We start from the raw sequence: 57,308 nt of genomic DNA on the forward strand, positions 1-57,308 counted from the left end.
GACCGATGGCGAGTTCGTCTATGACGACGTCGCCGGCACGGTGACGATCAAGACCGACAAGAAGATCCACGCCCCCTATGTCGAGACCATCGAGGTCGCGCCCGAGGACCGCAAATATCTCGGCATGATCCCGGCCGGCAAGGCGGCGGAATATATCGAGAAGCGCGTCGAGATCCTCTCGCGTCTGCCGCAGCCCGGCGCCTACGACCTGTGCGAAACCACCGTGGCGGCGAACTATACCGGCCTCGCCCCGGCGGTGGACACGCTGGTGCACGCACCGCTGCGCATCACGGAGATCCCGGTCGCCTATTGCGAGCGCGAGAATGGCGGCATCTTCGAGGGCGCCGGCGTCATCGACCTAGCCACCTGCCTGCGCGATCCCGTCGAATCCGGCCTCGGCGGCGGCGTGTTCCTGGTCGTGCGCTGCGACAACGCCTATTCCAACCACGTGCTGACCACCAAGGGGCAGATCGCCAACGCCGACAACAGCGCGGCGGTGATCTACCGGCCCTACCATCTGTGCGGCGTCGAGACCTCCAGCACCATCCTGGTCGCCGGCCTGCTCGGCCTCGACACCGGATCGGACGATTACCGGCCGCGCTTCGACCTGATCAAGGTCGCCAATCGCGACATCAAGGCCGGCGAGGTGTTCGGCAACGACCACAGCCCGCAGCTCTCCGCCCGCATCGTGCCCGCTCTGCCGGTCGCGCCCGGCAACGCCGCCGCCGCGCATCTGATCACCGGCAACCGCGCCAGCGTCGACATCGCCAAGGGCACCACCATCACCTACGACATGGTCGAGGAGCCCGCCGGCTCGCTATTGTGGCAGACCCGCCGGCAGCAGGACGCCACCTTCCTCGGCTGACACGCGACCACCTCGTCACTCACTCCACCCGAACAAGAAAAGACTGGGAGGAAAGCATGCTGCTGACCCTGCTTGCCTGGGGAACGGTCATCGTCTTCATGACGCTGATCCTCACCAAGAAGATGCATCCCTTCACCGCCATCGTGCTGATTCCGGTGCTGTTCGCCCTCGTCGGCGCGGTGCTCGGCCTCTACGAGGCGCCCACCGCCAAGACGCTGAAGATCCCGCTCGAAAGCGTCACCATGTGGGACCAGATCTCGGTCCTCGGCGACTGGGTCAAGCAGGGGCTGACCAAGACCTCCGGAACGGCATTCATGCTGTTCTTCGCCATCTTCTTCTTCTCGCTGATGCTCAATGTCGGCCTGTTCGACCCTCTCACCAAGAAGGTCGTGCAGCTCGCCAAGGGCGATCCCTTGAAGGTGCTGGTGGCGACCAGCGTGCTCGCCACCGTGGTCTCGATGAGCGGCGACGGCACCACCACGACGCTGATCTGCTGCACGGCGCTGATCCCGGTCTACCAGAAGCTCAACATCAAGATGATGCATCTGGGCGTGCTGCTGATCCTGCAGAACACCATCCTCAACCTGCTGCCGTGGAGCGGCCCGACCGCCCGCGTCATCGCGGTGATCGAAGGGCTCGACGTGCAGGCGCTGATGCTCGCTCTGCTGCCGGGCATGGTGCTGGGCAGCCTGTTCGTCACCGCCGGCGCCTATTGGCTCGGCCTGAAGGAGCGGCGCCGCCTCGGCGTGCAGCATCTCAGCGACGCCGACATCGAGGCGATCTTCGCCCAGCACACCAGCGACGAGGATGCGCTGAAGCGCCCGCAATTCGCGCTGATCAACGGCATCCTGACCGTCGCGGTGCTGGCCTCGCTGATCTCCGGCGTGTTCGACCCGGTCTTCACCTTCCTCGTCGGCACCGTGGTGGCGCTCGTCATCAACTACGAGACGCTGGCGCAGCAGAAGGACCGCATCTACGCCAATTCCGGCGAGGTGCTGCAGACGGTGATCATGGTGATCGGCGCCGGCGTGTTCATGGGCCTGTTCACCAATTCGGGCATGTCCGACTCGCTGGCCAAGAGCCTGGTGACCATCGTGCCGCCGGCGCTGGGCGATTTCTGGGGCCTGATCGTGGTGCTGATCTCGGCGCCGGGCGGCTTCTTCCTGTCCAATGACGCCTTCTTCTACGGCGTGCTGCCGCCGCTGGTGGAAGCCGGCAAGGTCTACGGCTTCACGCCGTTCCAGATCGGCTTCGCCTCGCTGCTCGGCCAGGCCTTCCACATGCTGAGCCCGCTGACCGCCTTCATCTACCTGCTGCTCAGCATGACCGGCCTCGACATGGGCGAATGGCAGAAGGCCTGCTTCCCCTGGTGTCTGGCGCTGTTCGGCATCTTCATCGCCTGCGCCGTGCTGCTGGGTGTGGTGCCGCTCTATCGATGAGCCCGCGCCACCCCACCTGACCAACGATGCCGGCGGCAGGTTCCGCCGGCATCGCCTTCTCCGGACCACCGCCCGCCTTCCGCAAACCGGTGAGATTCTCATGACGGCACGCCCCCGCATCGTCCTCCTCCATGCCACCCCGGTGGCGATGGAACCCGTGCAGCAGGCCTTCGCCACCGGCTGGCCGGAGGCGGAGACGGTGAACCTGCTCGACGATTCGCTCTCCATCGACCGCGCCGCGACGCCCGATCTTCCCGAGGAGATGACGCAGCGCTTCCTCGCCCTCGGCCGCTACGCCGCCCGCATCGGCGCCGACGGCGTGCTCGTCACCTGCTCGGCCTTCGGCCCGGCCATCGATCGGCTGGCGGCGGAGATGCACGTGCCGGTGCTGAAGCCGAACGAGGCGATGTTCCGCGCCGCCATCGCCAGCGGCCGGCGGATCGGCATGCTCGCCACCTTCGCCCCGGCGGTGCCCACCATGGCCGAGGAATTCACCGACTTCGCGGCCCAGGCCGGCACCGAGGCAGATCTCGACACCCTCGTCGTCGCCGACGCCATCGACCGGCTGCGCGCCGGCGACGCCGCCACCCATAACGCGCTGGTCGCCGCGCGCGCCCCCGACCTCGCCGGCTGCGACGCGATCATGCTGGCGCAATTCTCCACCGCCCGCGCCGCCGAGGCGGTACGTGCCGCAGTCGACGTGCCGGTGTTCACCGCCCCCGAGGCGGCGGTGGCGCGCCTGCGCCAGCTGATCGAGAATGCAGGGAGCTGAACCATGCTGCTCGGAGTGATCGCCGACGATTTCACCGGCGCCGGCGACATCGCCAACACCCTCGCCAAGGGACTTCCCGGCAAGGATACGCCCAACGCTGGCGGCCTAGCGGTGACGCAATATCTCGGCGTGCCCGCGCATCCGGCGGCGCCGGAGGTGGAAGCCGGCGTCATCTCGCTGAAGACCCGTTCCATTCCCGCCGCCGAGGCGGTGGCGCAGTCGCTGGCGGCACTCGACTGGCTGAAGGCGCAGGGCTGCACCCAGATCGTCTTCAAATATTGCTCGACCTTCGATTCGACGCCGGAGGGTAATATCGGCCCGGTCGGCGAGGCGCTGGCCGAGGCGCTGGGCGCCAGGGGTGTCATCGCCTGCCCCGCCTTCCCGACCGTCGGGCGCAGCGTGCATCAGGGGCATCTGTTCGTGCATGACCGGCTGCTCAGCGAGAGCGGCATGCAGAACCATCCGCTCACCCCGATGACCGATCCCGACATTCGCCGCTGGCTGCGTCGTCAGACCCGCGACGCCGTCGGCCTCGTCGCCGCGCCGACGGTGCGCGCCGGCTCTGCCGCCGTGCGGCAGGCGCTGGCGGCCTGCGCCGCGCGCGGCGAGACGCTGGTGATCTGCGACGCCGCCACCGACGCCGATCTCGCCGCGCTCGGCGCCGCCGCCGCCGACGCGCCGCTTGTCACCGGCGGGTCAGGTATCGCCATCGGCCTGCCGGCCAATTTCATCGCCCGCGGGCAGGCCAAGGGCGTGGCCACCGCCTTCGCCGGGGTGGACGGTCCGGAAGCCATCCTCGCCGGCAGTTGCTCGGGCGCCACCCGCGGACAGATCGCCGTGCATGCCGAGGCGCACCCGGTACTGGCCCTCGACGTCGACGCGGTGATGGCCGGTAAGATCGGCGTCGACGATCTCACCGATTTCATCGCCGCGCATCCCGGACAGGCGCCGCTGATCTACTCTTCCGACGATCCGGCGGAAGTGGCGGCGTTGCAGCAGCGCTATGGCCGCGAGAAGCTCTCCGGCGTGCTGGAGGGGCTGTTCGCCGACACCGCCCGCGCGCTGGTGTCCGGCGGCCTTCGCCGCCTCGTCGTCGCCGGCGGCGAGACCTCCGGCGCGGTGGCGCAGGCGCTGGGGCTGGAAGCGCTGGAGATCGGGCCGGAGATCGACCCCGGCGTGCCGATCCTCGCCGCGCCCGACGGCCGGGTCGCGCTGGCGCTCAAATCCGGTAATTTCGGCGCGCCGGACTTCTTCGCCAAGGCGCTGGCGGCGCTCGCCGGCAAATGAACCGCACGCGCAGGGGACACGCATGAGCAGGACAGGCGACGTGAACGAGGACGCCCTGCGCGACGAGATCGTGCGCTTCGGCGCCCTGCTCTATGCGCGCGGCCTCGCCCATGGCGGCGCGGGCAACCTGTCGGTGCGGCTCGGCGACGGCAGCATACTGGTGACGCCGACCAATTCGTCGCTGGGCTTCCTCACGCCGGAGCGTATCTCCAAGGTCGATGCCGGCGGCCGGCATCTCGCCGGCGATCCGCCCTCCAAGGAGGCGTTCTTCCATCTCGCCGTCTATGAGGAGCGGCCGAGCGCGGGAGCCATCGTGCACCTGCATTCCACCAACGCCGTCGCGGTGTCCTGCCTCTGCCACGCCGACACCTCGAACGTGCTGCCGCCGCTGACCGCCTATCACGTCATGCGGGTCGGCAAGCTGCCGCTGGTGCCGTATTTCCGGCCCGGCGACCGCCAGCTCGCCGAGGCGGTGCGCGGCTTTGCCCGCAGCCACAAGGCGATGCTGCTCGCCAATCACGGCCCCATCGTCGCCGGCAAGACACTGGCGGAGGCCGTGCATGCCTATGAGGAGCTGGAGGAGACCGCCAAGCTGTTCTTCCTCATCGGCGAGCGCCGCGCCGCGCCGCTGACCTGCGAGGCGGTCGAGGATCTGGAGCGGCACTTCCCCAGCTGAGGCGCCGCCCAGCCGAGGCGCCCTCCCCGGCGCGGCGGCGTCCGCCTCAGCGAGTGCCGCGCACGATCTCCGGCAGCACCTCGCGGGCACCGATGACGAAGATCCGCACCGCGTCCGAGATGATCTCGTCGAGATCGCGCGGCGCCGGCGCCTGGTACACATAGCGCCGGATCGCGATGTAGAAGATGCGGCCGTGCAGGCCCCAGAACATCTCGGTCTCGCGCTCGCTGAGCGGCGCCTCGCTCACCTCGGGCAGGCCGAACTCGGCGCGCAGTTCGGCGCAGGCGGGCTCGATGACCTCGCGCCGGACCATGTCGAGATAGCGGCTGGTGATGTCGACCGAGCGCAGGCCGGAGAAGACGAAGATCCGTACCCAGTCATGGTCGAACACCTGCTCGACATATTCGCGGTAGAACTGCTCGAGCCGCTGGCCGACGGGCCGTGACCGGTCGGCGATCAGCGGCCCCCAGGACGATTTCCAGCGGCTGAGATAGACGTGCTCGTAGACACGCTCGATCAGCGCCTCCTTGCTGGGAAAATGCCGGTAGATCGCCGAATGGGTGATGCCCATGCGCTTGGCGAGCTCGCGGGTCTGCCCCTCGAATCCCTGTTCGGCGAAGAAGCGGATCGCCTCGTCCAGAATGGCCTGCTCACGCTCCGGCGCCCGCATGTTGCGCCGGCGGGGACGGGTCTCGATCAGGCTGTCTTCGGTGATCGTCATCCATGTTCTCGTTATGCACAACTGAATATAACGTCTTGATTTGCTTCCGCAAACTTGTGACCACCTGGTCATTTTAGCTTGACGCCTTCCGGCTGTCGTGCGTTCATTTTGAGACCAGATGGTTACAAATCTGGACAGGAAACGCAGCCAGAGGAGTTCGGTGCCGTGAAAGCCCGGGCCTTCGACTATGCACGCCCCGCCAGCATCGCGAAGGCGCTGGCCGCCTTCGCCGAGGCGGACGGCGACGCCAGCTACATTGCCGGCGGGCAAAGCCTGGTGCCGGCGCTAGCGCTGCGCCTGCAGGCACCGGCACGGCTGGTCGACATCGGCCATATCGCCGAATTGCGCGGCATTGCGGTCGAGGCGGGCTGGCTGCGGCTCGGCGCGCTGACCCGCCATGTCGACGCCCACGACCATCCGCTGATCGCCGCGCATGCCCCGCTGCTGGCGCTGGCCGCGCCTCATGTCGCGCATCCGGCGATCCGTAACCGCGGCACGCTGGGCGGCAGCGTCGCCCTCGCCGATCCCGCCTCCGAATTCCCGGCGATGATGCTGGCCATGGGCGCGGAAATGGAGATCGCCGGGCCGGATGGCACCCGGCGCGTGCCGGCCGACGCGTTCTTCGTCGACCTCTACCAGACGGCGCTCGAACCCGGCGAACTGCTCGTCGCCCTGCACATCCCCGTCGCGCGGCCGGAGCACCGTTGCGCCTTCGACGAGATCGCCCGCCGGCGCGGCGACTACGCGCTGGTCGGCTGCGGCATCAGGCTCGCCATGTCCGGCGACGTGGTGGAGGAAGCGCGCATCGCCCTCCTGTCGGTCGGCCCGACGCCGGTGCGGGCGCACGCCGCCGAGGCGACGCTGACCGGCGCGACGCTCGACCCCGACGCGATACGCCACGCCCAGGCGGCACTGATGGACGACCTCGACCCGGTCGACACCCCCGAGGTGCCGGCGGCGATGCGGCGCCACCTCGCCCGCGTACTGCTCGGCCGCCTGCTCGCCCAGATCGCGGAGGCCGCATGAGCGCGACGCTGCCCGTTACCCTCACCGTCAATGGCGAGACGCTGACCCGCCTCGTCGAGCCGCGCGAGACGCTGGCGGATTTCCTGCGCCGCGACCTCGGCCTCACCGGCACCCATGCCGGCTGCGAGATGGGGGTCTGTGGCGCCTGCCTCGTCATGCTCGACGGACTGCCGGTGCATGCCTGCCTCACCTTCGCCGTGCAGGCGGCAGGCACTGAGATCGCCACCGTCGAGGGGCTGACGGAAAGCACTGTCATCGCCGACCTCCAGCGCGCCTTCCACGAGCGCAACGCCCTGCAATGCGGCTTCTGCACGCCGGGCATGCTCATCGCCGCGCAGGGGCTGCTCGCCCGCCTCCCCCTGCCGAGCCGAGCGGAGATCCGCGACGCGCTGTCCGGCAATTACTGCCGCTGCACCGGCTATGAGGCGATCGTCGACGCCATCGAGACCGTCGCCAGACGGCGGGCGGCGGGCGAGACGGCGCCGCGCTTCGCGGAGGAGCCGGCATGAACGCCCCGCTCGGCAGCCTCGACCGCCCGAATTCCTATATCGGCCGTGCGGTGACGCGCCCCAACGCCAAGCGCCTTCTGGCCGGGCGCGGGCGCTACGTTACCGATCTCGTGCTGCCGCGCATGCTGCACGCTGCCTTCCTGCGCAGCCCCTACGCCCATGCCCGCATCGTCTCCATCGATGCGGAGGCGGCGCGTGCCATGCCGGGCGTGCGCCTCGTCGCCACTGGTGCCGACCTCGCGCGGCTCTGCACGCCCTGGGTCGGTACGCTCGACCATTTCAAGGGCATGAAGTCGGCGCCGCAGCTGCCGCTGCCGGTCGAGGAAGTGCTGTGGTCCGGGCAGGCGGTGGTCGCGGTGGTCGCCGACAGCCGCGCCCAGGCGGAGGATGCCGCCGAGGCGGTCCTCGTCGAGTTCGAGGAACTGCCGGTGGTCGCCGACATCGACACCGCCCGCGAGCCCGATGCCGACCGTGCGGCGGCGGGGATCGAGGACAATCTGTGCTTCCGCAGCCGCCTCGACACCGGCGGCATCGACGCGCTGTTCGCCGGCGCCGCCCATGTGGTGGAGGAAGAGTTCCACTTCGGCCGCCACACGGCGGTGACGCTGGAGCCGCGCGCCATCCTCGCCGATTGGGACGCCAGCGAGGGCAAGCTCACCGTCCACCACGCCACCCAGACGCCCTACCAGTTCCAGGACCTGTATTCGCGCCATTACGGCATCCCGGAAGCCAGCGTGCGGGTGATCGCGCCCGATATCGGCGGCTCGTTCGGCATGAAGCTGCATGTCTATCACGAGGACATGGCGGTGGTCGGTCTTTCCATGCTGTGCCGCCGGCCGGTGAAATATGTCGCCGATCGCATGGAATCCTTCGTCTCCGACATCCATGCCCGCGATCACCGGGTGCGCGCCCGCATGGCGGTGGATGCCGAGGGCACCATCCTCGCCATGGATGTCGACGACGTCACCGCCATCGGCGCCTTCTCGACCTATCCGCGCACCAGCGCGGTGGAAGGCAATCAGGTGATCCGGCTGATGGGCGCGCCGTACCGCTTCCGCAACTACCGGGCGGAACTGGCGGTGGTGTTCCAGAACAAGGTGCAGACCAGCCAGTACCGCGCCGTCGGCCATCCCGTCGCCTGCGCCGTCACCGAGCGGCTGGTCGATCTGGCCGCCGCCCGCGCCGGGCTCGATCCGGCGACGATGCGCGAGAAGAACCTGATCCCCGACGATGCCTACCCTTGCGAGTCCCCCACCGGCTACAAGTTCGAGGCGCTGTCGCACCAAGCCAGCCTCATCCGGCTCAAGGCGCTGATGGACTATGACGCCCTGCGCGCCGAGCAGGCGGCGCTGCGGACGCGTGGCATCCATCGCGGCATCGGCATCGCCAGCTTCGTCGAGATCTCCAATCCCAGCCCGGCCTTCTACGGCATAGGTGGCGCCCGCATCTCGGCGCAGGACGGCGCGACGCTGAGCGTCACCCCCTCGGGCGAGGTGCGCTGCCTGATCTCGGTGACCGAGCAGGGCCAGGGCACCGAGACCATCATCGGCCAGATCGTCGCCGACCAGTTCGGCGTGGCGCGCGAGAAGGTGCGCGTCATCACCGGCGATACCGAGATCACCCCGCATGGCGGGGCGACATGGGCCTGCCGGGGCGCCGGCATAGGCGGCGAGACGGCGCTGCAGGCGGCGCGCCGGCTGCGCGACAATGTGCTGGCGCTGGCCGCCACCATCCTGCAGGCGCGGCCCGGCGATCTCGACCTGCGCGACGGCCTCGTCGTCGACGCGCTCTCCGGCGCCGAGCGGGTCAGCCTCGCCGAGGTCGCCCGCATCGCCTATTTCCGCTCCGATACCCTGCCGCCGGACGCGCGGGCGCAATTGTCGATCACCCATCACTACGCGCCGCAGGGCTACCCCTTCGCCTTCACCAACGGCATCCAGGGCTGCCATGTCGAACTCGACGTCGACACCGGGCTGGTGAAGGTCCTGAAGCATTGGGTGGTGGAGGATTGCGGCCGCATCATCAACCCGCTGCTGGTCGACGAGCAGGTGCGCGGCGGCGTGGTGCAGGGTCTCGGCGCCGCCTTCTTCGAGGAGTGCCGCTACGACGACAACGGCCAGCTCACCAACGGCTCGCTCGCCGATTACCTCGTGCCGATGGCCTGCGAGATGCCCGACATCGTCGTCGGCCATATCGAGACCCCGACCGCCGATACCGCGCTCGGCGCCAAGGGCTGCGGCGAGGCCGGCACCGCCGCCGCCTCGGCCGCAGCGCTCAATGCCGTCAACGACGCGATGGCGCCCCTCGGGGCGAGCATCGCCCAGATACCGATGACACCGGAGCGGCTCTTGAAGTCACTCGGCAAGATCTGACGCCAAACCACTGATTAAAAACACGCTGATCAAAAACATACTGCCGCCAAACACAACGACAAGAACGAAATTCCTCGGAGGAAACCATGACCAGCAACGGCCCGACATCCGGCCTGCCTGCGCTTCGCATAACCCGCCGCCACGCGCTGGCCGGCCTCGCCGCCGGCACCGCCACGCTCGCCATGCCCGGGCTGCTGCGGGCGCAGGCTGACACCATCCGCATCGGCTTTCCCACCCCGCTGACCGGCCCCTATGCCGCCGAGGCGAAGGACCAGGTGCGCAGCGCCGAGCTGGCGGTGAAGCTCGTCAACGACAAGGGCGGCATCGGCGGACGCAAGGTCGAGCTGCTGGTACGCGACGACAAGATGAACGCCGGCGAGGCCGCCACCCGCACGCTGGAGCTGATCGAGAAGGAAAAGGTCCACGCCGTGGTCGGCTCGCTGTCGAGCGCGGTGCAGCTGGCGATCAACGAGGTGACCCGCGCCCGCGGCGTCATCTTCGTCTCGATCAGCCAGTCCGACACCATCAACGAGGTCAAGGATTTCAGCCGCGTCACCTTCCACGAGGCGCTGAACCCGCACATGACGACGGCCGCCGTCGCCAAGCACAGCTTCAAGCCCGGCATGAAGATCGCCTATCTCGTCGCCGACTACGCCTTCGGCCACGAGATCCTGCGCGGCTTCAAGCGGGCGCAGGCGGCGATCGGCGCCGAGAGCGTCGGCGAGATCCTGCACCCGATCGGCGCTCCCGATTATTCGACCTTCATGCCGCGGCTGCGCGCGATGAAGCCGGACATCCTCTGCATCTGCAATTTCGGCCGCGACCAGGCCAATTCGATCAAGCAGGCGGTGGATTTCGGCCTCAACAAGCAGGCGAAGATCGTGGTGCCGGTGCTGCTCTACACCCAGCGCCTCGGCATCGGCGCGGAGGCCTATGAGGGTGTGATCGGCGGCGCCAATTATTACTGGAAGCTGCAGGACACCCTGCCCTCGGCCAAGGCGTTCAACGACGCCTACAAGGCGGCGTATGCCGGCGCCTACCCCACCGATTACGGCGCCTATGGCTTCACCGGCATGTCCTCGTTGCTGCTCGCCATGGAGAAGGCCGGCGGCACCGACACCGACAAGGTGGTGGCGGCGCTGGAGAACCTCACCTACGACGTCGCCAAGGGGCCACAGCACTACCGCAAATGCGACCACCAGTCGGTGCAGTCGGTGCTGGTGCTGCAATCCAAGGCGAAAGCCGACACGCCGGACCAGGCGGACCCGTTCCGCATCCTCGCGGTCGAGCCGGCCTCCGAGGACATCCTGCGCAGCTGCGCCGAGCTCGGCTTCCCGTCCTGATCCGCCACCTCGTCAGGGAGGCGCCGTGATGGATGCCGAACTCATCGCCATGCAGCTTTTCTCGGGGGTGGCGCTCGGCGCCATCCTCGTCATGGTCGCGCTCGGCCTGTCGATCATCTTCGGCATGCTGGGCGTGGTGAACTTCGCCCATGGCGCGCTGTTCATGGTCGGGGCCTATGCCGGGCTCTACGTCGCCACGCTCACCGGCAGCTTCTGGTGGGGGATGCTGATCGCCCCCCTTGCGGTGGGCGCCTTCGGGATGCTGATCGAGCGGGTGCTGATCCGCCCGCTCTACAAGCGCTCGGTCGACGATCCGCTGCTGCTCACCTTTGGCCTCGGCTACGTGCTGGTGGAGAGCGTGCGCATCGGCTTCGGCAATGAGGGCATGCCCTTCCCCACCCCGCCGGAGCTCGCCGGCGTCGCCGATCTCGGCATCGGCTATTTCCCGATCTACCGGCTGTTCGTCGTCGGCGTCGTCGCGGTGGTTCTCGTGCTGCTGTGGCTGGGGCTGGAGAAGACCAGGTTCGGCCTGATCGTGCGGGCCGGCGCCCGCGATCCGCAGATCATGCGGGTGCTCGGCGTCGACGTCGCCAAGGTCTGGCTGATGGTGTTCGGCCTCGGCGTCGGCCTCACCGCGCTCGGCGGCGTGCTCGCCGCGCCGATGCGCAGCGTCGACCCGGAAATGGGGGCGCTCGTGCTGGCGGAAGCCTTCGTCGTCACCGTCATCGGCGGCATGGGCTCTCTGGTCGGCGCGGTGGTCGCCGGCCTTCTCATCGGCATCGCCGTCAGCATGACGGCGCTGTTCGCCCCGGAAATGGCGACCATCGTGATGTTCGCCCTGATGGCCCTCGTGCTGCTGATCCGCCCGCAAGGGCTGTTCGGCAAGCCCGGACGGGCGTGAGGAGATCCCGACATGACCGCCTCCGTCCATTCCGTCGCTCAGGTGATGGCCGGCCCGACCGGCCAGCGCGGCTGGCGCGCCCGCCTCGCCGCCTGGCGGGTGCCGCTCTCCATCCTCGTCCTGTGCCTGCTGCCCTGGGTGCTGCCCTCGCAGGCGCTGGCCGTCAACGTGCTGATCTACGGGCTGGTCGCCGTCGGCTACAATCTGCTGTTCGGCTACACCGGCATGCTGTCCTTCGGCCACGCCGCCTTCTTCGGCGCCGGCGCCTATGCCGCCGGCCTCGGCATCGGCCAGCTCGGCCTGCCCTGGTACGCGGCGATCCCGTTCGGCATGCTGGTCGGCGGCGCGCTCGCCTTCGTGGTCGGGCTCTTGTCGATCCGCACCCGCGGCATCTACTTCTCGATGGTGACGCTGGCGCTGGCGCAGCTCGTCTACTACACGGCACTGCAGGCCAATTCGCTCACCGGCGGCGAGAACGGCCTGCGCGGCTTCACCGTGGCGCGCATCGAGCTGTTCGGCTGGCCGGTCGACTTCCTCGACCCCATCAAGAAATACTACGTGCTGATGACCTTTGCCGCCGCCGCGCTGTGGTTCGTCTCGCGCGTGCTCGGCTCGCCCTTCGGCGCGGTGATCGAGGCGATCCGCGAGAACGAGACTCGGGCGCGCGCCTGCGGCTACGACGTCGAGCGCTCGAAGGTGATCGCCTTCACCTTGTCCGGCCTCGTCTGCGCGCTGGCCGGCACGCTGTTCGCGCTGCACCTCGCCATCGTGCCGCTGGACACGCTGAGCATCCAGACCTCCGGCATGATCGTGATGATGACACTGCTCGGCGGCGCCGGCAGCTTCTTCGGCCCGTTCATCGGTGCCCTCGCCTTCCTGCTGATGGAGGACGTGGTCGCGCTGTGGACGCCGCACTGGCAGATCGTCGTCGGTACGGTGTTCATCCTGTTCGTGCTGTTCCTGCCCAAGGGCATCTGGGGCACCGCGCTCGCCTGGAGGGCCGGCCGATGAGCACGCCCCTTCTCGCGGTGGAGAATATCGGCCGGCGCTTCGGCGGGTTCGTCGCGCTGGAAGGCGTCACCGCCGCCTTCGAGCCGAACCGGGTGACGGCGATCATCGGCCCCAACGGCGCCGGCAAGAGCACCTTCTTCAACCTGCTCTCCGGCGTGCTCGCCCCCTCGGCCGGGACGATCCGCTTCAAGGGCCGCGACATCACCGGCACGCCGCAGCACCGCTTCGTGCATCTCGGCATCGCCCGCTCCTACCAGATCACCAACATCTTCCCCGAGCTGTCGGTACACGAGAATGTCCGCGTCGCCGCGCAGGCCTTCCGCGCGCGCTACGACGTCTGGCGCCCGCGCGAAGCCATGAGCGAGCTCGACGCGAAGGCCGACGCGGCGCTGGCCGCCGTCGGGCTCATCGGCCGGCGTGCCACCACGGCGAAGTTCCTCGCCCATGGCCAGCAGCGGGCGCTGGAGATCGCCATCGCCCTCGTCGCCGACCCCGAGCTTCTGCTGCTCGACGAGCCGACCGCCGGCATGGGCCCGGAGGAGACCCGCGACATGGTCGCGCTGCTGGAGAAGCTGGCGGCCGACCGCACCGTCCTCCTGGTCGAGCACAAGATGAAGATGATCCTCGGCCTAAGCGACCGCATCCTCGTGCTGCATCACGGCCGGCTGATCGCCGACGGCGACCCGCGCCACATCCAGTCGGACCCCGAGGTCCGCCGCGTCTATCTGGGACAGAACGATGGCTATGCTTGAGATCGAGGGCCTGAACGCCTGGTACGGCGCCAGCCATGTGCTGCACGGCCTGTCGCTGGCGGTGGAGCCGGGCGAGATCGTCGCGCTGGTCGGGCGCAACGGCGCCGGCAAGACCACCACCATCCGCTCGGTGATGGGGTTGATGCCGAAGGCGACCGGCTCGGTGCGCTTCGCCGGCACCGAGTTGCTGTCGCTCCCCGCCCATGCCCGCTTCCGGCTCGGCCTCGCCTATGTGCCGGAAGAGCGGCGCATCGTGCCGGGCCTGTCGGTGCGCGAGAATCTGCAGCTCGGCCTGCTCGCCGCCGGCGGTCGCATCGACGAGCGGGCCGCCATCGACGAGATCGCCCGCACCTTCCCGCGTCTGAAGGAGCGGCTCGACCAGCAGGGCGTCACCCTGTCGGGCGGCGAGCAGCAGATGCTGGCCATCGCCCGCGCCATGATCGCCCGGCCGCGCATGATCCTGCTCGACGAACCCTCGGAGGGCATCATGCCGGTGCTGGTCGAGGAGATGGGCGCGCTGTTCCGCCGCCTGCGCGACGAGGGCGTCACCCTGCTGCTGGTCGAGCAGAACGTCGAATGGGCGCTCAGGCTCGCCGACCGCGCGGTGATCATCGACCAGGGCGAGATCGTCCATTCCAGCTCTGCGGCGGCGCTGCTCGCCGACAAGGCCATCCAGGAACGCTACTGCGCCGTGTGACGGCGCCCGGAGGACACTTCATGGAGATTACCGGCGAACACCGCATCGCCGCGCCGCGCGCGGCGGTCTGGGCGGCGCTTTTCGACGTCGAGACGCTGAAGGCCTGCATTCCCGGCTGCAAGGAGCTGGAACAGACCTCGCCGACCGGCTTCCGCGCCAAGGTGCAGCTCAAGGTCGGGCCGATGTCGGCGAACTTCGCCGGTACGGTGGAATTGCAGGACATCGAGGCGCCCGAGGGCTGCCGCATCGTCGGCCAGGGCAATGGCGGCGTCGCTGGCTTCGCCAAGGGCGCCTCGGCGGTGACGCTCGCCGCTGACGGCGAGGAGACTGTGCTTGGCTACGCCGCCACGGCGGAGATCGGCGGCAAGCTCGCCTCGCTCGGCGGCCGGCTGGTGCAGGCCACCGCGCGCAAGCTGGCCGACCAGTTCTTCACCGCCTTCGCCGAGCGGCTGAAGGCCGGCGCCGCCGTATTGCCGTCCTAGCCGGCCCGGTGCCCCTGCGGAGCGGCGGGGATCACCATCGGCGTGCCGGTCAGCGGGTCCGACAGCACCAGGGCGTTTATGCCGAACACCCGCGCGACGAAGGACGCGCTGACGATATCGGCCGGCGCGCCCTCAGCCGCGATCCGTCCGTCCTTCATCGCGACGAGATGGCTGGCATAGCGGCAGGCGAGGTTGAGGTCGTGCAGCACCGCGACCAGCGTCTTGCCCAGCTGGTTGAGCGCCAGGCACAAATCGAGCACCTCGATCTGGTGGGCGAGGTCGAGATAGGTGGTCGGCTCGTCGAGCAGCAGGATCGGCGTCTCCTGCGCCAGCGCCATGGCGATCGACACGCGCTGGCGCTGGCCGCCGGAGAGCTGCTGCACCGGCCGCCCGGCCAGCGACGCGGTGCCGGTGACCCGCATCGCCTCGGTGACGGCGGCCTCGTCGGCGTCGGACCATTGCCGCAGCAGGCTCTGATGCGGGTGGCGGCCGCGCCCCACCAGTTCCTCGACCCGGATGCCCTCGGGAAACTCCATGTGCTGCGGCAGCAGGCCGAGCCGGCGGGCCAGCATGCGCCGCCCCAGCCCGGCCATGTTCTCGCCGTCCAGCCGCACCTCCCCCGCCATCGGCCGGATCAGGCTGGCGAGGCAGCGCAGCAGCGTCGACTTGCCCGACGCGTTGGGGCCGACGACAATCGAGAAGCCGCCGCGCGGAAAGCCGATGTCGATGCCCTCGAGCACGGCGCGGCCGCCATGCCCGGCCACCAGGCCGCGCGCTTCCAACGCAAGTGGAGCGGTCATCGCATCGCTCCACCGATCCGCCGCGTCCACAGCAGCGCGACGAAATAGACGCCGCCTACTGCCGCAGTCAGCGCCCCGGCGGGGATCGCGCGCGGGGCGAAGAGCAGCCGCCCGGCCACGTCGCTCGCCAGCAGGAACACCGCGCCGGACAGTGCCGAGGCCAGCAGCGGCAGGCCGGCACTGCGCGTCAGGCTCCGCGCGATCTGCGGCGCGATCAGCGCCACGAAGCCGATCGGCCCGGCGAGGAAGGTGGCGGTGGCCGTGAGCGCCAGCCCGACCAGCGCGATGCGCGCCCAGGCCGGCCGGCGCGCCTCACCGAGCGACGCCGCCCGCTCCTCGCCGAGTTCGAGGGCGCGGAGCGTGCGCGCGCAGGCGAGCCCGAGCGGCAGCAGCACGGCGAGCAGCGCCGCCGCCGCGACGAGACGGCCGCGCTCGATGCCGGCGAGCGAGCCGAGCCGCCAGCTCGCCGCCGCCAGCGCGGTATCGAGCCGGGCGGTGAGGATGATCCAGTCGTTCAGCGCGGTGAACAGCGCGCCCATCGCGATGCCGGTGAGGATCAGCGCCAGCCGTCCCCCGGCTCCGGCGAGCAGGAACACCGCGAGCCCGGCGACGAGCCCGCCGCCGAAGCCGGCCCCGGCGACCGCCAGCGGCCCCGCCCCGGCCAGCATGGCGAGCAGCGCGCCGCTGAACGCCCCGGCATCGAAGCCGACGATGTCCGGGCTGCCGAGCGGGTTGCGCAGCAGCGTCTGGAACAGCGCGCCGGCCATGCCGAGCGCCGCACCGACCATCAGAGCACCGGCGACGCGCGGCGCCCGCCACTCCGTCACCACCAGCCGCACCGCCTCCGGCCCCTCGCCGATCAGCGCGCGCGCCGCCTGCAGCGGCGTCACCGGCAGGGTACCGATGCACAAGGCCGCGAGCGCGAGCGCGACCGCGCCCAGCGCCAGAGCGAGGCACACGCCCGCCATGCGCCGCTCCAGCTTCATCGCCGCCGGCCCGATGCGCAGCCGCAGCGGCGCCGGCCGCACGGTGTCGCCGATGACGCTCATGCCGGCCTCCGGGCGCGGGCGCGCACCAGCAGGAGCAGCACCGGCGCGCCCATGAGCGTGGTGACGATGCCGACCGGCACCTCGGCCGGCGCCGCCACCACCCGGCCGAGCGCGTCGGCGCCGATGACCAGCGCGGCGCCGATCAGTCCGGCATGGAAAAGCGCCGCCCGCGCATCGGCCCCGACCAGCAGTCGCGCGGCATGCGGCGCGGCGAGGCCGACAAAGCCGATCGGCCCGGCCGCCGCCGTCGCGCCGCCGGCCAGCAGGATGACGGCGACCAGCGCCATCGCCCGCGTGGCGCCGAGCGGCAGGCCGAGCGTGGCGGCCCTCTCCTCGCCAAGCGCGGCGACGTTGAGCGCCGGCGCCAGCAGCGCGCTCACCAGAAAGCCGGCGAGCAGCGCCGGCGCCACCGCCGGCAGCAGCGCCGCCGCGTCGCCGGACAGCGCGCCCACCCGCCAGTTGCGCACCAGGTCGAAGCGCTCGGGATCGGCCAGCGCCGCCGCCTGGGTCAGCCCGTAGCACAGCGCTCCCACCGCGACGCCGGCGAGGGTGAGCCGCACCGGCGCGTCGCTGCCACCAGCCAGCCCGGCCAGCAGCGGCACCGCCAGTGCCGCCAGCGTCGCCCCCAGCGCGGCGAGGCCGAGAATCCAGCCCATGCCAGCCAGCCCGAACAGCCCGATGCCGATCACCACGGCGAGGCCGGCGCCGGCATTGATGCCGAGCAGGCCGGGATCGCCGAGCGGATTGCGCGTCGCCGCCTGGATGATGCCGCCCGCCACCGCCAGCGCCGCGCCGACGAGGCCGCCGAGCAGCACCCGCGGCGCGCGCAGCCCGGCGAGGATCAGCCAGGCCTCGTCGTCGCCGCGCCCACGCACCGCTTCGACCAGCGCGGTGAGCGGCAGATTGCGCGGGCCGGCCAGCAGCCCGAAGCCGGCGGCGAGAGCCAGCAGCGCCATCGAAAGGAGCGCGAGGCGGACCGCGCGCCGGCTCATGCCTCCACCCGCGCATAGAGCGCCTGCCAGGCGGTCGCGAGATAATTCGCCGTGTAACAGGCGCCGAAGGTGCAGTTGCCGGGAACCGTCTCCACCCGCCCGGCCCGCACCGCCGGCAGCCGGCGCCACAGCGGCTCGCGGGCGAGCGCCTGCGCCGCGCCGTCACCGAAATCGAGGAGCAGCAGCGCATCGGCGGCGCCGAGCACCTCGCCGAAGGATTCCAGCGCCACCTCGCCATAGGGGCCGAGCCGGTCGGCGGCGATCTCGCTGCCGCCGAGTTCGGCAAGCACCTGCGCCGGCATCAGGAGGCCGTAGCCGGTGCCGGCGCTGCACACCATGGCGCGGCGCTTCAGCGGGTCGAAATACAGCGCCGCCACGCGCGCTTGGGCGATGGCCGTGCCGTGGCGCGCGCGGATGACGGCGATGCGGGCGGCATGGTCGGCGATGCGCGCCTGCGCCAGATCCATGCGGTCCAGCCAGCCGGCAAGGTCGCGCAGATTGGCCTGCCAGGTGACGCGGTGGCTGCTCGGCAGCACCGGGGCGATGGCGCTGAGCCGCGCCAGCGGCCACCAGTCGGAGGCCGGCGCGGTGTCCGGACACAGGATGAGGTCGGGCGCCAGCATGAGGATCTGCTCGAGATCCGGCGGCGCCGCCAGCATCGGCACCGAGGGCGGCACCGGCACCCAGGGCCGCGCCCGGCTGTGGCTGTAGCCGACCAGCGGCAGCTCCAGCGCCAGAGCGGATTCGAGGCTGATGCGGGAATCGATGGCGACGACGCGGCGCGGCGGCACGGGGATGTCGAGCGTGCCGAGCGGCGTCTCCACCCGCCGGCGCACGCCCTCGCCCCACGCCGGAAACGCCGAGAGGGCGAGCATGAGCCCGCCCCCGATGACGCCGCGCCGGCTGGCGGTTCCCCGCATCGGCCGCCGGCCTCAGAACTTGAACACGGTGGAGATCGCCAGCGTGCGCGCCTCGCCCGAATAGAGCAGGCTGTAGCCGGGATAGGTCGTCCAGTAGGCCTCGTTGAAGGCGTTGGTCAGGTTGGCCTGGATGATCACCGGCTCATGGCCCTCGCGCTCGATCTTATAGCGGGCGCCGAAGTCGAAGGTGGTCCAGCTGCCGATCTTCTGGGTGTTGGCGGCGTCGACATAGGCCGAGCCCGTCGCGTTCATCCGGCCGAACAGAGTGAGGTTCGGCACGAAGCTCGGGTCCCATTCGAGGCCGAGCGTCGCGGTGAACGGCGGCGCGCCGGTGGCGTCGTTGCCGTTGTAGAGGCCCTTGTCGGTCTGCGTCATCTCGGCGTCGAGCAGCACGAAGCCGCCGAGGATGCGCAGCGAGGGCGCGATCTCGCCGGCGACGTCGAACTCGATGCCGCGATACACCGTCTCGCCATCCGCGGTGAAGACGTTGGTGACGGCATTCGAGACGCCGGAGGCCTGGGTGGTGTGGAAGACGCTCAGCGTGGTGAGCAGCGTGCCCCAGTCGACCTTGATGCCGGCCTCGTACTGCTTGGTGGTGAAGGGCGGCAGCACCTCGCCGCCATTGGCGTAGGACACCGGCACCACCTGCCCGGCGGTGAGGCCCTCGATATAGCTCGCATAGAGCGACACCCGCTCCCACGGCTTCACCAGCACCGCCACCATCGGGGTGAGCGCGTCGCTGTCATAGCTGGCGGTCTGCGCGCCGGTGACGACGTTGAAATTGTCGACGTCGACATATTGCTGGCGCAGGCCGAGCGTCACCTGGATGCGCTCGTCGAGCATGGAGAGCGTGTCGGAGATCGCATAGCTGGAGAACGAGGTTTCGCTCTGCGGGCCCATCACCATGGCGGGAATGACGGGGTCCGGCGAGAAGGTCGGGTTGTAGATGTTGGACGAGGTGGTCGAGAGCCGCGTCGTCGGCGCCGACCAGCGGCTGGCGGTATAGGCGCTCGCCGATACCGCCAGCTGATGCGCCACCGGCCCGGTGTCGAAATTCGCCCGCACACCGGTCTCGCCGGACTGGCGCTCGATGTCGATCAAATAGCGATAGCCATTGGCGGTGAAGTTGCCGTTGGACTGCAGGTTGGTGCCGGATTCGACCGCCTGATCCCAGTCGGTGGTGTCGATGCCGGCCTTGGCATAGACCATGATGTTGTCGGTGATGTCGTATTCCGCCGACAGCATGCCGTAATTGTCGCGGAAGTCGCTGTAGTTCCACGGCGACACCCAGCCATCCTCCGGCGAGGGCGGGCGCGGCACCTGCGCGGTGGGCGCCAGCGTGACGGTGTTGTTCATCCGGTCGGTGTTGAGGACCTGGGTGCCGAGGTCGAGCGCAAGCCGCAGCTTGTCGCCCTTGTAGTCGATGCCCAGCGTGGCGTTCATCAGCTCCTGCGACTGCTGGCTCACCGGGGTGTCGCCGTCGCGATAGAGCAGGTTGCCGCGCACGCCCCATTCCTTGTTCTCGCCGAAGCGCCGGCCGACATCGAGATGGGCGCCGAACTGAGAGTCGGTGATGTAGGTGGTGGTCAGCTCGGTGAGCGGGTCGTCGCCGGCGCGCTTGGGCACCAGGTTGATCACGCCGCCGACCCCGCTCGGCGACAGGCCGTTGAGGAAGGCGCCCGGCCCCTTCAGCACCTCCACCCGCTCGATGCCGGCCAGCGTCGACTGGTTGTTCGGCGCCACGCCGAACAGGCCGCCGAACGCCACCGCGCCATTGCCGACCTGGATGCCGCGAATGAGGAAGTAGTTGCCGTTGCCGGTGTTGGTCGGCTCGACATTGCGGATCGCCGGGTCGTTCTTCACCACATCGGCGATCGACTGGGCGTTCTGGTCGTCGATCAGCTTGGAGGTGTAGTTGGCGACGGTGAACGGCGTGTCCATCACGTCGCGCACGCCGAGCACGCCGAGCGTGCCGCCGGTGGCGATCTGCCCGCCGGCATAGGGCGCCGGCAGCGTGCCGGAGCCCTCGACCTGGATGGTGTCGAGCGCGATGGCGCCATCGGGCGCAGCTCCCGTCGCGCCGGCCGCCGCCGGGTCGAAGATCTCCACCGTGGTCGGGTTGCTGAAGCGGTAGGACAGGCCGGTATTGGCGAGCAGCATCGCCACCGCCTGCCCGACGGTGAGCGAGCCACGCACGGGATTGCCGAGCCGGGAGGCGGTCGGCGTCTCGCGGAACACCACGTCGAGGCGGGTGACGCGCACGATGTCGTTCATCGCCGCGCGGATCGGCTTGGCGGGGATGTCGAAGACATAGGCGGCCTGCACCGCCGCCTGCGCGCCGGCCGGCCCGCTCGTCGCGACACTCGCCGCCGCCGCCATCAGGAAGGTGCTCGCCAGCAGTCCCGCGCGCCTGCCCGCCCTGTCCTCAACCCTCATGCCCGTCCCCTTGCATCCGCCCGTCCGCGAAGGCCGCTTCGCCGGCGAACCCGGTGCGGGCGCGGCTGGCCTTCACTGACATGTCGCGTGGGGATGGCCGGCACCCTCAGCCGATCGCGATTTTTTTCGCGGCCGGCGAAAATCACGGGCCGATAATGGTCAGCCGGCCGATCTCGTGCAGCGGGAAGCCGACCGAGGAACGCACCGCGGCCAGCGCGGCGTCGGTGTCGCGCAGGGCGATGTTGCCGCTCACCCGCGTCTCGGCGAGCGCCGAGCCGAGCACCACGATGCGGCCGTCACGGTAGCGGCCGATGCGCTCCAGCACGTCAGCGAGCCGGGCATTGGTGAAGATGTAGCGGCCCTGCCGCCACGCCCCCGCCTCTTCGAGGTCGACCACGTGCGGCGCGCCAAGCCCCTCCTCGCCATAGTCGACGCTCTCGCCCGGCTGCAGCACCACCGCGCCGGCGCGGTCGGTGAGGCCGACCTCGACGCGGCCACTGTCGAGCGTCACCGTCACCTCGCCCTCCTCCCGCCGCGCCACGTCGAACTCGGTGCCGAGCACGCGCGCCTCGCCATTGCTGGCGCCGACCACGAAGGGCACCGCGGAGGGCTTCACCCGGAAGAACACCGTGCCGCGCAGGATGTCGACGCGCCGCCGCTCCGCGCCGAGCTGAACCTCGATGGCGGTGTCGGCGTCGAGCAGCAGCAGCGAGCCATCGGCGAGCGCCACGCTGCGCGTCTCGCCGCGCGGCGCCACATAGTCGGCGCGCAAATCCTGCAGCACATGGGGATGGTCGAGCCAGAGCCAGCCGCCGGCGACCAGCAGCGCGAGGCCGAGCGCGAGGCCCGCAGCGCCCCGGCCGCGCCGACGCGCGCGGCGCATCGCGCGGATGCGCTCCAGAGAACGTTCGAGCGCCGCCTCGTCTTCGGTGCCGAGACCGCCACTCGCCTCGCCGAGGCCAGACCACAGGCCGCGCACGCCCTCATAGGCCTGCTCATGCGCGCTGGAGGCGGCGAGCCATTGCGCGAAGTCGCGCCGATCCTCGGAAGAGGGCCGCCCGTTCATGCGGGTGAACCACGCCACCGCCTGCCGCCGGATCAGTTCCTCGTCCATGTCCGTCCGTTCGGCCCGCCTGTCCGCCGTTCGCCCCGCCGCCGCGCGATGGCGGCGCGTCCCTCACTCGATGCCGACCCGGCAGGCGAGAAGGGCGCGGGCGATCTCCCGCTCGACCGTGCTGTAGGAAATCTCCAGCGCCGCCGCGATCTCGTCATAGGTGCACTGGTGCGCGCGGTTCAAGAGGAAGATCTGCCGGGTGCGCGCCGGCAGCGCCGCCAGCACGGCGTTGAGCCGGTCGAGGTCCTGCCGCGCCGCGACGATCTGGTCGGGCGACGGCACCGGCGCGGCATATTGCTCCTCGGTCATCCGCCGCAGCAGCGCCTCGCGGCGGCGCTCGGCGCGGTAATGGCCGATGGCGGCGTAGCGGGTGGCGCCGGTCAGGTAGCGCGGAGAGAACGGCTGGTCGCCACGCGCGCGGTCCCACAGCGCCATGAACACGTCGTGCACCACGTCGGCCGCGTGCGCCGCCCCGACCCGGCGCGCCGCGACGCGCTCCAGCCGGTGATGCTCGGAGACGTACAGATTCTCGATGTCGTCGAGACTCGTCGACATGCGTCGGACGCCCACCCTGCCCGGAAATGAACGAGCAACACCTAGCAATGTTGCAAAACATCTTCAACAAGCAATATTTAGAACTGTTATAATATAATTCTTCTTCGGAAGACTTTCGCCAATAGCCTGGCTTCACTATCACTATGCCCTGACAAGGGCGGGCGGCCGGGCGCCCGCAGCGACCGGGATCCGCGATGAGCCATCCGACCTTTCACGAAGCCTGCGTGGCGCGCCGCCAGTTACTGACCCCGGGCATGGTGCGCCTCACCTTCGCCGGCGCCGGTCTCGCCGCCTTCCGCTCCACCGGCATCGGCGACGAATATGTGCGGCTGTTCTTCCCCGATCCGGCCAGCGGCGAGCTGGTGCTGCCGGAGATCGACGCCGACGGCCACTGGACCTTCCCGGCCGAGCGTGAACGGGTGCGCTACGCCACCTATACGATCCGCCGCTTCGACGCGCGGGCCGGCGAGCTCGACATCGACTTCGTCATCCATGAGGGCGGGCTGGCGAGCAGCTGGGCGCAGGCGGCCGCTCCGGGCGATCGCATCGTCCTCAACAATCCGCGCGGCCTCTACGAGCCGCCGGCCGATCTCGGCTGGCAGGTGCTGATGGCCGACGCCACCGGCCTGCCGGCGCTGGCGCGTCTGCTGGAGCAGACGCCGGCGCATGTCGAGAGCCGCATCGTCATCGAGGTCGCCGACCGCGCGCATGAGCAGCCGCTGCCGCCGCATCCGCGCGCCATCGTCACCTGGAGCCACGGCACCGGCAACGGCCTGTCGGCCAGTGCCCTCGACCGGCAGCTGGCGCAGATTCCGCGCGGCGATGGTGTCGGCTATCTCTGGGCCGCCGCCGAGCAGAAGGTGGCGCGCCGCATCCGCACCGTGGCGCGTGACCTGCCGGCGTTCGAGGGCGTGCCCTGCAAGGCGGTCGCCTACTGGATCGCCGGCGCGGAAAAGCGCGCCCCCGGCAGCTGAGCCGGAATGGAAAGCGCATCTTCGCTGCCGGCCCGCGCGTCGGAAAGCCTCAGAACTTCAGCACCGTGCCGATGATGGGGCCCTGCTCGACCACATCGAACAGGAAGCCGTCCTGCTCGTAGTCGACGCCGAGCGCCCGATAGCCGACCACCATCGACAGCCGGTCGTTGAATGTGTAGCCGACACCGCCGCCGAGATCCCAATCGAGATCGGCACCGCCGGCGCCGACGAGGCCCCAGCCGGTCAGATAGAGCTTGTCGCTCAGCTCGTAGCGGCCCCTCAGCCCGGCGAGGCCGTCGACCCAACTGGCGCTGTCGCGGCCGCTGCGCCCGTCGAGGGCCTGGCCCTTGAACGAAATATCGGTGCTCACATGCCAGGCCCGCACCCCGCCGACCACGTCGAGATGGCCTTTGGGGCCGTCCCACAGCGCATAGCCGACCCCGGCGAGGCCGGCGAAGGTCGTCGAGGTGATGTCGACGCTGTCGGCGGGGATACGGCGCGGCGCGGTGACGTCCGCGCCCAGCTTCACATAGAGGATGTCGCCGAACACGCTGAAGCGATCCTTGCGTGCCTCGCCCATCACCATGGCGGCGAAGTCGAGATGGTCGAAGATGTCGCTGAAATCGGCGTCGACATGCACGGCCGGCAGCCCGAACTGGCCGACATCGCCCGCCATCCCCGCCGCCCAGAAATACGGGGCGAGGGTGTAGGTCCAGCCATCGGTGGCAACCGGCGCCGGCGCGGCGGGCGCCTTCACGACGGGAGGCGGCACGTCCGCGGCAATGGCGGGTGTCGCCAGGGCGGCGAGCCCGAGCAGCGCGACGAGACGAACCGATCCGATCATGTTTCCCCCAGCCAAAAACGAGTCGGCTGCGGCGATCCTATCAGCAACGTGGACCTCCGGCATCGCCGGCCTGCTCGCCCGGACGGCGAAGGAACGCCCCCGATACGCGCACGTCCCCCACACAAACGTCATCGCCCCGACATCGAACCGTCGTAGCGAACTCCCTTCGCCGTCCACGCCTACGCACGCGCCGGGAGCCCGCTCTTTGCCGCACCTCGCCGCCCGCAACCTCACCAAGAGCTTCGATGGCGTCCGCGCGGTCGATCAGGTGAGCTTCGCCATTCCCGACGGCGCCTTCCTCGCCTTGCTCGGCCCGTCCGGCTGCGGCAAGACCACGCTGCTGCGGATGATCGCCGGGCTGGAGGATCCCGACGCCGGCGAATTGCTGTTCGACGACGTCGCCGTCGCCGGCCCGCGCGGCTCGCTGCCGCCGGAGGCGCGCCGGCTCGGCATGGTCTTCCAGTCCTATGCGCTGTGGCCGCACATGACGGTGCGCGGCAATATCGAGTTCGGCCTCAAGGTGCAGAAGCTGCCAGCCGCCGAGCGTCGCCGCCGCATCGAGGAGGTGCTGGAGGTGGTCGGCCTTTCCGGCCATGCCGCCCGCCGGCCGCACGAATTGTCCGGCGGCCAGCGCCAGCGCGTCGCGCTCGCCCGCTCGCTGGCGCTGCGGCCGCGGCTGATCCTGCTCGACGAGCCGCTGGCCAATCTCGACGCGCATCTGCGCGAGACCATGCTGGCGGAGTTCCGCCGCATCCATTCGATGACCGGCGCCACCTTCGTCTTCGTCACCCACGACCAGGAGGAGGCGATGGCGGTCGCCACCCATGTCGCGGTGATGAATCGCGGCCGGCTGGAGCAGGTCGGCACGCCGGAAGACCTCTATCGCCGCCCGCAGACCGAGAGCGTCGCCCGCTTCATCGGCCGGGGACGCACCCTGCCGGTCGAGGTGATCGGCACGCAGGACGGCCTGTGCACCGTCGCCCTCGCCGGCGGCGTGCTGAAGGTCGACGGCCGCGCCCCGCCCGGCCCCGGCTGGCTGTGCTTCCACGCCTCCGACCTCGCCCCTGCGCCGCCGCACGGCCATTTCGCCGGCGAAGTGGTCAACCAGATCTTCCAGAACGGCGTCTACGCCACCGAACTCGCCCCGCTCGGCATCGAGGCCGAGACGATCGGCCTTGCCTTGCCCGATCGCCTCGCGCCGGGCACCCGGATTGAGGTGCGATTGTCCGGCGGGTGGGTCATTCCACGCGAGGCTGCCGTTTCGCCCGCCTTCGCCGCCGTACCGCCGGTGCGCAGCCCCGCCTGACAGCCGGGCCGCGCGCCTGTCATCGAACCGCAACAAAACCGCAGCCGATCTGTCGTACCGCGCCGATATCAAGCCCGCTTCCGCGCCCCGAAGCCAGCCGAGTGATCGAGATGACCCTTCGCGCCCTGCTCGCCGCCGCCCTGCTCGCCGGCACCGCCCTCGCCGGCTCCGCCAGCGCCGAGACCCTCACCGTCTACACCTCGCAGCCGCAGGACCAGATGGCGGCGGTGATCAAGGCGTTCAACGCCGAGCATCCCGACATCACCGTCGAGCTGTTCCGCTCCGGAACCACCGAGGTTATGGCCAAGCTTCAGGCCGAGCAGACCGCCGGCAAGAGCCCGGCCGACGTGGTGCTGATCGCCGATACCGTCGCGATGACGCAGCTGAAGAATGCCGGCCGGCTCTACGCCTTCACCGACGCTCCGGTCGCCGGCATCAACCCGGCGGTGATCGACAAGGACCGCACCTATTTCGGCACCAAGCTGATCACCACCGGCATCGTCTACAACACCAATCTTGTGAAGACGCCGCCGACCTCTTGGAAGGATCTCGAGGCCGCCGACGCCGCGAAGGCGACGATCATGCCGAGCCCGCTCTATTCCGGCGCGGCGGTGATCCATCTCGGCACCATGCTGCAGCAGAAGCAATTCGGCTGGGACTATTACAAGACCCTCGCCGACAAGGGCGCGGTCGCCGGCCAGGGCAACGGCACCGTCATCGAGGCGGTGGCGCGCGGCGAGAAGGCCTATGGCATCATCATCGAGTACATGGCGCTCAACGCTGAGGCCAAGGGTTCGCCGGTCGCCTTCGTGTTCCCGAAGGAGGGCGTGAGCGTCATCACCCAGCCGGTCGGCATCCTCAAGGACAGCGACGCGCTGGAAGCCGCCAAGACCTTCGTGAAGTGGCAGCTGTCGAAGCCGGCGCAGGAGCAGGCGGCGGCGCAGGGCTATTTCCCGGTGCTGGAGGGCGTCGCCCCGCCCAAGGGCTATCCCGACCCGGCGACGCTGAAGGTGCTGCCCGCCGACGCGGCGCTGATGCTCTCCGACGACAAGAAGAATAAGGCAGGCTTCGCCGACCTCTATGGCGGCTGAGACCGCGCGCCCTCGCCCAGCGCCTCCCCGCCCCACGCCTCCTCGCCCGCGGCGCGCGGGCCGCTCCGGCGGCGGCGAGCGGGCGCTGCTGCTCCTCGTCTTCGCCTATGTCGCGCTCACCACGCTCTGGCCGCTGGCGAAGCTGTTCGCCGCCGCCCTGCAACCGGGCGAGGACGGCAGCCCGCTGGGCCTGATGGCCGAGGTGTTGGCGAGCCGCGCCACCGCCCGCGCGCTGTGGGGAACGCTCGCCACCTCCGGCCTGTCGGTGATGCTGTCGACCGTGCTCGGCGTCGGCCTCGCCTTCGCGGTCGGCCTCATTCGGCTGCGCGGGCGGACCGCGCTGGTCTTCCTCATCCTCACCCCGCTGCTGATCCCCTCGCAGACCATGGCGCTCGCCTGGATCGAGCTCGCCGGCGCCCATTCGCCGATCCTCGGCGCCCTCGGGCTGGCTCCGGCGCCCGGCACCGCCAACCCGCTCTATTCCGTCAGTGGCATCGCGCTGGTGATGGGCGTCGAGCACATGCCGCTAGTGTTCCTCGCCACCCGCGCCGCGCTGCGCGCCGTGCCCGCCGACCTCGTCGAGGCGGCCCGCGTCATCGGCGTGCCCGGCCCGCGCATCGCCGCCGGCATCGTGCTGCCGCTGGTGGCGCCCTCGATCCTCGCCGGCGCCTTGCTCGCCTTCACCGCCGCCATCGGCAATTTCGGCGTGCCGGCGCTGCTCGGCATTCCCGGCCGGGTGTCGGTGCTGACCACGCTGATCTACCAGCGGCTCAACGGCTTCGGCCCGTCCGCCGCCGGGCAGGTGGCGGTGCTGGCACTGGTCATGGCGGCGCTGGCCGGCCTCGCCCTCGCTCTGCGCGGCCTCGCCCTGCGCCGGCTCGCCGCGCCGCTGCCGGCCGGCCGCCCGCTGGAGCCCACCCGCTCCTCGCCCGCCGGCGAAGTCGTGCTCTGGCTGGTGGTGGCGATGATCGCCGTGGTGCCGCTCGCCGCCCTCGTCATGACCGCGCTCATGCCGGCAGTCGGCGTGCGCTTCGGCTGGGAGACGGCGAGCCTCGCCCAGTTCGCCGCGGTCATCGCCAACGCGGCGGTGCGCCGCGCCTTTGCCAATTCGCTGCTGCTCGCGCTCGCCTGCGCGGGGATCGCGGTCGCCGTCAGCGTGCCCTTCGCCTATCTGGTGGCGCGCCGGCCCGGCCGGCTGGTGCGCGCGCTCGATCTCGCGGTGGAAGCGCCGTGGGTGATACCCGGCACGGTGGTGGCGCTCGGCATGATCCTCGCCTTCCTGCCGCCGCTGCCGGGGCTCGGCGTGTCGCTCTACGGCACGCTGGCGATCCTGCTGGTCGCCTATCTCGCCCGCTTCCTGCCGCTGGTGCTGCGGCCGGTGACGGCGGCGGCGCAGACGGCGGATCCCTCGCTGGAGGAGGCGGCCCGCATCGTCGGCGCCGGCCTCGCCCGCCGGCTCGCCTTCGTCTTCCTGCCCGGCGTGCTGCCGGCGGCAGTGGCCGGCGCGCTCTTGGTGGTGATGACGGCGCTGAACGAGCTCACGCTCTCGGCGCTGCTGTGGTCGTCGGGGCACGAGACCATCGGCGTCATGGTGTTCGCCCTGCAATATGAGGGCAATTCCACCGCCGCCGCCGCCGTGGCGGTGCTGTCGACCACGCTGCTGTTCGGCCTGTGCGCGCTGGCCAATGCCGGCGCGCGCTGGCTGCCGGAGCGAATTTTGCCCTGGCGGCAATAGATTGAGATCGCTCGCCTTTTCATCCCGCTACCGGCCGGCCCGGCATTTTCCGGGGAACCGCGCACGCCCCTCGCCGCTTGTCTCGCCGATGCGCCGGGATCCTCCGGCCAGAGCGAGGTATCTGAATGCACCGTCGGGACATCCTGCTGGCAATGGGCTTGGCCACCATGGCGCAGGCCCCGCTCCTGGGGACTTTGATCGCCCGGGCCGAGGCACAGGAAACCGGCGGCAAGGCGACGCCCTTCGATGCGGAGACGGTGCGCCGTCTGGCGCGCGAGCTGGCGGCAAAGCCGTTCGCGGCACCCAATCGCGACCTGCCGAAGGAAATCGACAAGCTCAGCTATGACGACTACCGCAACATCCGCTTCAACACCGACCGGGCGCTGTGGCATGGCCAGGGCACGCCCTTCGAGGCGCAGCTGTTCCATCGCGGCTTCCTGTTCCGCGACCGCGTCGACCTCTCCATCGTCACCGACGGCAAGGCGCAGAAGCTGCCCTACAGCCCGGAGATGTTCCGCTTCGACCACGGGCTGAAACCGCCCGATCCCAAGATCGACCTCGGCTATTCCGGCTTCCGGCTGCACAGCCCGATCAACCGGCCGGACTATTTCGACGAGGTCGCCGTTTTCCAGGGCGCCAGCTATTTCCGCGCCGTCGGCAAGGGCCAGATCTACGGCACCTCGGCGCGCGGCCTGTCGATCAAGACCGGCGCTTCCGGCGGCGAGGAATTCCCCGCCTTCCGCGAGTTCTGGCTGGAGCAGCCGCGCCCGGGCGCCGATTCCCTCGTCGTGCACGCGCTGCTGGACAGCCCGAGCGGCGCGGCGGCGCACCGCTTCACCATCCGCCCCGGCGACCCGACGCTGATGACGGTGGAGATGACCGTCTATCCGCGCGAGGATATCGACCAGGTCGGTATCGGTTCGCTGACGAGCATGTTCATGTTCGGCCCGAGCGACCGTGCCGGCATCGACGATTTCCGGCCGATGGTCTGCGACGCCGACGGCCTGTCCATCGCCACCGGCAAGGGCGAGCAGCTGTGGCGCCCGCTCAGCAACCCGCAGCGGCTGCAGATCTCCTCCTTCGCCGTCTCCGATCTGCGCGGCTTCGGGCTGATGCAGCGCCAGCGTTCCTTCTTCGACTATCAGGACCTCGAAGCCCGCTACGAGCGCCGGCCCAGCGTCTGGGTCGAGCCGATCGGCGATTGGGGCGACGGCTCGGTGGTGCTGGTGGAGATACCGACGCCGGAGGAGGTGCACGACAACATCGTCGCCTTCTGGCGCCCGCGCGAACCTCTGCGCAAGGGCCGAGAATACGCCTCCACCTATCGCCTGCATTGGGGCTGGGACGGGCCGAAGCTGTCCGATCTCGGCCGCTTCGGCGCCACCCGCGTCGGCGGCACCGCCGAGCGCCGGCTGTTCGTGCTCGATCTCGTCGGCGACAAGTTGAAGGACCTGCCGCCGGAAGGGCTGTCGGCCCGCGTCACCGCCGACAAGGGCGAGATCGCCGACATCGTGGTGCAGCAAAACCTGGAGATCCAGGGCTGGCGCCTCTCCTTCGCCCTCGCGCCCGGCGGCAACGAGGCGGTGGAGCTCAGGGCCGAGCTGTTGCGCGGCGACGAGCGGCTCGCCGAAAGCTGGGTCTATCGATGGACGGCGTGACGCTTCCCCGGCCGCAGGCCGGCGCGACGCCGGCCCCCGCCCCCGCCTTGCCGCCGGACGCGCCGCTCGCCATGCCCGTGCAGTCGCTGCGCAGCGCGCCGAAATCCGAAAAGCTGCCGCGCCGCCGGGCCTCCGCGCTGTTCATCCGCCGGCTGTTCGTCATCGGCGGCGCCATGGTCCTCACCGCCTTCGCCGCGCGCGAGATGTACCGCGTGCTGGAGGTCGGCGGGCTGACGCTGCTCGAAGGCGTCGTGCTCGCTCTGTTCGTGGTGCTGTTCGCCTGGATCGGCTTTTCCTTCACCAATGCGCTCAGCGGCGCGCTCACCATGCTCGCCCGCCCGGATGACGGGCTCGGCATCGACACCTCGGCGCCATTGCCGGGGCTGACGGCGCGCACCGCCCTGCTGATGCCGACCTATAATGAGGAGCCGGCCCGCATCTTCGCCGGCCTTCAGGCGACCTATGAATCGCTGAAGGCCACCGGCGCGCTCGACGCCTTCGACGTCTTCATCCTCAGCGACACCACCGACGCCGACATCTGGGTCGCCGAGGAAGCCGCCTTCCTCGCCCTGCGCGAGCGCATCGGCGACGAGCGGCGCCTGTTCTACCGCCGCCGCCCGCGCAACACCGACCGCAAGGCCGGCAACATCGCCGACTGGGTGACACGCTTCGGCGCCGCCTATGACCACATGCTGGTGCTCGACGCCGACAGCGTGATGACCGGCGACTGCGTCGTCCGCCTCGCCGGGGCCATGGAGCAAAGCCCCCGCGCGGGCCTCATCCAGACGCTGCCGGTCATCGTCGGCGGCCGCTCGCTATTCGCCCGGCTGCAGCAATTCGCCGGCCGGCTCTACGGGCCGCTGATCGCCTATGGCCTCGCCGGCTGGCACGGGCCGGACAGCAATTACTGGGGCCACAACGCCATCATCCGCACCCGTGCCTTCGCGCAGTGCGCCGGCCTGCCGCATCTGACCGGCCGCAAGCCGTTCGGCGGCCACATCCTCAGCCATGATTTCGTCGAGGCGGCGCTGATCCGGCGCGGCGGCTGGAGCGTCAACATGGTGCCGTGGCTGGAGGGCTCCTACGAGGAGGGCCCGCCCTCGCTCACCGATCTCGCGGTGCGCGACCGCCGCTGGTGCCAGGGCAATCTCCAGCACGCCGCCGTGCTGACCGCGCGCGGCCTGAACCCACTCAGCCGGCTGCACATGCTGGTCGGCATCGGCTCCTACGCCACCGCGCCGCTGTGGCTGGTCATGCTGCTCGCCGGCCTGTTCACCGCCTTGCAGGCCCGCTTCGTGCCGCCGGACTACTTCCCCTCCGAATTCTCGCTGTTCCCCAGCTGGCCGGCGCAGGACCCGATCCGCGCCGCCTGGGTGTTCGTCGGCACCATGGGAGTGCTGCTGGTGCCCAAGCTGATCGCCTATGCGCTGATGCTGTTCCGGCCGTCGCTGCGGCGCGGCTTCGGCGGCGGCTTCCGCGCTTTGTCCGGCCTGCTGGCCGAGACCTTGATCGCCGGCCTGCTCGCCCCCGTCACCATGCTCGCGCAGTCGGCGGCGGTGGTCAGCATCCTCGCCGGCCGCGACGGCGGCTGGCAGCCGCAGCGCCGCGACGATGGCAGCGTCGGCGCCCGCCAGACGCTCATTCACTTCCTGCCGCACACGCTGTTCGGCCTCGTCCTCGCCGGCGCCGCCATCGCCATCTCGCTGCCGCTGTTCTTCTGGATGAGCCCGGTGGTGCTCGGCCTCGTGCTCGCGGTACCGCTGGTGCTGTGGACCGGCGCCGCCCGCCCGCTGCTCGCCGGGGTGCTGAGGACGCCGGAGGAGAGCGCTCCGCCGGCCGTGCTCACCCGCGCCAAGGCGCTCGCCCGCGAGATCGGCGGCGACGCCCCGCCGGACGAAGCCGCGAGCCGCCTCGCCGCCGATCCCGTCCTGCTCGCCGCCCATCGCGCCATGCTGCCGGACGAGGGCGAGCGGCGGCCCGGCGACTATGCGCCCGAGCGCCTCGTCGCCCGCGCCAAGCTGGACGACGCCCCTGACCTTGCCGCCGCCCTCAGCCGGCTCAGCGCGCGCGAGAAGGCCGCCGCGCTCAGTGACCGCCAGGCGCTCGACCGCCTGCTCGCCCTCGCGGCGGAAGCGCCGCCCGCCACCGGCGCGGCACGGTAAAAATCCTTGTCCGCCAAGGAACGGCGGGGGGTGCCCCGCCGTTGTCCCGCGTCCCTCCCAGCGACGGTGATCCCCCTGATGCGCAAGATCCTTCCCGGCTCGGCCTTCCCCCTCGGTGTGACGGTCGACGGCCAGGGAACCAATTTCGCGCTGTTCTCCGACAACGCCACCGGCGTCACCCTCTGCCTGTTCGACCGTTACGGCGAGACCGAACAGGAGCGCATCGACCTCCACGAATGCACCAATGGAGTCTGGCACGGCTATCTGCCGGGCGTCGGGCGCGGGCAGGTCTATGGCTGGCGCGTCCACGGCCCGTGGGCGCCGGAGGCCGGCCACCGCTTCAACCCGAACAAGCTGCTGCTCGACCCCTATGCCCGCATGCTGGTGGGCTCGATCCAGTGGGACGACGCGCTCTACGGCTACACCATCGGCGCCGGCGACGACGCCGACCTGATCATGGACGAGCGCGACAGCGCCGCCTTCATGCCCAAGGCCCGCGTCGTCGCCGGCACGCCGCTCGCCGACACCCAGCATCCGCGCGTCTCCTGGGCGAAGACGGTGATCTATGAGGGCCATGTGCGCGGCCTCACCATGCGCCACCCGCTGGTGCCGGAGGCGATCCGCGGCACCTTCACCGCGCTCGGCCAGCCGGAATTCGTCGAGCACCTGCACAAGCTCGGCGTCACCGCGCTGGAATTGCTGCCGGTGCACGCCTTCGCTCAGGACCGCCATCTGCTCGACAGCGGCCTGTCCAACTACTGGGGCTACAACACGCTGTCCTTCTTCGCCCCGGAGCCGCGCTATCTCGGCGAGGACGGGCTCGACGCCATCGGCGAGGCGGTGGACCATCTGCACCAGGCCGGCATCGAGGTGATCCTCGACGTGGTCTACAACCACACCTGCGAGGGCAACCATCTCGGCCCGACGCTGTCCTTCAAGGGCATCGACAACGCCTCCTATTACCGGCTGCTGCCCGGCAATGGCCGCTACTATGACGACATGACCGGCTGCGGCAACGCGGTGAACACCGATCATCCGCGCGTGCTGCAAATGGTGCTCGACAGTCTGCGCATGTGGGCGTCGGTCTATGGCATTGACGGCTTCCGCTTCGACCTCGCCACCACGCTGGGGCGCCGCCCCACCGGCTTCGATCCCGGCCACGCCTTCTTCCACGCGATTCTTCAGGACCCGACGCTCGGTGGCCTCAAGCTGATCGCCGAGCCGTGGGACATCGGCCCCGGCGGCTACCAGCTCGGCGCCTTCCCGCCCGGCTTCTCGGAGTGGAACGGCGACTACCGCGACAAGGTGCGCGAGTTCTGGTGCGGCTCGGAAGGCGTGCTGCCGAGCTTCGCCACCCGCTTCGCCGCCTCGCAGGACATCTTCTCGGAAGGCCGCCGCCGACCATGGTCGAGCGTGAATTTCCTCACCGCCCATGACGGCTTCACCCTGCACGATCTCGTCACCTACAACGACAAGCACAACGAGGCGAATGGCGAGGACAATCGCGACGGCCACGACGATAACAAGAGCTGGAACGGCGGCGCCGAGGGCGAGACCGACGATGCCGGCATCAACGCGCTGCGCCGCCGGCAGAAGCGCAACCTCATCGCCACGCTGTTCCTGTCGCAGGGCGTGCCGATGCTGCTGGCCGGCGACGAGCGCTCCAATTCGCAGGGCGGCAACAACAACGCCTATTGCCAGGACAACGAGATCGGCTGGGTCGACTGGTCGGACGAGGACCCGGAGCTGCCGGAGTTCGTCGCCCGCCTCGCCGAACTGAGGAAGCGGCACTCCTCGCTGTCGCGCCCGGAATTCCTCACCGGCGCGCGCAACGAGATGGGCCAGCCGGACGTCGCCTGGTTCAACACCTCCGGCGAGCGCATGAGCGAGGAGAACTGGGACGACCCCAATTCCAAATGCCTCACCGTGCGCCTCGCCCCGGCGCTGCCCGACGAAGCCTCGCTGCTGATCATGCTCAACGCCTCGCATGTCGACGTCGATTTCGTCGCGCCGCCGGTGCAGTCCGGCAGCTGGGAGGCCATCCTCGCCACCGGCGACGATCTCGAAGGCGCCAAGCTCGGCGGCGGCGCCACCTTCGCCCTGCCCGCGCGCACCCTCGTCGTGTGGGAATGGCGGGCATGAGCGACGCCCCCGCCCGCCCCGCCCGCCGCTTCGGCCCGCTCCTCGACGGGCGCGACGCCACCTTCCGCCTCTATGCCCCCGATGCCCGCCGGATCGAGCTGATGGTCGAGGGCATGATCCCGCTGCCGATGACGCGCGACGCGGACGGCTTCTTCGCCGTTGAGGTCGCCGGCCTCGCGCCCGGCCGGCGCTACCGCTTCCGCGCCGACGGCCTCGCGGTCCCCGACCCCGCCGCGCGGATGCAGGATGACGACCCGGACGGCTGGAGCGTGCTCGCCGCACCGCCCGAGCCCCGCCTCGGCAATACGATCCGCCCGTGGCACGAGGCGATCATCGCCGAAATCCATGTCGGCACCGCCACGCCGGACGGCACGTTCCGCGCCCTGATCGACCGGCTCGACCACTACCGCGACGCCGGCTTCACGGCGATCGAGCTGATGCCGGTCGCCGATTTCCCCGGCAAGCGCAACTGGGGCTATGACGGCGTGCTGCTCTACGCCCCCGACCGCGCCTATGGCACCCCGGACGAGCTGCGCGCGCTGGTCGACGCCGCGCATGCACGCGGCCTCGGCGTCATGCTGGACGTCGTCTACAACCATTTCGGCCCGAGCGGGAACTACCTGCCGGCCTATGCCAAATCGTTCTTCCGGCAGGACGTGCCCACTCCGTGGGGCGCCGCCATCGACCTCGAAAACCAGACGGTGCGCGGCTTCTTCACCGAGAACGCCGCCTATTGGCTCAGCGATTTCGGCTTTGACGGCCTGCGCTTCGACGCCGTGCACGCGCTGGCGACCAGGGGCGCCGAGACCTTCCTCCGCGAGATCGCGAGCGCCTGCCGCGCGGTGCGCCCGGACGCCTGGCTGGTGCTGGAGAACCACGACAACATCTCCGGTTGGATGACCCGCGACGACCGCCTGTTCACCGCGCAGTGGAACGACGACTGGCACCACGTCTTCCACGTTCTGGCGAGCGGCGAGACGGGCGGTTACTACGCCCCCTATGCCGCCGACCCCGTCGCCAGCGCCGCCCGCGCGCTGGTGGAGGGCTTCGTCTTCCAGGGCGAAGCCTATCCCGACGCCGGCGGGCACGCGCGGGGCACGCCGAGCCTCGATCTGCCGCCGGATGCCTTCGTCGCCTTCGTGCAGAACCACGACCATATCGGCAACCGCCCACAAGGCGACCGTCTCGCCGGCGCCCTCGCGCCCGACCGCCTCGCCTTCCTGCGCTTCGTGCTGATGCTCTCGCCGCAGGTCCCATTGCTGTTCATGGGCGAGGAGGCGCTGCTGCCGACGCCCTTCCCGTTCTTCTGCGATTTCGAGGGCGATCTCGCCCAGGCGGTGCGCGACGGCCGACGCGCCGAGTTCGCCGCCTTCTTCGCCGACCATGACGAAGGCGCCTTTCCCGATCCGCTCGACGCGGGCACCTTCCGCGCCGCCGTGCTGGCACCCGAGGCTTTCGCCGCCGCCCCGGCCCGCGATGCGCTCGCCGCCTTCCGACTTCTCGCGGAGCTGCGCCGCCGGCACATCTGGCCGCTCGCCGCTAGCGGCTGGCAGAGCGCCGACAGCCAGCGCGCCGGCGACGCCGTCACGGCGTGCTGGAGCTTCGCCGCCGGCACGCTGGTGATGGCGCTCAATCCCGGCCCGGCGCCGGCCCAGACGCCGCGCCCGGTGGAGGCCGATGCCGCCCCGCTCGCCAGCGTCGGCGAGGTGGTGGCGGCGGAAATGGGTCTCGCTTTGGCCCCGTTCTCCGCCGCCGTCTGGCACCTGCCCGCGTGAGGAGGCCCGGATGATGAAGCCGCCCGCCTTGCGCGCCACCTACCGGCTGCAATTCCATCGCGGCTTCACCTTCGCCGATGCCGAGGCGCTGGTGCCCTATTTCGCCCGCCTCGGCATCAGCCATCTCTATGCCTCGCCGATCACCGTGGCGGTGCCCGGCTCGACGCATGGCTACGACGTCGCCGATCCGACACGCATCAATCCCGAGCTGGGCGGCGCCGAGGGCTTCGAGCGCCTCGCCCGCGCGCTCGACGCCCATGGCATGGGGGTGCTGCTCGACATCGTGCCCAACCACATGGCTGCCTCCAGCCACAATCCGTTCTGGATGGAGATGCTGGAGCGGGGACCGCGGGCGCCCGCCGCCCGGCTGTTCGACGTCGACTGGCAATCGGGCCGCCTGCTGCTGCCGGTGCTCGGCGAGCCGCTCGCCGCGACCCTCGCCGCCGGCGCCCTGTCGCTGCGCGCGGACTATGATACCGGCCGGTTCCTCGTCGCCTATGCCGACCATGTTTTTCCGCTGCGGCCGGAGAGCGTCGCCGACCTCCTGGACGCCGCCGCCGGCCTGCGCCCCGGCTGGGCCGAAATGGCGTCGGCCTTTCGCGCGTCATCGGCCGCATCGTCCACCTCACTGCACAAGGCGCACGACGCATTGCGGTCCCTCGATACCGCCAAACGCGCCGCACTCGACACCGTGCTCGCGGAAGCCGACCTGCCGGCGATACTGGAGGCCCAGCATTGGCGCCTCGCCTGGTGGCGCACCGCCGCGCATGACCTTAACTATCGGAGATTCTTCAACATTACCGATCTCGCCGGTGTGCGGATCGAGGATCCCGAGGCGTTCGAGCTGGTCCACCGCCTGCCGCTCGACCTGATAAGGCGCGGCCTCGTCCACGGCCTGCGCATCGACCATGTCGACGGCCTGCTGGACCCGGCCGGCTATTGCGAGAGGCTCCGGCAGGCGGTGGGCGTAGGTATCCCGATCTTCCTGGAGAAGATTCTCGAGCCGGGCGAGGCGCTGCGTCCCTGGCCGGTCGATGGCACGACCGGCTATGAAAGACTGAACGACATCAATGGCTTGTTCGTGAACCCGCAGGGTTACGCCGCGCTGGAGGCCGATCTCCGCGCACGCCATCTGATCGCCGGGACACCCGCTGAGCGGCTCGCGGCCGCCAAGCGCCGGGTGCTGGAAACCAGCCTCGCCGCCGAGGTCGAGCGGCTCGTCGGCCTCGCCCGCGAGGGCCTCGACGCCGATATCAAGGCCGGCGATCTCACCGAAGCGTCGATCCGGCAAGCGGTGATCGCCCTGCTAACCCATTGCCCGGTCTATCGTTCCTACGCTACCCACGACGCGCACGACCCCAGCGACCAGGCGATCTGGGACACCATCCGCGCCCGCATGGATGCGGTGGAGGATCCGCTCACCAGCGCCGCCGGCCGCCTGCTGATTGAGCGGCTCAACGCCCCGCAGCACCCGAGTGACCGCGAATTTCGCGGGCGTTTCCAGCAACTTAGCGGACCCGTGCTGGCCAAGGGTTTCGAGGATACCGAGCTGTACCGCTATCCAGTGCTGCTCGCCGTCAACGAGGTCGGCAGCAGCTTCGAGCATGTTGGGAGGGAATGCAACGAACTACATGAAATATCTCGACAACGCGCCGGAAATGGCACCAGCGATCTCATCCCCCTCGCCACCCACGACACCAAACGCGGCCCCGCAACCCGCGCCCGCCTCGCCGCGCTCAGCTTTGCACCGGAACGCTGGCTGGCGTTCCTCGCGCAGGCACGGCCGGCAACGGACCGCCTGTGCCCGGGAGAAGCCTCTCCCGATGCGCTCGATCGTCACTTCATCCTCCAGACCCTGCTCTCCGCCTGGCCGATATCCGCCGAGCGCATGCGGACCTATCTCACCAAAGCCCTGCGCGAGGCCAAGCGCCACACTTCGTGGGAACAGCCGGACACTGCCTATGAGCAAGCCGCCATCGACCTTGCCACGAGATTGATCGGGGCGCCCCAAGCCGTTGATTTCAGGGACGATCTCGAACGCCTGCTAACCGAGCTGGAGCCAGCGGCGCGGATCGTCGGCCTCGCCCAGATGGTACTCCAGCACACATTGCCCGGCACGCCCGACCTCTATCAGGGCACCGAATTCCCCGATCTCTCGCTGGTCGACCCCGACAATCGCCGCCCCGTGGACTGGCAGGCCCGCCTGTCCGCCCTCGAAGGAGCGGGCGATCTCCCTCCCGGCGATACCGAATATTTTGGCCTGCTCCGCGAGTTGCTCGGCCTTCGCCGTCACCCCGGCCCCCTCATCCATGGTGACTACCGTCCGCTCGATATACCGCCCTCGCCTTGGCGTTGGTTCGGCTTTGAACGCTGCCACGGCGACCACCGGCTCTGCGTCGTGGTGCCCATGCGAGTCCCCTGGCATGCCCCCCTGCCGGCAACCGCGACGCTGGACATGGCGGAGACACTCGACAGCCGCTGGAACCTCATGGGGGGATCTTGCATCCAGACCAGTTCGCACGGCATATCCCTGCCGACGTCCTGGCCTTTGCTGATCGCCGAGAAGTCCTAGGAATCAGTGAGTTACCGGCGACGAGGCCGAAAGGTGATCGGCACATCGCCTGCCGGGTGAGGCCCGCTTCGCCCCCCATTCGGCACCGCTGCGCCGACAATCACCGCGCCAGCTCATTCCGGGCGTTCCAACTGGCAATTGGTGGCAGCGATCGTCGAAAGCTCGAAATACGGCTGCCTGAGCGTGGTGCAAAACCATGCCCGGCGTCATCGCGCCCGGCTCCACTCCGCGCCGTGATCGACCGCCGTGAACCAAGGCAAGCCGTGATCGAAAAGGCCAAGTCATGAAAGTCCTCACCGACCAGATCCTCTCGCAATCCGCCTATTCGGCGGAGATCGATGTCCCGCTGGAGACGGTCGACATCGCCGGCTGGCTGTTCACACTGCCGGAGGCGGAATATCTGCGCTGCTGCCCGCCCGACCACATCGGCTCCGGCATCACCACCACCGATGACGGCCGCCCGATGGTCATCAACGTTGAGATGATCGGCAGCGGACTGGTCATCCAGCACTATGTCGCCGAGGAGGCGACACCGAGCTACTGCCGGATGAACTCGATCTCCGACGTGTTGACCCCGGCCGGGCGCACGCAGGTCAACGTGATCTGGGAGCTGATCGCCGAGGCGGCCGAGGGCGGGCGCACCCGCTACACCAACCGCGTCACCTCGCACCCGACCGACGTGTTCATGGATTTCCTTGCCGCGCACGGTCAGACATTCGAACAGGCGGCCGTGGCCCGGCAGGCGGCGGGGGGCGACCATAATCGTCGCGAAACGCCGCTCTTCGCCGCCAGCATCGCGCGCCGGGCACTAGGCAAGCCCGCCGGGAAATGAAGCCGTCATATTGGATGCATCGAGCGTCCGAAGGCCGATGCTCCGCCGAGCCGGAAGACTCTCCCACCGGGTTGGAAGGCTAGCCACACGGCATAACCGCCGACACGGTGCCACGCCGATGCCTGCCGGCTGATACGCTGCGGACCATCGACCAGGTGAGAGGGGCGCCACGCGCCGCCCCTTTTTTGCTTGCGGCCCCACGCTTTGCCAGCCGCTCCCGGATCGACGACGGCAACTGCCGAGCGACGCAATGAATTGCGGTTCTTGCCTTACCACGGATGGCCCCCGGGTCTTTCGAGCGGACCATCCGCTTTCACTGCGCCGCGAGCGCTCGCTGCGGTTATCGGCGGCGCCGGATGCTTCGGCCGCGGCCGCGCCTTCGCCCCGGAGCGCGATCTGCTCTTGAATGCGCCTCGCCGACACGACGTGGCCCTGGCGCGCGACGCTACCCTCCTTCCCTAGTCGATGGCGCGGCTACCGGATGGGCGCCCGGCATGGCCGCCCATCCGCAAGCTTGCATCGTCGGGACGGATGCGCCGGTAGCGGACGCTGGTGCGATCGACGCACAGCACCTGGCACGCCCGACGCTGGCTCACCCCGTGCGCGGCACGGGCATGAGCCACGGCTTTTCGCCGTGCATCGGGCGTCGCCATTTTGAGCTGACATTCCTCAGGATGCAGAAGGCGGCCGAGGAGATGCCGTGCTCGCGTTACACATCGGCGGTCTTCGACGGCCCCCCCAAATCTGAAGGAAGTTCGGAGAGCTCAGGTCAAAGGACGCGGCACCTATGCCTGATAGGTAATCCAGATCTTGCGCGTGGGCTCGATGACGGTCCACACACCGCGAAATCCGGGGCGCATCACGAAGCTGACGCCCGGCTTCAGCACCACCGTCTCGCCGCCGTCCTCGGTCAGCTCCGAATGACCGGAGACGATGTGCATGAACTCCCAGCAATCCTTGACGACGTTCCAGGAGCCCGGCGCGACCTCCCAGACACCGCTCTCGACCTTGCCATCCGGGGTCTTTTCCAGATCCCAGGTCATGTTGCTGGGGTTGCCGGCGAGGATGCGCTCCGGCAGCGGCGCGCCGAGGACCGGTTCGCCGGGGTTCGCTGCGTCGATAACAAGAAGGGTGCTCATGATGGGTTCTCCGTTCGAATGTCAGTAGCCACGGGCGCGCTCGCCGACCGGCTCGGGCGGCAGGCCGTTCTCGATGCGGACGATGTTGGCGGTGACCGCCTCGCCGCAGATCTCGGCATTGCCGTCGCTGCCGATATGCGGCGTGAGGCGCACCTTCGGGTGCGTCCAGAACGGGCTGTCGGCCGGCACCGGCTCGGGATCGAACACATCGAGCGTCGCCCCGGCGAGATGCCCGGAATCGAGCGCCACCAGCAAATCCGCCGCGACGAGATGGTTGCCGCGCCCGAGATTGATCACCACCGCCCCCTTGGGCAGAGCGGCGAATAGCCCGGCATCGAGGAGGCCGACCGTGTCGGTGGTGGCCGGCAGGATCGAGACAAGGAAATGCGTCTGCGCCAGCATCTCCTTCAGCCCCTCGGCGCCGGAGAAACCGGTCACGCCCTCGATGCGGCGCGCGCTGCGCGACCAGCCCAGCACGGAGAAGCCCAGCCCCGCCAGCGCCCGGGCCGCTGCGCCACCCATCTCGCCGAGGCCGAGTATGCCGACCTTGAGCGCCGCCTTGTCGCGGATCTGCAGGAAGCGCCATTCGCCCCGTGCCTGCTGCGCCGCCGCGACGTCCATCATCCGGTAATAGTGCAGCACCACGTGCAGCACGTAGTCGCGCATCTGCTCGCGGGTCTTGTCGTGCATCAGCCGCACGATCGGAGGGCCGGGCGGCAGTTGGGGATCGGCCAGCACATGGTCGATGCCGGCGCCCATGGAGAAGATCGCTTCGAGATTGGGCAGGTTCGCCATCAGGCCGGGCGTCGGCTTCCACACCAGCGAATAGGCGATGGTAGCGGGATCGTAGCCCTCGCCTTCCGCATGCACGACGAGGTCGGGCATCTGCGCGGTGAGCGCGGCGCGGTAGGGCTCGGGATCTTCGCCGGTGGCAGCGATGAGAAGCGCCCGTGTGTCACGGTTCATGTCGATCTCCGGTCTGGGGTCTGCGTCGCCCGGGCGGCGATCACGCCGTCGAGCCAGCCGAGGCGCAGCTCCGGCACGGCGCGGATCAACGCCTCGGTATAGGGATGGTAGGGCGGGTTCAGCACCTGCCGGGCGGGACCGGCGGCGACGAGAGCGCCGTGGCGCATCACCGCCACATGGTCGGCCAGCGCTTCGACCGCGCCGAAGTCGTGGGTGATGAACAGGTAGCTCACCCCCTGCTCCGCCTGGAGCCGCGCCAGCAGCTTGAGCACGCCGTCGGCGACCAGCGGGTCGAGCGCGCTGGTCACCTCGTCGCAGACGATCAGCCGGGGCCGGGCGGCGAGCGCGCGGGCGATGCACACACGCTGCTTCTGCCCGCCGGAAAGCGCGCCGGGGCGGCGCTCTGCGAATTCGGGCTTCAGCTCCACCTGCTCCAGCAGGGCGGCGACAGCCACGTCCCGCGCCGCACCGCGCAGGCCCTGGAAGCGGGAGAGCGGCGCACCGATGATCTCGCCGACCCGCTGGCGCGGATTGAGCGCGAGGTCGGGGTTCTGATGCACCATCTGGATGTCGCGGAGGTCGTCAAGGGGACGCCGGTGCATGTCCGGCTCCAGCCTCCGCCCGGCGAAGGCCAGACTTCCCGCCCGGTGCGGCAGCAATCCGCAGATCACCTTGCCGAGCGTCGACTTGCCGGAGCCGGATTCGCCCACCACCGCCAGCGTGCGGCCCTGCGGCACCACGAGGTCGAGTTTCTCGATGATGCTGACATTGCCGTAGCCGGCGGCGATACCCTTCAACTCCAGCAATGGCGGGCGCTCTGGCTGGGGCGCATGGCGAAGGTTGCGGGCGGCGATCAGCCGACGGGTATAGTCGGCGGTCGGCGCCTCGATCACCTGCGCCGTCGACCCGCTCTCGACCATCTTGCCATGCCTGAGCACGAGGATGGCATCGGCCATCTGCGCGACGAGGGCGAGGTCGTGCGAGATGTAGAGCCCGGCCATGCCCTCCTCGCGGATCGCTTGGCGCACCGCCAGGATCACCTCGATCTGGGTGGTGACGTCGAGTGCGGTGGTCGGTTCGTCGAACACGATGAGGTCGGGACGGGCGCACATCGCCATCGCCGTCATGGCGCGCTGGAGCTGGCCCCCAGAAGCCTGGTGCGGGAATTTCTCGCCGAAGGTCTCCGGCGAGGGCAGCTCCAACCGGGCGAACAGCTCGATCGCCCGCTGCCGTGCCTGCGCGCGGCTCATCAACCGGCGTTGCACGCTGGTCTCGATCACCTGGTCGATCAGCCGGAAAGCGGGATTGAAGGCGGAAGCCGCCGACTGCGCGACATAGGCGACGCGCCGGCCGCGAATGTCGCGCAGCAGTGCCGGCCCGCCCTTCAACAGGTCGACGCCGTCGAGCTTCACTTCGCCCGAGCGCACATAGGCGCCGCCGCGCACCGCGCCAAGCGCGGTCAGTCCCAGCGTCGACTTGCCGGCGCCGGATTCGCCGATCAGCCCCATCACCTCGCCCCGGCCGAGGGTGAGCGAGATGTCATCGAGGATGGTCGCGATGCCGCCATTCGGCAGCACCGCCTCGACATGGAGGCCTTTGATCTCCAGCAGCGGTGCGGAACCGTTCATCGTGCGCCTCCGCGCCGGGCGACCACGTAGTCGCCGATCAGGTTCACGCTGATGGCGAGCAGCGCAATGAACGCCGCCGGCACCAGCGGGGTGAGCCGGCCGTAGTTCAGCGCCCCGACATTCTCGCGCACCATGCCGCCCCAGTCGGCGGTCGGCGGCTGTACGCCGAGCCCGAGGAAGGACAGCGAGGCGACGAACAGGAAGGCGAAGACGAAGCGCAGCCCGAATTCGGAGATCAACGGGATCGCCGCATTGGGCAGGATCTCCCGCCACATGATGCGCGCCGTGGAATCCCGCCGCAGGCGGGCGACGTCGACGAAGTCGCGCGCGGCGATGTCGACGCCGAGCGCCCGCGTCAGGCGGAACACCCGCAGGCTGGCGATGAAGGCCGCGACCAGCGTCAGCGTCACCAGCGAGGTTCCGGACACGCTGAGCGCCAGAAGTGCCAGCACCAGCGGCGGCAGCGCCATGAACAGGTCGACGACGCGGCTGATGACGGCGTCCGCCCAGCCGCCCAGCGTCACCGCGGCGAGGCCGAACGCCCCGCCCACCATGAAGGCCAGCGTGACGATGGCGAGCGACAGCCCGATCGAGGTGCGGGCGCCGAAGATGATACGCGAGAGCATGTCGCGCCCGAGTTGGTCGGTGCCGAGCGGATGGGCGAGGTCCGGCGCCTGCCAGGGCATGGCGACGAGGTCGGCCTCGCCATAGGGGGCGATCCAGTCGGCGCCGAGCGCGCAGACGAGGCAGGCGAGGCAGAACAGCGCCGCCAGCATCACCGGCACGCCGGAAAGGCGCGAGGGTGCGGCGGGGCGCGAGGTGGCATCGGTGAGGCTCATCGCGCGTATCTCAGTCGGGGATTGAGCGCGATCGCCAGGAGGTCGGCGATCATGTTGAGCAGGATGTAGGTGGCGGCGAAGATCAGCCCGCAGGCCTGCACAACGGTGATGTCCTGCTTCGACACCGAATCGACCATCAGCTGTCCCATGCCGGGATAGGCGAAGATGGTCTCGACGATGATCAGCCCCACCACGAGATCGGCGAGGTTGAGCACCACCACGGCGGCGATCGGGCTCATCACGTTGGGCAGGACATGGCGCACCACCACCTGCCATTCCGGCAGGCCCTTGAGCAGCGCGGTGCCGACATAGTCGGAATCCATCACCGAGACGATGCTGGCTCGCGTCATGCGGATCATGTGGGCGCAGGAGGTGATCACCAGCGTCATCACCGGCAGCACCAGCAGCGGCCACATCCGCTCGAAGCTCATGCCGGCGGTGACGATGGAGATCGACGGCACCCAATGCAGGTTCACCGCGAACACCGCGATCGCCATGTAGGCGAAGAAGAATTCCGGCGTCGCCACCGTCACCATCGACAGGACGAGGATGGCGCGGTCAAACAGCCGGTCGCGGAAGATCGCCGCCAGCGTGCCGAGCCCGACCGCCAGCGGCACCGCGATCAGTGCCGCCGCGCCGGCAAGCATCAGCGTGTTCTTCAGCCGCGTGGCGATCAGCGGGCCGATCTCGCGGCCATTGGTCAGCGAGGTGCCGAGGTCGCCGCGCATCAGCCCGGCGAGCCAGTCGAGATAACGCGTGAGCGCGGGCGCGTCGACGCCGCGCGCCCGGCGCAGCGCCTCCACCGCCTCCGGCGTCGCCGAGGAACCGAGCAGCTTCGTCGCGAAGTCGCCCGGCAGCAATTCGCCGGCGAAGAACAGGAGGGCGGAGGCCAGGAGGACCAGAACGATCCCCATGGCCAGCCGCTTGGCGAGTATCGCGGTCATCAGCCTTCCAGCCAGACGCGTTCGGTGAAGCGGGCGCCCATCAGGTACCAGGACGGGGTGGGCACCAGCCCCTTCACGCGCGGGCTGTAGGCATCGATGAAGTCGGCGAACACCGGTACCACATGGCCGCTGTCGCCGTGGATGAGGCCCTGCAGCTCGCCATACATCTGCTTGCGCTTGCCGGCGTCGAGCTCGCCGCGCGCCTGCACCAGCAGTTCGTCGAACTTGGCGTTGGACCAGAAGGATTCGTTCCACGGCGCGGTCGAGGCATAGACCATCGACATGATCATGTCGGCGGTCGGCCGGCCCATCCACACGCCGGTAGTCAGCGGCTTGTCGACGTTGAGCCACACCTGGTCCCAGTAGCCGTCGGCAGGCTGGCGGACCACGTCGATGGTGATGCCGGCCGGCAGCGCCGCCTGGCGGTAGAGCTGGCCGACATTGGCGGAGTTGGCGAAGGTGGCGTCGGAGGTGTTCAACTCGATCTTGAAGCTGTCCATGCCGGCCTTCTTGAGGAAGAACTTGGCCTTCTCCGGGTCGTAGGGGTTCTGCGCCAGCGAGGCGTCGAACATCGGGTCGGTCTGGGCGAGCGGGTGGTCGTTGCCGATCTTGCCGTTGCCGCGCAGCACGATGTCGAGGATCTTCTGGCGGTCGATGGCGTATTTCATCGCCTGCCGCAGATTGGGGTCGGTGAACGGCCCCTTCTTGCAGTTCATGGCGTAGCTCCAGAACTGCCCGCCCGACGAGTTCACCACCTGCACGCCGGCATTGCCCTTGAGCATCTCCACCGCCGCCGGGTCGACGAGGCCGAGCGCGTCGATCTGGCCGGACTGGAGCGCGGCGATGCGCGCCTGCGTGTCATTGAGGACGAGGAACTCGACCTCTTCGACATGGGCGCGGCCGGGCTTCCAGTAATTGGCGTTGTGGGTCCAGGTGGCGCGCACGCCGGGCTCGAAGGAGGTCTGCTTGTAGCCGCCGGTGCCGACCGGCTTCATCCAGTCCTCGAAACCATCAGGCGTGATCGCCATGTGGTCGCCGGTGAAGTTGTAGGGGAAGTCGGCGTTCGGGCTCTTCAGCGTGACGAGGATCTGGTTGGCGTCGAGCTTCTTGATGTCGGCGATGGCCGCCATCAGGCTCTTGGCGCCGGACTGGGACTTCTCGCCGCGATGGCGGTTGATCGAATAGATCACGTCGTCGGCGGTGAGCGTCTTGCCGTTGTGGAATTCCACGCCCTTGCGGATGTTGAACACCCATTCCGTCGCGCCGGGCTTGGCCTCCCAGCTCTCGGCGAGCTCGGGCTTGATGGTCTTGTCGGGGTTCAGTTCGACGAGGTGGTTGAAGGTCGTGTAGGCGGCCATCACACCGAACTCGTCCTGGCGCAGCGCCGGGTCGTTGGTGTTGGTGGTGGCGCCGAGAATGCCGGCGCGCAGCTGCCCGCCCTTCTTCGGCTCGTCGGCGCGGGCGGCGCCGGGCAGCAGCAGGCCACCGAAGCCGGCAGCGAGGCCGAGCGCAGCGGCCGACTTCATCAGGTCACGACGGCTGAGGCCATAGTGCGCGCCGCTCGCCGCGCCAGGCATGACGCGGATCTTTCCCATATCGTTGCTCATCTGGATCTCTCTGGAAGGGGCGGTCCGTTTCGGACGCTTGTGTGGAAGGCACGCGCCGGCACGACGGCCGGGAGGAAGGCGTGAAAGCGGTCTCCGCGCGCGGCGCGGGACGGCAGGAGGCCGGCAAAGCGGGGGATGCGGGAGGCGCGTCATCGCAGCTTCTCCCGCAGTTGGAAGTACCACATGCCAAGCGCGAGGGCCTGATGGGCAAGCGCTGCACCCATCGGCAGGCGCAGCCGCTTCACCGCGTCGAACACGTCGAATTCGGCCATGGTGCCGGTGATCGCCTGCGCCATGATCTCCGCGACGATGTGCGAAGTGGCGATGCCGTGGCCGGAATAGCCCTCGGCATAGAAGATGTTCGGCGCCACGCGCCCCAGATGCGGGATGCGGTTGGCGATGATCCCTGCCTTGCCGGACCACTGGAAGTCGATGCCGATGCCCTTCAGGCGCGGATAGGTGCGCTCCAGCGCCGGGCGCAGCTCGGTGGCGATGTCGGCGCTGTCGCGGCCGGAATAATTGGTGCCGCCGCCGAAGATCAGCCGCCGGTCGGCGGTCAGTCGGTGATAGTCGAGCACGAAGCGGTTGTCGTAGACCGCGACGTCCAGCGGGTTGATCGCCCGCGCTGTCGCCGCGTCAAGCGGCGCGGTGGCGAGGATGCCGAGCGAGGCAGGGAACAGCACGCCGCGCATCCGGCCGCGGCCGAGGCGGTGATAGGCATTGCCGGCCAGCATCACCGTGTCGGCACTCACCCGTCCCCGCGCGGTCTCGACGACCGGCCGCTTGCCGGGGATGAGGCGCGTCACCTCGCTGTCCTCGAAGAGGCGAACGCCGAGCGAGGCCGCGGCCTGCGCCTCGCCGATGACGAGGTTTAGCGAATGCACATGCATGTTGCGGCGGTTGTGCAGCCCGGCGAGGTAGATCGGCACCTCGAGCAGGGCCCTGAGCGCCTCGCCCTCGACGAAGGAGATGTCGGCGCCCATGCCGCGCGCGACCGCCTCGGCATGCATCGTCCGCAGTTCGGCGACGTGGGCCGGCTTGGTCGCCGCCTGCACATGGCCGTTCTTGAGGTCGCAGGGGATCGCATATTTCGCCACGCGGGCGCGGATGATGGCGTGGCCGCGCCAGCGCAAGTTCCAGATGTAGTCATCGGCCGCCTCGCCGAGCGTGCGGCGGAACTCGCGCGCCATGGCGACATCGCCGGAGAGCGAGCCGGTGATCTGGCCGCCATTGCGACCGGAGGCGCCCCAGCCGATGCGGTTGGCCTCCAGCACCACCACCTTCAGCCCGCGCTCGGCGAGTTCCAGCGCGGTGTTGATGCCGGTGAAGCCGCCGCCGACGATGCAGACATCCGCCTCGATGGACTCGGCAAGCGGCGGAAAAGGTGCGTAGGAATTGGCGGTGGCGGCGTAGTAGGAGCCGGTGTGGGGAAGTGCCATCGCCGGCCTCAGACGCTGTGCAGGTAGCTGCGATATTCGAGCTCGGAGATCTCCGCCTCGAACACCGCCAGTTCCTGCTGCTTGCAGGTGGCGAACATGGTGATGAAGTCGGCCGGGAACAGCCGGGCGACCAGGGCGCTCGCCTCGAAGACCTCGATCGCCTGCCGCCAGTCGGGCGGAATGGCGCGGCCGGCGGCCTTGTAGACATTGCCCTGCATCGGCGCCGGCGGCTCGGCGCCGGCCTCGATGCCGTCGAGCGCGGCGGCGAGGATGGCGGCGATCACCAGATAGGGATTGGCATCCGCCCCGGCGACCCGGTGCTCGATGCGCCGCGCCAGCGGCGGCCCGCCGGGGATGCGCACCGCCGCCGTGCGGTTCTCGTAGCCCCAGGCGGCAATGGTAGGAGCGAGCGTGCCCGGCCGCAGCCGGCGCGCCGAATTGCGATGCGGCGCGAAGATCAGCGTGGTGTCGTGCATCGCCTCCAGGAGACCCGCCACGGCGTGGTGCATCGTCGCCGTGCCGCGCGGCCCGCCATCGTCAAAGACGTTGCGTCCCTCGGCATCGACGAGGCTGAAATGCACATGCAGCCCGTTGCCCGAATGGTTCGGATAGGGCTTGGCCATGAAGCTCGCCGCCAGCCCGTGCCGGCGCGCGACATTCTTGACAATCTGCTTGAAGAACACGGTATCGTCGGCGATGCGCAGCACGTCGGGGCCGTGCACCAGATTGAACTCGTACTGGCCGGGGCCACTCTCTGAGATCGCCGCGTCGACCGCGACGCCGCAGGCTTCCGCCATCGCATAGACGTCGTCGAGAAAGGGCCCGACATTCGCCAGTTCCTGCAGACAGTAGATGGTGTCGCCGGCCCCGTCATGCGCCTCGGGCAGCGGGACGAGCGGGCGGGCGCGCGCCGCCTTGGGGTCGACGAGGTAGAATTCCAGCTCGGTCGCCGCTACCGGCGTCAGCCCGCGCGCGGCGAAGCGGCCGGCGATCTCGGCGAGCACGCGGCGCGGGTCGCCGAAGAACGGCTCGCCCGTTTCCAGCCGCATCCACATGGGCAGCAGCCGCGCCGGCGTGTCGGTCCAGGTCAGGGGCAACGGCCCCCGGCCGGTCGGCTCGACGATACCGTCGAGATCGCCGCGATCGAACAGCGAATTGCCGATGACATCGGTGCCCCAGATGTCGACGCCGATGGACGACATCGGCATGCGGATGCCGGCCTTGGCGAGCTTGCCGGCGGCATCGGCGCGCACCCGCTTGCCACGGAAGATACCGTTGAGGTCGCAATGCGCAGCGAGCACGAAGCTCGGCGGGACGGGACTCACGGCGTCGGCGGGCATTTGGCGGGCGTCTCCGGTGGCGTTCGATGACGTGTTATAATACGTAGCCATGTCATATAACAACGATCCGAAGGGATAAGACGGCTCATGAATGACGCCAGCAGCGAGTATCAGCCCGACACTGTGGCCGATGCGCTACACCGCGCCCTGCGCAGCCAGATCTGGGAAGGCGAGTTCATGCCCGGCGACCGGGTGTCGATCCGCGCCCTGGCGCAGGAACATGGTCTCAGCGTCATTCCGGTGCGCGACGCGGTGCGCCGGCTGGTGGCGGAGGGGGCGCTGCACTTTGCCGACAGCCGCACCATCGAGGTGCCGCGCCTCAGCCTCGCCAATCACCGCGACGTGGTCTTCGCCCGCATGCAGATTGAGCCAGAGGCGGCGCGCCGGGCCTTCGATCACCTGACCCAGGCTGATCTGAACGAGCTCGTGCGGCATGACACGCGGGTCAATACGGCCATCGAGACCGACGATCGGCGGCTCTACATGAAGAGCAATTTCGATTTCCACTTCCTGATCTACCGACGCGCCAACGCCCCGACACTGATGCGGATCATCGAGATGCTATGGCTGCAGGCCGGCCCGTCCATGCGCTACATATCGAGCCAGTACGGCTCGGCGGCCTTCGCCATCGATTACCACCGCGCCGCCACCGATGCGCTGTCGGCGCGCGACGGCGAGGGTTTCGTCGCCGCCATCCGCTCGGACATCGGCCAGGGCATGGAATATATCCTGCGCGCGGAACGCGAACTCATCGACCGCCCCCGCTAAGATCGCCCTTCGGCGCCGCGGACATCCAGGAACTGGTCGACTGAGCCGTCTTTGCCATGACGCCAATAGAAGTGAAAGCGCAGGTCTCGTCATGTGGGCCAGCCAGCCCATTTGACATGCGACTGCCCTCAGGGGCCGGAACAGCCGACATCGGATTGCGCTCCCGCGAGTGAAAATTGAGGGCAGCGAACCACGCAGCGATGGGAGCGAAAGCACATTTGGCACGCAGTCGCGCGCAAAAGAGCGCGCAATGCGCAACTCATTGAAACAGCGAATATTTATAAATCACCGCTTCACGATAAGTAAGCATTAATTACGTTATAATTTCAATTATCTTATCACTACCTTCTTATTCTTGACCTCTTGAGGTATGATCTTCGCTTCGTACGACGCTTAAGTTCGACGACTTCTTTGCAAATGAGCGACGGATACTCGTCGCCCAGGGAGCGGAGCTATGGATGCGTCAAGAAAATGTAGCGTTGGGCTACTGGCCGCCGCCGCGGCATTGACTGTGGCAGGAACGATAACGGTCGTAGCCCCGCCCGCCACGGCACAACAGCCGCCGAGCCGGCCGAACATCCTGTTCATCATGGGCGACGATATCGGCTGGATGCAGCCGAGCATCTATCATCGCGGCCTGATGGTCGGCGAGACCCCGAACATCGACCGCATCGGCCGCGAAGGCGCAGTGTTCACCGATTACTACGCCGAGCAAAGCTGCACCGCCGGGCGCAACGCCTTCTTCACCGGCATGCACCCCTTGCGCACCGGCATGATCCCTCCGCAGCTGCCCGGCAGCCCGTCCTATCTGCGGCCCGGCACGCCGGCGCTCGCGAAGTTCTTGCACGATCTCGGCTATTCTACCGGCGAGTTCGGCAAGAACCATCTCGGCGACCACACGGACGCGCTGCCGACGGCACACGGCTTCCAGGAGTTCTGGGGCTATCTCTATCACCTCGACGCCATGCAGGGCGTCAGTTTCCCGGACATCAACGCGACGCCGACGCAGCAGACGGTGGCGCCGCCCTGTCGCAACACGCCGGTGCCCGGCCTTGCCGACCCGGCCGGCGCCGTGGACCCCAAGACCACCATCTGCCTGACGCCGCCGCGCCCGGTGCTCGCCTGCACCTCGTCGGACGGCACCTCGGCCAATCAAACCTGCAAGGATGAAGGGCCGCTGACGCTGGAGCGCTCCAAGACCGTGGACGAGGAAATCTCCGCCAAGGTCATCGACTTCCTCGACCGCAACGACCCGCAAAAGACCAGCAAGCCGTTCTTCGTCTGGTACAACCCGGCGCGCATGCACATCACCACCGTGCTGTCCGACAAGTATATGGGCATGGTGGGCGAACCCGGCGGCAAGGACTGGGGCGTCAACGAAGCCGGCATGAAGCAGATGGACGACAATATCGGCCTCGTCCTGCAGAAGCTTCAGGAGATGGGCGAGCTCGACAATACGATCGTCGTCTTCACCACCGACAACGGCGCCGAGACCATCACCTTCCCGGATGGCGGCACTACGCCCTTCAAGGGCGGCAAGCTCTCGACCTGGGAAGGCGGGATGCGGGCGCCGCTGGTGGTGCGCTGGCCCGGGCACATCGCGCCCGGCACGCTGAAGACACAGATGTTCGCGTCGCTCGACTGGCTGCCGACGCTCGTCGACATCGCCGGCGGCGACAAGGGCAACGAGCTCAAGGCGCGGATCGAGCAGGGCAACTATCCCGGCATCGTCAAGACCACGCTCGACGGCGTCAACCAACGCGCCTATCTCGAAGGCTCCTCCGAAAAATCGGCGCGTGACACGTTCTTCTACTATTCCGGCAAGGACCCATCGGCGGTCCGCTACAAGAACTGGAAGATGTACTTCGCCATGGTGTCGGACTCGCCGGCCGGCTTCATCAGCGGCGTGATGCCTTATCACTGGACGCAGGTGGTCAACATCAAGCGCGATCCGTTCGAGACCTCGATCGGCGACCAGATGAAGACGCTATTCGGCATGGGCGGCGCCCTCGCCGGCCCGGTGACGGCCTATGTCTATGACTGGAACCTGCTGCCGATCGGCCAGGCACTGTGGCTGCGTGAGCTCGAGACCTATATCGACTATCCGCCGCTGCAGGATCCGGCCAGCTACAATCTCGAACAAGTTGTCCAGCAGGTCCGGCAGATGCGCAACAGTCGCGCCGGCGAATAGCGGTAGGGCCGGGACGCACTACGCCGCCGACGCTCACTAAGAAGCCGTCATCGCCGTTGGAACGGCGACGCGTGGTTCCATCTTGTGCATTTGCGCTGTCCACGAACTGTCGAGGAAGCCTTCCTTGCTCCGATGAATTCGCAGGGCAGTTCATCACGACCGAATAGTGTACTTGGCTCGTCAAAACATTCCGTTCGGATTGGCGGACGTTTCGGGCAGAACTTGCAGCACGTCCCAGTGTTCGACGATCTTTCCGCTCTCATCGAGTCGGAAGATATCGATGGCCGCGTAGTCGTGATCGCCCGGCCAGTGCTGGAGACAGTGCAGCACCACCAGATCGCCCTCGGCAATCGCCCGTTTCACCTCGACGCGCTTGCCCGGCCACTCGCGCGCCATGCGCTCGAAATACGCGATGAAGCCGTCCTTACCGGTCGCCACATGCGGATTGTGCTGGATGTACTCCTTGCCCACATAGCGATCGATTGCCTCCCGCGGCCGGCAGTCATTGAACATCAGCTCGTAGAAGGCGATCACATTCGCCTTGTTCTGCGTGGTGTCGCTCACTGTCTCCTCCGGTGCGTGGAAGGCGCGCAAGAACGTGACCTCCGGATGGCGACTCCGGAAGGCCAGATGCCGTGGATGCACTTCGCCCAAGGCATGACGGAGCGTGGATGCGCGCACCTTGCCCTGTACTGAACTCATGTCCCACTGAACGCCCTCGGGCACCGCCCCTCTATCGCGCCCAGAGCCTACCAACGGGCGCCCATCCGCAAGCCCATCGCAAGAACGCTCTCACACCCTATACGGTCCATAACCGTTGGGTATGAGGCTAATCACCCGACAACATATGGACGCGCTTGTGCGGACTGCTTCTGATCGCGGGAATTTGCCCCGCTTGAGATCCAGCGCGGTGGCAGCACCTTGACCCGGGCGCTGTGATCGCCGCACCCAACAGGAGCAGCCATATGGCCCAGCGTGACGCCGTTTTTCCCACCGGTCGACATGACCTCTACACGTCACAGACCTATTCGGCAGCGATCAGATCAGATGACCTCCTGTTCGTGTCCGGTCAGGTAGGCAGTCGCAGCGATGGCGCCCCCGAGCCGGACTTTGAGGCTCAGGTCCGTCTAGCGTTCGTCAATCTCGAAGCGACCCTGCAAGCGGGTGGATGTGGGCTTGACGATGTTGTCGACGTGACGACCTTTCATACCGACCCCGAAAATCAGTTCGGTACGGTCATGAAGGTCAAGAGCGACGTCTTCCCGGAAGCGCCCTATCCGAACTGGACCGCGATCGGCGTCAACTGGCTTGCGGGGTTCGACTTCGAGATCAAGGTCATCGCACGTATTCCGGGCTGAGTATCATCAGGTCAGAGTTTCGAAGAAGCGTGAGCGCGCGGTATGCCGCGTGGATTTTCACACGGCATATGGTTCGCCGCTGTGCGTGATCGGCATCATGGGAACGGAAAGAGCGCTGCGCTCCAGTTCCTGGGGCAGCAAGCGCGGCGCGCGCTCGCAGCGTGCTACAGCGCAGGCCGAGAGACGTCGGATTTCCCGACCTGCTAAGGACGGATGGACGTCCGCTGTATGGCGAGGGCAAGAGGTCCGCAATTGACGCTCAGGGAAAGCAAGGCTGCCTTATCGTACCGTCCCCGTCGTCAAAGGCCCACCGTCTTCCTCAAAGGAGGAGCCAAGATCGATGACGGACCACGCCCGGCGAAGGGGGGCGGGCGCGCAGGTCTCGGGGTCGAGCGTTCGAGATCAGCCCCTGCGCGACACAGGTGGCGGGTCGGCGAAGAGCGTCTTGGCCATGAAGGCGACGAAGGCAGCGATCTTGGGCGAGGTATGACGGCTCGCCGGCCAGAGGATGTGGAAGGCACCGACATCGGCGATGTACGCGTCGAGCACGCTGACCAGCGTTCCCCGCTCCAACTGCCGGCGCACGGCGAACAGGGGTAGGCAGGCGAGGCCGAAGCCTTCCTCAGCCAGGAAGATTTGTGGTTCCAGGGTGCTGGCGACGCTGGTGACCGGCAGATCGATCACGATCTCGCCTCCGTCCCGCCGCAGCGGCCAACGCTCCAGCTTTCCTGTCGAGGGAAAACGGTGATGGTGGCAGGCGTGCTGTGCCAGATCCTCCGGGTTTAGCGGCGTGCCCCTGGCGGCGAGATAGTCCGGAGAGGCGACGATACGGTGCGAAAAGGTGCCGAGCCTGCGCGTCATCAGGCGGGAATCCTGCGCCTCGCCGGTGCGGATCACGGCATCGAACCCCTCGTCGATCACGTCGACCAGCCTGTCGGTGAAGTCGAGATCGAGCTCGATCTCGGGGTACGCACGCATGAAGGCCATCACCGCCGGCATCATCAGCATGCCGATCAAGGGCAGGCTCACCCGGAGCTTGCCGCGCGGCGCCTCGCGCGTCTGCGAAAGTTCGAGCTCGGCTGCCTCGATCTCGCAGACGATCTTGCGACAGCGGTCGCGGAACAGGCTGCCTTCAGGGGTCAGCGTGATCGAGCGGGTCGAGCGGTGAAACAACCTGACGCCGAGCCGTTCCTCCAGCCGCGCCACCGCCTTGCCGATCGCCGAAGCCGACACACCGAGCTGGCGCCCGGCCGCCACGAAGCTGCGCGTCTCGGCCGCCTGCAGGAAGGCGCTGATCCCCGCCATCCGGTCGATCATCTTCATACCTCCGATTGCGGATCATTAAGTCCTTAAAGACCGGATCTCAAGAGCATTTCTCCGCCTCGCAGGTGCGCCTAGCGTTCGTCTCGTTCGAACCGAGGATTGGCGGGAATCATGACGACCGAGACGATTGTTTGCGCCGACACGGCGCCCAGCCCGCACGCAGCCGCAAAGTTGCCGATTTCGGGCCTGCTGGCGCTGGCGACGGCGGCGTTCATCACCATCCTGACCGAGGCACTGCCGGCCGGACTCCTGCCGCAGATGAGTGCCGATCTCGATGTTTCGCCCGCGCTCGTCGGCCAGCTCGTCACCGCCTATGCGGTCGGCTCGCTCCTGGCTGCGATCCCGCTGACGGCCGCGACGCAAGGCTTGCGTCGACGTCCGCTGCTGCTCTGCGCGATCGCGGGCTTCGCTGTAGCGAATACGTCGACAGCGCTGTCGACGGACTACACCCTGACGCTCGTCGCCCGCTTCATCGCCGGCGTCTCGGCCGGGCTGCTCTGGGCCCTGGTCGCGGGCTATGCCGCACGCATGGCGCCGGAGCATCTCAAGGGCCGTGCTATTGCGATCGCCATGGTGGGAACGCCGCTGGCGCTGTCTCTCGGCATCCCGGCAGGAACCTTCATCGGCGCCGTGCTGGGTTGGCGAATGACCTTCCTCGGCATGAGCTTTATGACACTGTTGCTGATCGTATGGGTGCTCTGGCAGGTGCCGGATTTCGCCGGTCAACCAGCGGAACGACGGGCGGGGTTTCGTCAGGTCTTCCGGCTGCCGGGCGTACGACCAATCCTGCTGGTGACGCTGCTCTTCGTGCTGGCGCACAACATTCTCTACACCTACATCGCGCCGTTCCTCGCCTCAGCAGGCCTGACACCGCGCGTCGATCTCGTTCTCTTCGCCTTCGGCGCCGCCGCGCTCGGCGGCATCGCGCTGACCGGCCTGCTGATCGACCGGCATTTGCGCAGCCTCGTTCTCGCGAGCACGGTCCTGTTCCTCGGCGCCAGCCTTTCTCTCGGTCTCTGGAGCGCCGAGCCGGGATCGGTTCTCGTCGCCGTCGCGGTCTGGGGCCTCGCTTTCGGCGGCGCCGCGACCCTGTTCCAGACGGCACTCGCCGAAGCCGCTGGCGATGCCGCCGATCTGGCGCAATCGATGCTGGTCACGGCCTGGAACACGGCCATTGCCGGCGGCGGGTTGATCGGGGGTGTGCTGCTCGACGCATTCGGCGTCACGGCTTTCCCATGGGCGCTGATCGCACTTCTGGTTCCAGTGCTCCTCATCGCCAACGCGGCGCGACGCCATGGCTTTCCATCTGCCTGATCGATCCGCCGCTCCATCGACCGTCATGAAGGATTCACCCATGCACGCGCTTACGCCGACCCCTGTCTACAGCCCTACCTCCGTGCAGGCGATGGGAGTGCGTCTCGACGCGGCCATCGCGCAGGCGATCGCCCAAAAGCGCATCGTCGGTGCCGTGGTGCTGGTCGCTCGCGATGGCGAGGTCATCTATCGCGGTGCCATGGGCATGGCGGATCGCGAGATGAACCGACCGATGCGGGAGGATGCCTTGTTCCGGCTGGCCTCGGTCTCGAAGCTGTTCGTGTCGGTGGCGGCAATGGCGCTCGTGGCGCAAGGACGGCTTTCGCTCGACGAGCCGATCACGACGTGGCTGCCCGCCTTCCGCCCCACGCTGCCCGGCGGCGAGCTCGCGACAATCACGCCCCGGCATCTGCTGTCTCACACCGCCGGTCTGAGTTATGGCTTCCTGGAGCCGGAGGACGGCCCTTATCATCGCGCCGGCGTCTCGGACGGCATGGACAGGCTCGATATCTCGCTCGACGAGAATCTGCGCCGCCTGGCTTCCGTCCCGTTGCTGTTCGCGCCGGGCACGGCCTGGACCTATTCGTTGTCGATCGATGTACTCGGCGCGGTCGTGGCTTCGGTGTTCGGCGCGTCGTTGCC

Annotated in this window: 48 protein-coding genes (2 of these 48 only partly in view); 29 read left to right on the plus strand and 19 right to left on the minus strand. The window is 68.9% G+C overall.

Annotated elements, in window-relative coordinates; all coding sequences use genetic code 11:
• The 5 genes from LGR54_RS08030 to otnC form a co-directional block, all read left to right on the plus strand.
• A protein-coding gene (locus LGR54_RS08030; protein ID WP_230361412.1) for an NAD(P)H-dependent oxidoreductase crosses the window boundary here: on the plus strand, positions 1–865 show its 3' portion. It extends 551 nt beyond the left edge of the window; 865 of the gene's 1,416 nt are visible here — the last part of the coding sequence; its start codon lies beyond the left edge, outside the window; the stop codon is at positions 863–865.
• Between the two features lie 56 nt (positions 866–921).
• Positions 922–2,304 (plus strand): CitMHS family transporter, encoded by a 1,383-nt coding sequence (locus LGR54_RS08035; protein WP_230361413.1) that lies wholly within the window; start codon positions 922–924, stop codon positions 2,302–2,304.
• Between the two features lie 100 nt (positions 2,305–2,404).
• Positions 2,405–3,076: an aspartate/glutamate racemase family protein gene (locus tag LGR54_RS08040; protein WP_230361414.1), complete on the plus strand. Its 672-nt coding sequence runs from the start codon at positions 2,405–2,407 to the stop codon at positions 3,074–3,076.
• Between the two features lie 3 nt (positions 3,077–3,079).
• Positions 3,080–4,363, plus strand: a complete 1,284-nt coding sequence (gene otnK / locus LGR54_RS08045; protein ID WP_230361415.1) for a 3-oxo-tetronate kinase — start codon at positions 3,080–3,082, stop codon at positions 4,361–4,363.
• Positions 4,364–4,403: 40 nt separating this feature from the next.
• On the plus strand, positions 4,404–5,039 hold the full coding sequence (otnC, locus tag LGR54_RS08050; RefSeq protein ID WP_230361507.1) for a 3-oxo-tetronate 4-phosphate decarboxylase: 636 nt from the start codon (positions 4,404–4,406) through the stop codon (positions 5,037–5,039).
• A 46-nt stretch (positions 5,040–5,085) separates the two neighbouring features.
• On the opposite strand, the gene LGR54_RS08055 is transcribed toward otnC, so the two are convergent.
• Positions 5,086–5,709, minus strand: coding sequence for a TetR/AcrR family transcriptional regulator (locus LGR54_RS08055; RefSeq protein ID WP_370638164.1), 624 nt, complete (start codon positions 5,707–5,709; stop codon positions 5,086–5,088).
• Between the two features lie 216 nt (positions 5,710–5,925).
• On the opposite strand from LGR54_RS08055, the gene LGR54_RS08060 reads away from it, so the two are divergent.
• From LGR54_RS08060 to LGR54_RS08100, 9 genes are all read left to right on the plus strand, one after another.
• Positions 5,926–6,786, plus strand: a complete 861-nt coding sequence (locus tag LGR54_RS08060; RefSeq protein ID WP_230361417.1) for a xanthine dehydrogenase family protein subunit M — start codon at positions 5,926–5,928, stop codon at positions 6,784–6,786.
• Positions 6,783–7,295 carry a (2Fe-2S)-binding protein gene (locus tag LGR54_RS08065; RefSeq protein ID WP_230361418.1) on the plus strand — a complete coding sequence of 171 codons (513 nt, stop codon included), beginning with the start codon at positions 6,783–6,785 and terminating at the stop codon, positions 7,293–7,295. The genes LGR54_RS08060 and LGR54_RS08065 overlap by 4 nt, the downstream gene beginning before the upstream one ends.
• On the plus strand, positions 7,292–9,667 hold the full coding sequence (locus LGR54_RS08070) for a xanthine dehydrogenase family protein molybdopterin-binding subunit (RefSeq protein WP_230361419.1): 2,376 nt from the start codon (positions 7,292–7,294) through the stop codon (positions 9,665–9,667). The genes LGR54_RS08065 and LGR54_RS08070 overlap by 4 nt, the downstream gene beginning before the upstream one ends.
• A gap of 86 nt (positions 9,668–9,753) precedes the next feature.
• Complete coding sequence (locus LGR54_RS08075; protein WP_230361420.1) at positions 9,754–11,010, plus strand: ABC transporter substrate-binding protein; 1,257 nt, start codon at positions 9,754–9,756, stop codon at positions 11,008–11,010.
• 28 nt (positions 11,011–11,038) lie between these two features.
• Positions 11,039–11,911, plus strand: a complete 873-nt coding sequence (locus LGR54_RS08080) for a branched-chain amino acid ABC transporter permease (RefSeq protein WP_230361421.1) — start codon at positions 11,039–11,041, stop codon at positions 11,909–11,911.
• A gap of 45 nt (positions 11,912–11,956) precedes the next feature.
• Positions 11,957–12,922, plus strand: coding sequence for a branched-chain amino acid ABC transporter permease (locus LGR54_RS08085; protein WP_230361508.1), 966 nt, complete (start codon positions 11,957–11,959; stop codon positions 12,920–12,922).
• Positions 12,919–13,674: an ABC transporter ATP-binding protein gene (locus LGR54_RS08090; RefSeq protein ID WP_230361422.1), complete on the plus strand. Its 756-nt coding sequence runs from the start codon at positions 12,919–12,921 to the stop codon at positions 13,672–13,674. The genes LGR54_RS08085 and LGR54_RS08090 overlap by 4 nt, the downstream gene beginning before the upstream one ends.
• Positions 13,667–14,371, plus strand: a complete 705-nt coding sequence (locus LGR54_RS08095) for an ABC transporter ATP-binding protein (RefSeq protein ID WP_230361509.1) — start codon at positions 13,667–13,669, stop codon at positions 14,369–14,371. The genes LGR54_RS08090 and LGR54_RS08095 overlap by 8 nt, the downstream gene beginning before the upstream one ends.
• 20 nt (positions 14,372–14,391) lie before the next feature.
• The gene (locus tag LGR54_RS08100; protein WP_230361423.1) at positions 14,392–14,853 is read left to right on the plus strand and encodes a CoxG family protein; all 462 of its coding nucleotides are present in this window, start codon (positions 14,392–14,394) and stop codon (positions 14,851–14,853) included.
• Here the strand turns inward: LGR54_RS08100 and LGR54_RS08105 are convergent.
• From LGR54_RS08105 to LGR54_RS08135, 7 genes are all read right to left on the minus strand, one after another.
• Positions 14,850–15,653: an ABC transporter ATP-binding protein gene (locus LGR54_RS08105; protein ID WP_230361424.1), complete on the minus strand. Its 804-nt coding sequence runs from the start codon at positions 15,651–15,653 to the stop codon at positions 14,850–14,852. The two genes, LGR54_RS08100 and LGR54_RS08105, sit on opposite strands and share 4 nt — an antisense overlap.
• Complete coding sequence (locus tag LGR54_RS08110; protein ID WP_230361425.1) at positions 15,650–16,702, minus strand: iron chelate uptake ABC transporter family permease subunit; 1,053 nt, start codon at positions 16,700–16,702, stop codon at positions 15,650–15,652. Before LGR54_RS08110 ends, LGR54_RS08105 begins: the two co-directional genes overlap by 4 nt.
• Complete coding sequence (locus tag LGR54_RS08115; protein WP_230361426.1) at positions 16,699–17,694, minus strand: iron ABC transporter permease; 996 nt, start codon at positions 17,692–17,694, stop codon at positions 16,699–16,701. Before LGR54_RS08115 ends, LGR54_RS08110 begins: the two co-directional genes overlap by 4 nt.
• The gene (locus tag LGR54_RS08120; RefSeq protein WP_230361427.1) at positions 17,691–18,569 is read right to left on the minus strand and encodes an ABC transporter substrate-binding protein; all 879 of its coding nucleotides are present in this window, start codon (positions 18,567–18,569) and stop codon (positions 17,691–17,693) included. The genes LGR54_RS08115 and LGR54_RS08120 overlap by 4 nt, the downstream gene beginning before the upstream one ends.
• Before the next feature lie 57 nt (positions 18,570–18,626).
• Positions 18,627–21,050, minus strand: coding sequence for a TonB-dependent receptor (locus LGR54_RS08125; protein WP_230361428.1), 2,424 nt, complete (start codon positions 21,048–21,050; stop codon positions 18,627–18,629).
• Between the two features lie 142 nt (positions 21,051–21,192).
• On the minus strand, positions 21,193–22,164 hold the full coding sequence (locus tag LGR54_RS08130) for a FecR domain-containing protein (RefSeq protein WP_230361429.1): 972 nt from the start codon (positions 22,162–22,164) through the stop codon (positions 21,193–21,195).
• Positions 22,165–22,227: 63 nt separating this feature from the next.
• The gene (locus LGR54_RS08135) at positions 22,228–22,719 is read right to left on the minus strand and encodes an RNA polymerase sigma factor (protein WP_230361430.1); all 492 of its coding nucleotides are present in this window, start codon (positions 22,717–22,719) and stop codon (positions 22,228–22,230) included.
• Positions 22,720–22,913: 194 nt separating this feature from the next.
• Between LGR54_RS08135 and LGR54_RS08140 the strand changes: the two genes are divergently transcribed.
• Entirely contained in the window at positions 22,914–23,693 is a 780-nt protein-coding gene (locus LGR54_RS08140; RefSeq protein WP_230361431.1) for a siderophore-interacting protein, read from the plus strand.
• A gap of 49 nt (positions 23,694–23,742) precedes the next feature.
• Here LGR54_RS08140 and LGR54_RS08145 read toward each other — a convergent pair whose 3' ends face one another.
• A complete protein-coding gene (locus LGR54_RS08145) occupies positions 23,743–24,537 on the minus strand; it encodes a DUF481 domain-containing protein (protein ID WP_255607359.1) in 795 nt (264 codons plus the stop codon).
• Between the two features lie 205 nt (positions 24,538–24,742).
• Here LGR54_RS08145 and LGR54_RS08150 point away from each other — a divergent pair, with 205 nt between their 5' ends.
• The 9 genes from LGR54_RS08150 (at position 24,743) to LGR54_RS08190 (ending at position 39,810) form a co-directional block, all read left to right on the plus strand.
• Positions 24,743–25,843 carry an ABC transporter ATP-binding protein gene (locus tag LGR54_RS08150; protein ID WP_230361432.1) on the plus strand — a complete coding sequence of 367 codons (1,101 nt, stop codon included), beginning with the start codon at positions 24,743–24,745 and terminating at the stop codon, positions 25,841–25,843.
• Positions 25,844–25,953: 110 nt separating this feature from the next.
• Entirely contained in the window at positions 25,954–26,934 is a 981-nt protein-coding gene (locus tag LGR54_RS08155) for an ABC transporter substrate-binding protein (RefSeq protein WP_230361433.1), read from the plus strand.
• Complete coding sequence (locus tag LGR54_RS08160; RefSeq protein ID WP_230361434.1) at positions 26,924–28,669, plus strand: iron ABC transporter permease; 1,746 nt, start codon at positions 26,924–26,926, stop codon at positions 28,667–28,669. Before LGR54_RS08155 ends, LGR54_RS08160 begins: the two co-directional genes overlap by 11 nt.
• Before the next feature lie 125 nt (positions 28,670–28,794).
• Complete coding sequence (locus tag LGR54_RS08165) at positions 28,795–30,327, plus strand: glucan biosynthesis protein (RefSeq protein ID WP_230361435.1); 1,533 nt, start codon at positions 28,795–28,797, stop codon at positions 30,325–30,327.
• Entirely contained in the window at positions 30,315–32,489 is a 2,175-nt protein-coding gene (gene mdoH, locus LGR54_RS08170) for a glucans biosynthesis glucosyltransferase MdoH (protein WP_230361436.1), read from the plus strand. The genes LGR54_RS08165 and mdoH overlap by 13 nt, the downstream gene beginning before the upstream one ends.
• 78 nt (positions 32,490–32,567) lie before the next feature.
• Positions 32,568–34,631 (plus strand): glycogen debranching protein GlgX, encoded by a 2,064-nt coding sequence (gene glgX, locus LGR54_RS08175; RefSeq protein ID WP_230361437.1) that lies wholly within the window; start codon positions 32,568–32,570, stop codon positions 34,629–34,631.
• Positions 34,628–36,406, plus strand: a complete 1,779-nt coding sequence (gene treZ / locus LGR54_RS08180; RefSeq protein ID WP_230361438.1) for a malto-oligosyltrehalose trehalohydrolase — start codon at positions 34,628–34,630, stop codon at positions 36,404–36,406. Before glgX ends, treZ begins: the two co-directional genes overlap by 4 nt.
• 10 nt (positions 36,407–36,416) lie before the next feature.
• Positions 36,417–38,978, plus strand: a complete 2,562-nt coding sequence (gene treY, locus LGR54_RS08185) for a malto-oligosyltrehalose synthase (RefSeq protein ID WP_230361439.1) — start codon at positions 36,417–36,419, stop codon at positions 38,976–38,978.
• Positions 38,979–39,261: 283 nt separating this feature from the next.
• Positions 39,262–39,810, plus strand: coding sequence for a hypothetical protein (locus LGR54_RS08190; protein WP_230361440.1), 549 nt, complete (start codon positions 39,262–39,264; stop codon positions 39,808–39,810).
• A 785-nt stretch (positions 39,811–40,595) separates the two neighbouring features.
• Here LGR54_RS08190 and LGR54_RS08200 read toward each other — a convergent pair.
• From LGR54_RS08200 to LGR54_RS08235, 8 genes are all read right to left on the minus strand, one after another.
• Positions 40,596–40,949: a cupin domain-containing protein gene (locus tag LGR54_RS08200; protein WP_230361441.1), complete on the minus strand. Its 354-nt coding sequence runs from the start codon at positions 40,947–40,949 to the stop codon at positions 40,596–40,598.
• A 21-nt stretch (positions 40,950–40,970) separates the two neighbouring features.
• Positions 40,971–41,915 carry a glyoxylate/hydroxypyruvate reductase A gene (locus LGR54_RS08205; protein WP_230361442.1) on the minus strand — a complete coding sequence of 315 codons (945 nt, stop codon included), beginning with the start codon at positions 41,913–41,915 and terminating at the stop codon, positions 40,971–40,973.
• Positions 41,912–43,543, minus strand: coding sequence for an ABC transporter ATP-binding protein (locus tag LGR54_RS08210; RefSeq protein ID WP_230361443.1), 1,632 nt, complete (start codon positions 43,541–43,543; stop codon positions 41,912–41,914). The genes LGR54_RS08205 and LGR54_RS08210 overlap by 4 nt, the downstream gene beginning before the upstream one ends.
• On the minus strand, positions 43,540–44,382 hold the full coding sequence (locus LGR54_RS08215; protein ID WP_230361444.1) for an ABC transporter permease: 843 nt from the start codon (positions 44,380–44,382) through the stop codon (positions 43,540–43,542). Before LGR54_RS08215 ends, LGR54_RS08210 begins: the two co-directional genes overlap by 4 nt.
• A complete protein-coding gene (locus LGR54_RS08220; protein ID WP_230361445.1) occupies positions 44,379–45,326 on the minus strand; it encodes an ABC transporter permease in 948 nt (315 codons plus the stop codon). The genes LGR54_RS08215 and LGR54_RS08220 overlap by 4 nt, the downstream gene beginning before the upstream one ends.
• Positions 45,326–46,933 carry an ABC transporter substrate-binding protein gene (locus tag LGR54_RS08225; RefSeq protein ID WP_230361446.1) on the minus strand — a complete coding sequence of 536 codons (1,608 nt, stop codon included), beginning with the start codon at positions 46,931–46,933 and terminating at the stop codon, positions 45,326–45,328. The genes LGR54_RS08220 and LGR54_RS08225 overlap by 1 nt, the downstream gene beginning before the upstream one ends.
• A gap of 149 nt (positions 46,934–47,082) precedes the next feature.
• Positions 47,083–48,372: an FAD-binding oxidoreductase gene (locus LGR54_RS08230; RefSeq protein ID WP_230361447.1), complete on the minus strand. Its 1,290-nt coding sequence runs from the start codon at positions 48,370–48,372 to the stop codon at positions 47,083–47,085.
• An 8-nt stretch (positions 48,373–48,380) separates the two neighbouring features.
• Complete coding sequence (locus LGR54_RS08235) at positions 48,381–49,712, minus strand: glutamine synthetase family protein (protein WP_230361448.1); 1,332 nt, start codon at positions 49,710–49,712, stop codon at positions 48,381–48,383.
• Between the two features lie 87 nt (positions 49,713–49,799).
• On the opposite strand from LGR54_RS08235, the gene LGR54_RS08240 reads away from it, so the two are divergent.
• Positions 49,800–50,480, plus strand: a complete 681-nt coding sequence (locus tag LGR54_RS08240; RefSeq protein WP_230361449.1) for a GntR family transcriptional regulator — start codon at positions 49,800–49,802, stop codon at positions 50,478–50,480.
• Between the two features lie 580 nt (positions 50,481–51,060).
• Positions 51,061–52,671: an arylsulfatase gene (locus LGR54_RS08245; RefSeq protein ID WP_370638165.1), complete on the plus strand. Its 1,611-nt coding sequence runs from the start codon at positions 51,061–51,063 to the stop codon at positions 52,669–52,671.
• Between the two features lie 180 nt (positions 52,672–52,851).
• Here the strand turns inward: LGR54_RS08245 and LGR54_RS08250 are convergent, their stop codons facing one another.
• The gene (locus LGR54_RS08250; protein ID WP_230361451.1) at positions 52,852–53,235 is read right to left on the minus strand and encodes a nuclear transport factor 2 family protein; all 384 of its coding nucleotides are present in this window, start codon (positions 53,233–53,235) and stop codon (positions 52,852–52,854) included.
• Between the two features lie 401 nt (positions 53,236–53,636).
• On the opposite strand from LGR54_RS08250, the gene LGR54_RS08255 reads away from it, so the two are divergent.
• Positions 53,637–54,029 (plus strand): RidA family protein, encoded by a 393-nt coding sequence (locus LGR54_RS08255; RefSeq protein WP_230361452.1) that lies wholly within the window; start codon positions 53,637–53,639, stop codon positions 54,027–54,029.
• 402 nt (positions 54,030–54,431) lie between these two features.
• Here the strand turns inward: LGR54_RS08255 and LGR54_RS08260 are convergent, their stop codons facing one another.
• Entirely contained in the window at positions 54,432–55,343 is a 912-nt protein-coding gene (locus tag LGR54_RS08260; RefSeq protein ID WP_230361511.1) for a LysR substrate-binding domain-containing protein, read from the minus strand.
• 120 nt (positions 55,344–55,463) lie between these two features.
• Between LGR54_RS08260 and LGR54_RS08265 the strand changes: the two genes are divergently transcribed.
• Both LGR54_RS08265 and LGR54_RS08270 read left to right on the plus strand, forming a co-directional pair.
• Entirely contained in the window at positions 55,464–56,666 is a 1,203-nt protein-coding gene (locus tag LGR54_RS08265; RefSeq protein WP_230361453.1) for an MFS transporter, read from the plus strand.
• 40 nt (positions 56,667–56,706) lie between these two features.
• Positions 56,707–57,308, plus strand: the 5' portion of a protein-coding gene (locus LGR54_RS08270) for a serine hydrolase domain-containing protein (protein WP_370638166.1). The gene runs 583 nt beyond the window's last position; only the first 602 of its 1,185 coding nucleotides appear in the window; it begins with the start codon at positions 56,707–56,709; its stop codon lies off the right edge, out of view.

The sequence above is a fragment of the Ancylobacter sp. Lp-2 genome, from assembly GCF_020523795.1.
Lineage (GTDB): Bacteria > Pseudomonadota > Alphaproteobacteria > Rhizobiales > Xanthobacteraceae > Ancylobacter.

What these genes read in the sequence shown, in the direction of transcription:
- LGR54_RS08135 (WP_230361430.1), bottom strand. Translation starts at nt 22,719, where the DNA reads ATGTCGACGAGTCTCGACGACATCGAGAATCTGTACGTCTCCGAGCAT.
- LGR54_RS08085 (WP_230361508.1), top strand. Translation starts at nt 11,957, where the DNA reads ATGGCCGGCCCGACCGGCCAGCGCGGCTGGCGCGCCCGCCTCGCCGCC.
- LGR54_RS08130 (WP_230361429.1), bottom strand. Translation starts at nt 22,164, where the DNA reads ATGGACGAGGAACTGATCCGGCGGCAGGCGGTGGCGTGGTTCACCCGC.
- LGR54_RS08110 (WP_230361425.1), bottom strand. Translation starts at nt 16,702, where the DNA reads ATGAGCGTCATCGGCGACACCGTGCGGCCGGCGCCGCTGCGGCTGCGC.
- LGR54_RS08125 (WP_230361428.1), bottom strand. Translation starts at nt 21,050, where the DNA reads ATGAGGGTTGAGGACAGGGCGGGCAGGCGCGCGGGACTGCTGGCGAGC.
- LGR54_RS08070 (WP_230361419.1), top strand. Translation starts at nt 7,292, where the DNA reads ATGAACGCCCCGCTCGGCAGCCTCGACCGCCCGAATTCCTATATCGGC.
- LGR54_RS08225 (WP_230361446.1), bottom strand. Translation starts at nt 46,933, where the DNA reads ATGAGCAACGATATGGGAAAGATCCGCGTCATGCCTGGCGCGGCGAGC.
- LGR54_RS08200 (WP_230361441.1), bottom strand. Translation starts at nt 40,949, where the DNA reads ATGAGCACCCTTCTTGTTATCGACGCAGCGAACCCCGGCGAACCGGTC.
- LGR54_RS08205 (WP_230361442.1), bottom strand. Translation starts at nt 41,915, where the DNA reads ATGAACCGTGACACACGGGCGCTTCTCATCGCTGCCACCGGCGAAGAT.
- LGR54_RS08155 (WP_230361433.1), top strand. Translation starts at nt 25,954, where the DNA reads ATGACCCTTCGCGCCCTGCTCGCCGCCGCCCTGCTCGCCGGCACCGCC.
- LGR54_RS08080 (WP_230361421.1), top strand. Translation starts at nt 11,039, where the DNA reads ATGGATGCCGAACTCATCGCCATGCAGCTTTTCTCGGGGGTGGCGCTC.
- LGR54_RS08105 (WP_230361424.1), bottom strand. Translation starts at nt 15,653, where the DNA reads ATGACCGCTCCACTTGCGTTGGAAGCGCGCGGCCTGGTGGCCGGGCAT.
- LGR54_RS08220 (WP_230361445.1), bottom strand. Translation starts at nt 45,326, where the DNA reads ATGACCGCGATACTCGCCAAGCGGCTGGCCATGGGGATCGTTCTGGTC.
- LGR54_RS08075 (WP_230361420.1), top strand. Translation starts at nt 9,754, where the DNA reads ATGACCAGCAACGGCCCGACATCCGGCCTGCCTGCGCTTCGCATAACC.
- glgX (WP_230361437.1), top strand. Translation starts at nt 32,568, where the DNA reads ATGCGCAAGATCCTTCCCGGCTCGGCCTTCCCCCTCGGTGTGACGGTC.
- LGR54_RS08035 (WP_230361413.1), top strand. Translation starts at nt 922, where the DNA reads ATGCTGCTGACCCTGCTTGCCTGGGGAACGGTCATCGTCTTCATGACG.
- LGR54_RS08265 (WP_230361453.1), top strand. Translation starts at nt 55,464, where the DNA reads ATGACGACCGAGACGATTGTTTGCGCCGACACGGCGCCCAGCCCGCAC.
- otnK (WP_230361415.1), top strand. Translation starts at nt 3,080, where the DNA reads ATGCTGCTCGGAGTGATCGCCGACGATTTCACCGGCGCCGGCGACATC.
- LGR54_RS08140 (WP_230361431.1), top strand. Translation starts at nt 22,914, where the DNA reads ATGAGCCATCCGACCTTTCACGAAGCCTGCGTGGCGCGCCGCCAGTTA.
- LGR54_RS08160 (WP_230361434.1), top strand. Translation starts at nt 26,924, where the DNA reads ATGGCGGCTGAGACCGCGCGCCCTCGCCCAGCGCCTCCCCGCCCCACG.
- LGR54_RS08095 (WP_230361509.1), top strand. Translation starts at nt 13,667, where the DNA reads ATGCTTGAGATCGAGGGCCTGAACGCCTGGTACGGCGCCAGCCATGTG.
- LGR54_RS08240 (WP_230361449.1), top strand. Translation starts at nt 49,800, where the DNA reads ATGAATGACGCCAGCAGCGAGTATCAGCCCGACACTGTGGCCGATGCG.
- LGR54_RS08115 (WP_230361426.1), bottom strand. Translation starts at nt 17,694, where the DNA reads ATGAGCCGGCGCGCGGTCCGCCTCGCGCTCCTTTCGATGGCGCTGCTG.
- LGR54_RS08055 (WP_370638164.1), bottom strand. Translation starts at nt 5,709, where the DNA reads ATGCGGGCGCCGGAGCGTGAGCAGGCCATTCTGGACGAGGCGATCCGC.
- LGR54_RS08190 (WP_230361440.1), top strand. Translation starts at nt 39,262, where the DNA reads ATGAAAGTCCTCACCGACCAGATCCTCTCGCAATCCGCCTATTCGGCG.
- LGR54_RS08210 (WP_230361443.1), bottom strand. Translation starts at nt 43,543, where the DNA reads ATGAACGGTTCCGCACCGCTGCTGGAGATCAAAGGCCTCCATGTCGAG.
- LGR54_RS08065 (WP_230361418.1), top strand. Translation starts at nt 6,783, where the DNA reads ATGAGCGCGACGCTGCCCGTTACCCTCACCGTCAATGGCGAGACGCTG.
- LGR54_RS08090 (WP_230361422.1), top strand. Translation starts at nt 12,919, where the DNA reads ATGAGCACGCCCCTTCTCGCGGTGGAGAATATCGGCCGGCGCTTCGGC.
- LGR54_RS08235 (WP_230361448.1), bottom strand. Translation starts at nt 49,712, where the DNA reads ATGCCCGCCGACGCCGTGAGTCCCGTCCCGCCGAGCTTCGTGCTCGCT.
- LGR54_RS08255 (WP_230361452.1), top strand. Translation starts at nt 53,637, where the DNA reads ATGGCCCAGCGTGACGCCGTTTTTCCCACCGGTCGACATGACCTCTAC.
- mdoH (WP_230361436.1), top strand. Translation starts at nt 30,315, where the DNA reads ATGGACGGCGTGACGCTTCCCCGGCCGCAGGCCGGCGCGACGCCGGCC.
- LGR54_RS08100 (WP_230361423.1), top strand. Translation starts at nt 14,392, where the DNA reads ATGGAGATTACCGGCGAACACCGCATCGCCGCGCCGCGCGCGGCGGTC.
- LGR54_RS08145 (WP_255607359.1), bottom strand. Translation starts at nt 24,537, where the DNA reads ATGATCGGATCGGTTCGTCTCGTCGCGCTGCTCGGGCTCGCCGCCCTG.
- LGR54_RS08040 (WP_230361414.1), top strand. Translation starts at nt 2,405, where the DNA reads ATGACGGCACGCCCCCGCATCGTCCTCCTCCATGCCACCCCGGTGGCG.
- LGR54_RS08120 (WP_230361427.1), bottom strand. Translation starts at nt 18,569, where the DNA reads ATGCTCGCCCTCTCGGCGTTTCCGGCGTGGGGCGAGGGCGTGCGCCGG.
- treY (WP_230361439.1), top strand. Translation starts at nt 36,417, where the DNA reads ATGATGAAGCCGCCCGCCTTGCGCGCCACCTACCGGCTGCAATTCCAT.
- LGR54_RS08165 (WP_230361435.1), top strand. Translation starts at nt 28,795, where the DNA reads ATGCACCGTCGGGACATCCTGCTGGCAATGGGCTTGGCCACCATGGCG.
- treZ (WP_230361438.1), top strand. Translation starts at nt 34,628, where the DNA reads ATGAGCGACGCCCCCGCCCGCCCCGCCCGCCGCTTCGGCCCGCTCCTC.
- LGR54_RS08215 (WP_230361444.1), bottom strand. Translation starts at nt 44,382, where the DNA reads ATGAGCCTCACCGATGCCACCTCGCGCCCCGCCGCACCCTCGCGCCTT.
- LGR54_RS08230 (WP_230361447.1), bottom strand. Translation starts at nt 48,372, where the DNA reads ATGGCACTTCCCCACACCGGCTCCTACTACGCCGCCACCGCCAATTCC.